This window comes from Acinetobacter sp. ANC_7511 (genome assembly GCF_056779975.1).
Map to the genome: position 1 here is coordinate 57,672 of NZ_JBWYIY010000006.1, position 57,671 is coordinate 115,342.

Sequence of the window (57,671 nt, forward strand, 5' to 3'; positions counted from 1 at the left end):
TGCTTAAAGTTGGCATGGATGACTATGTCACCAAACCAATCCAAATGGATCAGATTATTCAAATTCTGACCCATTGGAGCAGTGATAAGTTTATTCATCCAATTAAATCCCAAGAAAAAACTTTACGTATCGAAACCTTAGATCATCAGGTTTTAGATTGGAAACAGTGCGTTCAATTGGCAGCGAATAAAGAAGACTTAGCACAAGATTTATTGAAGATGCTGGTGGACAGCTTCCCGAATGAACTTGCTGAAATAGAACAACTCATCGAACTTGAAGATTATCCGCAGCTCGAACATGTATTACACCGTTTGTATGGGGCAACACGCTACGTCGGCACTCCGAATTTACAAAGCATCACAGGTGAATTTGAACAGTTCGTTTCAACGCTGCGTAAAGAGCGTAGAAAAGCAGATGAGCAATTTATTGAAAATGTGATGAAACGACTGGATGAATTAAAACATGCGATTGGACAAGTAAAAGAAGCAGCCGAGTCTATTTTGAATCATTAATAGACGATCAACGCACTGTATTAGGCAATACGTGATGACTCTACTGTCACGACAGTCTATTTTGGACATGTTATGCTTAAAACAAGGAACAATAAACTCGAGTCACAATAATGGCTGTAATACGTGTAGAAAAAAATAATGGAATTGCGACGGTTTTTCTGAATCGTCCCGACAAACGTAACGCGATGAGCTTTCAACTTTTGAAAGAGTTGGTGCAAGTCGCAAAAAAAATTAAATCTGATCGTACTATCCGCTGTGTGATTCTCACTGGTGAAGCCAACGTATTTAGTGCAGGTATTGATTTAACAGACCTGAATAATCCACAAAATCGTGCTTATGCCGCATGGGAACTCATTAAGCCTGGTCAAAGTCTATTTCAAAAAGCTTTTTTAATCTGGCAAGAACTCCCTGTTCCAGTCATTGCAGCTATTGAAGGGTATTGCTTCGGTGCAGGTATGCAATTGGCTTTAGCGGCTGATATTCGAATTGCTCACCCCAACACCCAAATGTCGATTATGGAAACCCGTTGGGGCTTAGTTCCAGATATGGGGTTAACACGCTCAATCAAAGGTATTATTGGAGTCGACCTAGCCAAAGAATTATCATTAACAGCACGTGTATTTGATGGTCAATATGCCAAAGAAATTGGATTGATCACACATGTTGATAACGCGCCGATGCAAAAAGCTCAACAGCTTGCCGACGAAATGTTGCAGCGCTCACCTGATGCCTTAGCTGCAGTAAAACAAGTCTTAGATGCGATGGAACACGCACCCAAAAAATCACTTCGTCTTGAGAAAATTTGGCAACTCAAATTACTCCTTGGCAAAAACAGTCAAATTGCGCGTAAAAAAGATAAAAATCCAGATTTGGAATTTCTACCACGTCAATTCAAATAAATTGGTTTTCAAACTTAGATCAGGGATTAGCTTCAATAATGATTAACGGTCAAACTAAAATCGCATTCTTAGGTATGGGTTTAATGGGTAGCAGAATGGCGACTCGATTGATACAGGCTGGGTTTTACACTGCTGTCTGGAACCGAAGCCCCAACGCATGTGAGCCGTTAATCCAGCTTGGGGCACATCCCCTTCAACTCTCTGAGATAGCACAATTTGATCTGATCCTAACTTGTTTAGCCGATGACAATGCGGTAGAGGCTGTTTTTTCTCAAATTGAATCACTGATTCAACCCGAGCAGATTATTGTGGACTTCTCGAGTCTATCTGTGGATAAAACTAAAAATCTTGCACAACGTGCAACTGCTAAATCAGCGCATTGGATAGATTCTCCTGTGTCAGGTGGAACAGCTGGTGCTGAAAATGGCAGTTTAGTTATTTTTGCTGGCGGACCATCGAGCATCATCGAATCTTTACAACCAATCTATCAAGTTCTTTCACAACGTGTAACCTGTATGGGTGGAACTGGAACAGGACAAGCCACCAAAATTTGTAATCAACTCATCGTTGCTGCAAATAGCACACTCATCGCAGAAGCTGTTGCTTTAGCAGATCAGGCGGGTGTTGATACTCAACTGCTTGCACCTGCCTTAGCAGGTGGATTCGCCGACTCTAAACCTTTTCAAATTTTAACACCACGTATGGCAACGCATGAGTTTGAGCCTGTGCAATGGAAAGTTCAGACGCTGTCTAAAGATTTAAATAATGCCTTGAGTTTGGCTCGACAATTTGACCTTAATATTCCTGTCGCTCAACAAGCCTTAGAACAATTGAAAGCGCATCAATCCAATGGCTTTTCTGAATCAGACCTTGCCTCAGTCATTCTGCAAGTTGAACAAAACAATAAATAGGTCGCATTCAATATGAAGCTCGCTGTTAATTTATCGATGATCTTTACAGAAGTTCCACTCATTGAACGCTTTGCGCTGGCTGCTGAATATGGGTTCCAACATGTAGAAATTCAATTTCCATATGAGCTGAGTATTGAGCAAATTCAGCATGAACTTAATGAAAATCAACTTAGCTTGTGTCTCATCAACGTTCCTGCCGGAGATTTAATGCAAGGCGGATGCGGATTAGCAAGTATCCCAAGTAAAACTGATGAATTTAAACAAGCTGTTGACTTAGCGATTGAATATGCATGCTCACTCAATATACCTCGAGTGAATATTTTGGCTGGCAAGCAACCAGATAATGTTGAATATCAGGTCTGCTATGAAACCTTAGTCTCAAATCTTAAATTTGTCAGCGAGATCTTCACAGCGCATGGGATTCAACCCGTTTTTGAGATGATTAATGGCTTTGATATGCCCAACTTCATGATTCAAACAATGCATCAAGCCAAAGAGTTACTGAAAGACGTCAATCATCCAGCTCTAAAAATGCAATTCGATTGCTATCACATGGCTAGAATGCAAGAAGACCTGATTCTGTCACTCAAAGAAAATATGCAACACATTGGGCATATCCAATTTGCAGATGTACCAGGTCGCCATGAACCACTCACAGGGATAATTGACTATCCCGCTATTTTTGAATGCATTGCAAATAGCATGTATGAAGGATTTGTCGCAGCCGAATATCGCCCCCAATCTCATTCAACAGATTCTTTCGAATGGAAAAATAAACTTCTTTAATATCATCATATTGTGGTATAAAATTTGTTCAAAGTTTGAATTTTCAAGCAGAAAGCGCTATAGTGAAAGATGAGTTATAGTCAGGAAAATACACTTCTCATGAATTTAGAACCATCGCCCGGCGCTTCTAATTCTCACGAACTCTCTTTGAATTCTCCAAAACAAGACGTTCAAGCTTGCTTAAAAGTTGTTCAAGAAGCATTGCTTGACGTTAAAGCAAAAGAAATCACAACGATTGATGTTAGCGAAGTGAGCAATGTTGCAGATGCAATTGTCATTGCTTCAGGTACTTCTACACGTCACGTGAAAGCGCTTGCAAACAACGTCGCTGATGAAGCACGTAAAGCAGGTTTTCGCCCTATCGGTATTGAAGGCGAAAGCGATGCAGAATGGATCCTTGTTGATCTTGGCACTGTTGTAGTACATCTGATGTTACCTACAGCACGTAAGTTTTATGATCTAGAAAACTTATGGCGTAATGCTTCAACTACAGATTCTGTAGCATAAACATATTAAAGCGACCTTCTTGGTCGCTTTTTTATACTGTGCATTTTAAATTTATAACAATAAAGCCAACAAAAAAGAACTCACTAATTTGGTTTACCTTAATATGACCATGATAAAAGCCACAAGAACAGATCACGATGCATTAGTAGAAACATTAATGCAATCCTTTTGGAACGAAGAGTTTTGCAACTGGGCGATCCAAGCTGAAAAACTGAGTTTCCAACAAAAACATGAAAAACTAGAGCAATTCTTTAGTATTCAATTGAAAGATATCGCTCAACCATATGATGAAGTCTATACCAATCCCGATCGCTCAGTTGCTGCACTTTGGATTCCGCCAAATCAGTGGGATTTAAACCTCATTCAGCAGGTTAAACTACTCCCTCAATTAACGAAGATTATCGGTTTAAGACAACTGGTGAAATTTATTCACATCATTAATCTGGTGCAGAAACATCATCCCAGTGAGGCGCATTATTATTTACAACTCATAGGTGTAAGTCCTGACCACCAAGGACAAGGCTTAGCCAGCAAAGTCTTAACACCTATTCTCACCAAGAGCGATCAACACGGTATCCCATGTTATTTAGAAACTGCAACACCAAGCAATGTTGGACTCTATTGTCATTATGGATTTGAAGTGATCTTTCACCTTCGGGATCTGCCCTACGATGCACCTGAAATTTGGGGAATGTGGCGAAAACCTACACATGAAAAATAAAAAAACCACCCGAAGGTGGTTTTTTTAAAACAGTCTATAAATTAGTGACCTGTACCATTAATGGCTTTCGTCATATCTTCAACAACTTTCTTCGCATCACCAAAGATCATCATTGTTTTGTCGTTATAGAACAAGTCATTATCAAGACCCGCATAACCTGTCGCCATAGAGCGCTTGATCACCATAATGGTACGAGCTTTATGTGCTTCAAGAATAGGCATACCATAAATTGGCGAGTTTGGATCATCTTTCGCTGCAGGGTTAACGACGTCATTCGCACCGATGACCAACACCACATCTGTTGCTGGGAAGTCTGAGTTAATCTCATCCATCTCTAAGATGTCTTCGTACGGAACATCTGCTTCAGCTAAAAGGACGTTCATGTGACCAGGCATACGACCTGCCACTGGGTGAATCGCAAAACGTACAGTTACACCTTGCTCTTTCAATAAATTTGCAAGCTCTTTCACCGCATTTTGAGCACGACCTTGCGCCATACCATAACCCGGTACAATTACAACACTGTCTGCATTTGACATTAAGAAACCAGCATCGTCAGCAGAACCAGAACGGTAGTTGCGTTGAACTGCTGCACCAGCTGCTGCTGTCGGTGCTGCAGCACCACCCATTGCACCACCAAACAATACGTTGATGATTGAACGGTTCATTGCTTTACACATAATATAAGACAGAATTGCACCTGACGAACCTACAAGCGAACCTGCAACAATTAACATGTTGTTTTCAAGCGTAAAACCAATCCCTGCTGCCGCCCATCCAGAGAATGAGTTAAGCAAAGACACCACAACTGGCATATCACCACCACCAACAGGCGCAATCCATATCCAACCAAAGGCTAAAGCAAGTGCTGTCATTGCCCAGAACGAGGTCATGTTACCCGTCAAGAAGAAGTGAATCCCTGCTGCTAGCATAGCAATAAAAATCAAAGCTTGAACAGGTTTAACCCATGCACCTGAAATCGTTTTTGCCCATTTCTTTGCCGCCAATTTACCATAAGCAAATACCGATGCAGTGAATGTAATGGCACCAACGAAACATCCTACGAATAATTCGAATAAATGTACGCGACTCATTTCATGGAAGTTCACACCATTTGCAGCCAGTAAGTCTGGCCCAAGCTCGACGAGCTTGTTGTTGTGAATAATTGCAGCGATCGCAATCAACACTGCAGCAAGACCCACGAGTGAGTGCATGAGAGCAACTGTTTCTGGCATTTGTGTCATAGGCACTGTACGAGCTCGAGCAATACCAACAATCGCACCCAATACCATTGCACCGACAATCATCCATACCACAGGATTATCAGCAACAAAGAAAGTTGTTAACACGGCGATTGCCATTGCAATCATACCGTAACGGTTACCTGCAATTGCTGTCTTAGGACCAGACAAGCCACGCAAAGTTAAGATAAAAAGAACGGCACCGATTAGGTAAAACCAATCCGCATACTCACGAATAAATTCCATGTATTAACCCTCTTTTTTCTTTTGCTTTGGCTTAAACATTTCAAGCATACGAGCGGTTACAGCGAAGCCACCGAAAATATTAATGCTTGCTAAGAAAACAGCGATCGCACCTAATACACTCACCACATTGATGGTTTGAAAATCAACAGCCCCCTCAACACCCATAACAGGTAAACCAACAGTTTGGATCATCGCACCGACAATAATAATTGAAGACAATGCATTCGTTACGGCCATCAGCGGCGTGTGAAGCGCAGGTGTCACTCCCCAAACAACGTAATAACCTACGAAGATTGCGAGGACAAAAATTGTAATAGTTTCAACCATGATCAGTCTCCTTAACCACGCTTCAACAGCACTTGACCACCATGAGTGACAAGCAATGCTTTTTGGATTTCATCTTCTTGATTAATGCTGTAGTTTTTATCTTGATCAAAAAGCGTTTCAACAAAGTTATAAACGTTACGTGCATATAGCGCTGAAGCTTCTGTAGAAACGGTCGCTGGAATATTTGGAATACCCAAAATTTTCACGCCATTATCAGTCACAACAGTTTCACCGCATTTTGAGCCTTCAACGTTACCGCCAGTTTCAACTGCCATATCGAGGATGACTGAACCTGGTTTCATTTTGGCAACTGTTTCAGCTTTAATTAAGCGCGGTGCATCACGACCTGGTAAAAGCGCCGTCGTGATCACGATGTCAGCATTCGATACCGCTTTGTCTACAATTGCAGCTTGGTCTTTAATATATTGTTCACCAGGCATCCAACCATAACCATTTTTTGCAGCTTCATCGGCACGCGCTTGCTCTTCTGCTGACATTGGTACGTCTAACCATTTACCGCCTAAAGATTCAACTTGATCTTTGGCTGTTGGACGTAGGTCTGTCGCTTCAACAATAGCACCTAAACGTTTGGCTGTTGCAATCGCTTGTAAGCCTGCTACACCAACACCCATAATGACTACACGAGCTGGTTTAACCGTACCCGCCGCTGTCATTAACATTGGGAACATACGTTGGTACTCTGCCGCCGCAAGAAGCACAGATTTATAACCTGCCAAGTTTGCTTGTGATGACAACACGTCCATATTTTGGGCACGAGATAACGTACGTGGTAATAACTCAAGTGCAAATGCAGACACTTGCTGAGCAGCGAATTGATCAAGTTCCGTATTACGGTACGGATCAAACATCGCAACCACTGTGGTGTTTGGGGCTAATTTTTGTATTTCTTCGCCTTTAGGTGCGCGAACTTTTAAAACCAATTGACTGCCGGTATAAGCATCATCAACAATTTTTGCACCAACCTGTTCATAGGCACTATCAATATATGCAGCTTTAACACCTGCATTACGTTGGATAACGACACTGTGACCAGCACCAATTAACTTCTTTACTGTTTCTGGTGTCGCAGCTACACGACTTTCACCAACTACAGTTTCGGTAGGGATTCCGATCTGCATGAGCATTCCTCAAGCTAATTTTTCTTAAAGTAGATATCGCATTCCTGCGATATACCCCTGGATGTATTCATGTGAATTTTTTGGATTCTAATTGAACTTTTTTAAATTACCACCCAATATTTATTTAATAAATACCCTCATTTTGAACTCATGATTCACAATCATCACAAAATTTCATGGTATTTGATCTATCATTTTCATAAAAAATAGTTCCAGATTCGTTCAATTTTCGATCCATTTTTTAACAAAAAAGAAACTTTTTTCTAATTTATCGTCAGTATAGGGAGCTTGACTTTATTAAGCTTTGATCATTCTGACATTTTTTAGCTTTCTTTTTATCCCTTTTGATTGTGTTAAAGCGCCGTGCATGTCACATTTTTAGTTGCTTCTTTCATTCTCATAAATCTCAATTTGCCGAATTGACAAAAAATCAGACTAATCGATTCAAATTCTCACGACATTCTTAAAAATTATAAATAAGACAAAATTTAGATAAATCTTGGTTTTAAAATTGAGCTTAAATTTTGGCTGAACATGAAATACAAGCTGACTGATTCTTGAAAAGAATGCTTACAAACCGTGCAAAAAAAATTTGAAATATTTTTTTGATGTATTTTTTGGGTTGATAGACCACTGTTTTTTTCATATTACGCACCACAATGATGCATTTAAACAAAAAATCAAAACGCCTTATGTCGCTAGGTAGGTGATTTAGCGAAAATTAGAGATTGAATTTTAGAGCTTACAATGAAGATTGGCTTATACTTCCATTACTTAAAAATTGATTTTTAACATTTATGGTACTTAAGCTGACTCCCACTCAGTTAGGGAGTTTATGTGCGCTGTTGGCAGCATTCTTGTTTAGTAGTAAAGCGATCTTAATCAAACAAGCTTATGCAGTTTCTGAAGATGTTGATGCAACATTGCTGGTTGCCTTAAGGATGCTCAGTGCCTTACCCGTTTTTCTTTTTATTTGTTGGTTGAACCGACACCGTAATCGCGGATTTTCAGCGCAGGATTGGGCCCTACTCCTCGTTGCTGGTTTGATTGGATATTATTTTTCAAGTTGGCTCGATTTTATGAGTCTGATGTACATCAGTGCCTCTTTGGAGCGTATTATCCTATTTCTATATCCCACCATGACAGTAATTGCATCAAGTGTAATTTTCAAACATCCTCTTTCAATGAAGACTATTTTTGCGATTGGACTAAGTTATGGCGGCACGCTTATAGTGATGCTCCAAGAACAAAGCAATGTGCCTCATGAAAGTAATTTTTGGCTAGGTGTGAGTTTAGTTTTCGCAAGCGCGATTTGCTTTGCGAGTTATCTATTGATGACTCCAAAATTAATCCAAAAATTTGGATCGTGGAATTTTACGGGCTTAGCAATGTCTATCGCCTGCTTAGGGACGATTCTTCACTACTTTATTGCTCAGCCAAGTCCTATATCCAATATCCTTCAACAACCCATAGAAATAATCGGATATGGTGTTGCATTAGGTATTGGGGTAACGGTGATTCCAACTATTCTCATTGCGCAAAGTATTGCTCGTTTAGGTGCTTCTCAAACAGCCATGATTGGTTCACTTGGTCCAATTCTGACCATTATATTGGCAACTATCTTTTTAGGGGAATCAATGAATATGATTCAATGGTTTGGTTGTGCGCTGAATATATTGGGTGTGATGATGATTACGCTTTCCAAAACTAAACTGAAATAAAGACAACATTAACCTCACAGTTCAAATTTCAAAATAATGCTTCACGATGAAACTTAGTCTTCATAGTGAATTTCTATTTTCCCTTGATCATCGTCAAATTTAATGTCGAGTGGAACAAAGTGGGAACCCGACGATGTAGACCCCATTTGATCATTTTCATTTCTTAGTGGGCATTCAGTTAAAGATAAGCACCCACAACCAATGCACCAATCCAGTTGTTGACGAAGTTGAAGCATATTTAAGATTTTTTGATCTAAAATTTTTTGCCATGCACTCGATAATGCGGTCCAATCTGATTTAGTCGCGGTTTTATTCTTAGGGAGTATGTTAAATGCTTGCTTCACTTCAGAGAGTGAAATCCCAACCTGCTGTGCCACTTTGATGATAGCAATCCTTCTCAGCATATATCGAGGATATCGCCGTTGATTTCCTTCCGTCCGCACACTCCAAATAAGAGCTTTGTCTTCATAAAATCTGAGTGCTGCGACCGATACACCACTTCGAGCAGCTAACGCGCCTATACTGAGCCACTGTTGTAATTTTTGTTCTTCCATGCTCTTGACCTCAAGTTAAGTTGAGCTTTCATAATTCTTTTCTAAGCTTAATCCAGAGAAGATAGAATGACAAAACCAAATAAGCCACCATTTAGTTTAACCACTAAAAATCCACCTCAGCTTTATTCCCCAAGGCAATTTGGATATAGCCACATCTGTGAGGTCAAACACTTCAACACAGTCGTTCATATATCAGGTCAAGGTGGTGAAAATGCCGAAGGACATTATTCCACTGATTATTCAGAACAACTCAACCAAGTCTTCGAAAATCTCAAAATCGCTCTCAGCTATGCACATATCGACTTTTATAACATTGCTGTTCTAAGCGTATTGATTGTCAATTTTGACCAACAAAAACATCACCTGTTAAATCTGAAAATGAATACAATATGGAAAGATCAAAATTTCCCAGCATGCACACTAATCCCTGTGTCTCGCTTGGCATTAGACGCCATGCAAATTGAAATCGAAGCCACAGCTTACTGCTCCTCATCCACTGAGCCATTTATTCATGTATAACGATCTTGACGATTTAAATAAAAAAGACATCACGAATGACACTGCTTTACTTTGGTTGATGGCCATTGCTTGTGGTATTTGTGCAGGCGCTAATTATTATTCGCAGCCCTTAATTCACTCTGTTCAACTTTACTTTAATGCCCCTGCAACAGATGTGGCATTAACTGTCACTTTGGCTCAAGTCTCTTATGCTGTCGGACTACTTTTTATCGTACCACTTGGTGATATTCTTAATAAAACGAAATTAATCCCATTTTTAATGTTCTTTGCAGCAGTGGGATTATTTATTTGTGCTTTTTCGCTCAACCTTTATATGTTATGGGCTGGCACAATTATCACTGGGCTTTTCTCGGTTGCAGCACAAATTTTGATTCCGTTTGCCACGATGGCGGTTCGACCAGAACGAACAGGCGAAGTCGTCGGGTTACTGATGAGCGGATTATTGGTAGGCATTTTAATTTCGACCAGTTTAGCTGGTTTGTTATCCAACTTATTTAATTGGCAGCTCATTTATATCGTCAGTGGAATTTTGATGTTAATGGTCGCTGTGGTACTTAATATTCGTCTGCCTTATATTCCTAGCTCTAAAATTAGTTATTTTGCTGTGTTTAAATCCATGGGGCTGCTACTCAAAGAAGAGCCTCGTTTAATTTATCGCTCTATCATTGGTGCCTTTGCATTTGCAACGATGAGCATCCTCTTCTCGACCATTTCTATTTTACTTAAATCCTCTTTTTCTCTTGAAGATGTCATGGTGGGTTTAGTCACTTTGGTTGGCGTATTTGGCGCCTTGTCCACCAAGAAAATTGGTAAGATCGCCGACCGTGGTTACGTCAAACAAATCACTTGGTTTGGCATTTTAATCCTAGGTAGCGCATGGATATTCCTTTATTTAGGTGCATTCGATTTAAGTTGCTATATCATCGGTTTTGGACTGATGAATCTCGGTCTAGCATTGGTGCATAGTAGCAACCAGAATGTGATTTTTAATTTAAGACCGGATGCTAAATCTCGTGTAAATTCACTTTATATGACCAGCTATTTTATTGGTGGCGCAAGTGGTTCCGCGCTAGGAATTTATGCTTGGGATCATGGTGGATGGGCAATGGCGTGTATCGTAGGATTAATCTTGGTCAGTTGTACAGCACTATTCACGCTAGTGGATCAACGTTATCATCGAACCCAACTAAGCTAACTCATAAAATATGCATGTTAAGCCTCTATAAATGGAGGCTTTTTCAATAATTTAGCCTCTGCAGTCATCATTCAGTCCTCTAAAGCTGTGTATCTCTTGTGCGTAATCACACACACTGTTCACTATCATTATAAAAAATATTCGTGAACAAGAATGAAAGCAGTTGTATGTCATCAAAATGAATTAACACTTGAAGATGTCAGCCATCTAACACCATCACAAGGACAAACTTTATTAGAAGTTGTGCGATGTGGTATTTGTGGCAGTGATTTACATATGCAACATAGTTGTGACCACATGCATGAACTTACGGCTAAAGTGGGTCTAAAAGGTGTTGCAAAGTCAACAGACCGTTTTGTCATGGGGCATGAATTTTGCGGTCGTGTTCTAGATTATGGTCCTAAAACTAGAAAAAAATTTAAAACAGATACCTTAGTTTGTGCGATGCCACTATTGAAAGTTGATCAGTGGGGTTATCAAGCGACTGGTCTTTCCCCTCAAGCTTCTGGTGGTTATGCCGAACAAATATTGGTGCAATCTCAACTCATGTTTGCGGTGCCAAATGGATTACATCCCGATCTTGCAGCAATGACCGAGCCAATGGCGGTTGCTTTACATGCAGTACGTCGGAGCAGAATAAAGAAATCAGAACCCGCAATTGTTATTGGTTGTGGTCCAGTAGGCTTAGGTGTCATTTTAATGCTCAAAGCGATTGGTGTGAAAAAAATTATTGCCAGTGACTTCTCACCAAATCGCCGTCGGCTGGCTCAACTTTGTGGTGCAGATGTCGTCATTGATCCTAAACAATCCTCGCCTTTTGAGAGTTGGAAAGAATACGGTTTATTGGGTGATGCTTCTGAAGCAATTAACTATGGAATCGGTATTTTCGAAAAGATACAGTCTATGCATATTCCATGGTGGCATGCGTGGCGTGTGGCTGACAAATTAGGTGCTTTACCCAAACGTCCTGTGATTTTTGAATGTGTCGGGATGCCAGGCATCCTTCAACAGATTATTAACGGTGCGCCATTATTTTCTAAAATTATCGGTGTGGGTGTATGTATGCAATCCGACAGCATCGAACCCGCTTTGGCTTTAAACAAAGAAATCGAAATCCAGTTTGTGATTGGTTATACGCCACTTGAGTTCAGAGATGCGCTCCATATGATCGCTGAAGGTCAAATTGATTGTTCTCCTCTGATAACGGGCGTTGTAGGTCTTGCAGGAGTCAAAGATGCTTTTCAGGCCTTAGGTGATCCTGAACAACACGCTAAAATTTTGGTCGACCCCAAAAAGACCGGATCTGATATCAGTGCACTTTAGATAATCTTTAGGTTCTATACGACATAAGTGCGATTTTTTTACTATGGGGCTCAAACTTGATCAGAGTCCTTATTTATCCTGCGTGATACTCAATCGAACTTTAAAATTTTAATTTCATCTATGAATAGATCTTAAACAAGGAAGTTTTATGTCAAATTTAAATCACATGCCTTTCAATGTTGAAGCAAGTTGTTCTTGTGGCGCAAATACTTTTCGCTTTTCTCATGCACCCATCGCACATTTTATTTGTCACTGCCAAGTTTGCCAAGAATATACAGGTAAGGCATTTTCAGATGTTTTAGTATTCTTGAAACAAGATGTTTATGATTTAAATATTAAACAGACTACTTTTAAACGTTTGAAGTCACCACCCAATATCCGTCGTGGGATATGCAAACAATGTCAGTCCCCTTCTATTGAATTTGGAATATTAGATCAGTTGGTATTTATTCCTAAATGGAACTTAAAAGACTTCTCGCAAGTTCCCCCTGAAAATATGCATATTTTTTACCATCGTCGTGTGCAAGATGTAGCTGATGATTTGCCAAAAAATAATGGTTTTATCCAGAGTCAAACTCAAGCAGCTAAGTTTATTCTTGAAGGGTTAGCTAATAGAATTCTAAAATAAAATCATCAATAAAATATGACTTCACTTGAACACTTTTTAAACCAATGATTGAAAAATTTAAATTATATCTCTTTCATAAATCAAAAAAAGATCTATCCTTTGCTGATTATTTGTACCGAATAATTTTAAATATTCATACATAATTTGCGAATGAAATACATCGACTCAAAGAAGCTTTCTGAAACACAGTTTAAGCGATATACAGGCATCTCATGGTCAACCTTTGATTTAATGGCGGAACAGCTAAAAATGCTTGTACCTGCTAAAGGTAGACCATCTAAGTTAAGTGTAGAAGATCAAATCCTGCTGTGCTTAAGTTATTGGCGTGAATATCGAACATTGTTTCATGTCGCAACCAGTTATGGTGTGTCAGAGCCTACTGCTTCAAGAATCGTCCGCCACGTAGAGGATTGCCTGATCAAGTCCAATCTATTTAATTTACCCAAGAGTTTGCCTGAAGGCGAAGGTATCGACTGGAATGTGGTGATCGTTGATGCCACAGAAACCCCAATACAAAGACCTAAAAAAACAGAAGAAAAGCTATAGTGGTAAGAAGAAAGCTCATACTTTCAAAGTACAAGCCATTATCCATTATAGAACACAGCAAGTTCTGAGTTTATGCACGAGTTGTGGTGCTGTACATGATTTCGAGCTTTTCAAACGCAACTTGAATCAGATTCCTAAAGGTGCTTTTATTCTTGCAGAGAAAGGTTATCAAGGGATTTATACGGTGTATCCAAATAGTCTATTGCCATTAAAAGCAAAAAAGCGCTGTAAACTAGATCCTGAGCTAAAAGTTTACAATCAAGAAATCAATAAAAGAAGAATTGGGATTGAGCATGTATTTGGGACTTTGAATACCTTCAAAATCCTTGCTGAGCGATATCGCAACCGTGGCAAAAGATTGGGATTAAGATTCAGTTTAATCGCAGGGGTTTATAATTTAGAACTGAGTAAAAAATGATTTATGAAAGAACCCTAATATTTATACCAAGCAAAAAAATATAATAACCAAGAGGCTTTGTTGCAAACAATAATTCATAACCGCCTGATTCAAATCAATTAAAATAAAAAATTATATTTCCTATAATAAAGATTTATTCATATAAAAAGATTTATATAAAAAAAGCCAAAGCTTCTGATAATATTTAAATTAATATTGAAAATATCCAACCGCCTATAACATTGATATAAGAAAAAAAATACCATCTAATTTTAAGTAGATTTAATTTAAATAAAAAACTAAATATCCAAAAAAATGTATTTAAAGCAAAACATATACAAAAATAAGTGAGAATTAATGTTAGTTCCCCAAAAAATGAATTCTGATAGTGATCAAACAACAATTCAATACTGAGTACAAATGGAAGCGAGCCAATTACAATATTCCAGTTCAATATCTTTTCTCTTTTCTCTTTTAATTGCCAACCAAAGAGAGTCAATGTAGCCTGAAAAATAAAAAAATAAGCCAAAATGAGTAAAAAGTCTCCTGGGTTTTTAAAACCACTCATCATTTTGAAAACCCACATTTGGCTTCATAGCCCATATCCACACATCCTTCATCTATTAGATAAAGCAGTGTATTAAACTTCCTCAAAGTCTGGCTAAATATACCGTCCAGTTTAATACATGACGCCACATCACTTTGACCAATAAGTATTAAACATCTCTTTGATACCATCATCATCTTCCATATATTCCTCAGGTGATATTTTTAAAGCTACACCACTCAAATAAATTATTGCTTTCCATAGAAGCTTCTCTTCAGTAGGAGGATCAAAAAACAATTCATTATGGTCAAGCGCATTCATCCTTATTCTTGCCCACTCTTCAGCTTCCTCTCGACTGATTCTATGGGTCAATAAGCCGCTGAATACTTGTTGTACATCTGATAAAAATATTTTCATAACACCATTTCCCAGTATATTACCCATTCTTATCAAATAAATAATGTGTTTTAGTTCCATTATTAAATTCTGGGCGTATCTGTCTAATATTACCTGAATTATCAAGTGTTTCATGCCCCTCCTCAATGAACCATTTTTTAAATTATGGTAAGATGCCGAGCTTTTCACGATTTACAAAATCTAGGTTTTATCATGTCCAATATCCAATCCTTACAGCCTCGAATTTCCGTCGCACCCATGATGGATTGGACGACTCGTGATTACCGCTTTTTTGCACGTTTATTCAATCCAAATATCATCATGTACACCGAGATGGTAACCACAGGCGCAATTTTATTTGGCGATGCAGCCCGTCATTTAGATTACAGTAAAGAAGAACACCCTATTGTGTTACAGCTTGGTGGATCAAATCCTAAAGACCTCGCAACCTGCTCTAAAATGGCTCAAGATTGGGGCTATGATGAAATCAATTTGAATGTTGGTTGTCCTAGTGATCGCGTTCAAAACAATAAAATTGGTGCTTGCCTCATGGCTGAGCCTGACCTGGTTGCTGAATGTATTGCTGAAATGCAAAATGCAGTTGATATCCCCGTCACGGTAAAACACCGAATCGGCATCGATGATATGCAATCTTATGAGGAGATGCTGCATTTTGTCGATACCGTTGCAAAAACGGGATGTCAAAATTTTATCGTGCATGCACGCATTGCTTTACTACAAGGTTTGTCACCAAAAGAAAATCGGGACATTCCGCCTTTACGTTATGAAGATGTCTATCGCTTAAAGCAAGATCGCCCAGAACTATTGATCGAAATCAACGGTGGGATCAAAACATTTGCTGAAACTCAACAACACTTACAACATGTGGATGGTGTCATGATTGGTCGCGAGGCTTATCACAATCCTTATCTACTGGCTGAACTAGGACAATTATGGAATTTGTCAGCACCTGATCGTTTTGAGATCATGCAGGAAATGATGCCATATATTGCAAAACGTTTAGCTGATGGTGCGCCACTTTCAGTGATTACACGTCATATTTTAGGCTTATTTCAAAACCTTCCTGGTGCACGAAAATGGCGACAAGCCCTGAGTGGGGGTAATGCGAAAACCTTAAAAGATATTGAAAATGCCTTAATCGGTATGCAACAAGCCATTCAAAGACATGCTGAACAAGAAAGCTTAAAAATCAATGCTGAATAAACAAATATCATCAGTAAAAAAGGTCTCTTGATAGAGACCTTTTTTGATAATCACTTTTAGGCTTATTTTGCTTGAATCGAGTCTAATCGTTTTAACACTTCAGCCACAGCTACCATTGCAAAACTTGATGTCACCACCACGGCTGAACCATAGCCCCCACATCTTAACCCGGCACTTGCACAAACATCAGCATTCGAAAAAGGATTATCCACCGAATAAATACAGGTGATACCAAACTTCTCTTTCGGCTTTTTACAGATACCTTTTGAGCGCAACTGACTTCTTAATTTTGCCAGCATCGGGTCGTATTCTGTTTTTGACAAATCTGCGACCCGAATTTTGAGTGGATCTAATTTACCACCAGCACCGCCAGATACAATCAAAGGGACTTTATTGAAACGACAATGTAGCATCAATGCGAGTTTTGCTTTGACATCATCAATGCAATCCAACACAACATCTGGATTTGAACTCAAAATCTCTGTTACATTTTCAGGCGTTAGATAATCATCAATTAAATTGATTTTTATACGTGGATTGATTTGGCGACAACGCTCTGCCATCACTTCAATTTTTTCATGACCTAATGTTGATGTCATCGCAGGTAACTGACGATTAATATTCGATGCTGCAACAGAATCCATATCCACTAATGTGAGCTCGCCCAAACCTGTTCTAGCCAAAGCTTCGACAGCCCAAGAGCCAACACCGCCAATACCGATCACCATGACATGACTGTTTTCATAATGCTGAAAATTTTCTTCGCCATAAATTTTGGCTACACCGGTAAAACGGCGTTCATATTCATCATCATGAACTAAGTCAGTCATATTGCTCTAACACTATTTGGAAAAGGCGTATTTTAGCAAAACTTCAGAGGAATAGAGAGTTTTGAACTCACGACAATTTCAGTTCATTTTTTAGGTTGAGTGCAGACACACTATTCTCCCAAACACGTTGCGCAATGTCTTCGATTCTCGTATTTAGACTATGTGCCAAACCCTCTAAAACATAAATTAAATTCTGTGGGGTATTACGGGTTCGGTGTTCAGTTGAAGTTTGACAACATAATGGCGTCATATCAGGACAGTCTGTTTCAATGACCAGATGCTCAATGCCAACATACTGAACTGTTTGGTGTAATTTTTTAGCATTGGGATTGGTAATCTGTCCCGTGACCCCTAACTTAAATCCAAGTTGAATAAATGCCTTTGCTTCTTCTACCCCTCCACTAAATGCGTGGGCGATCCCCCCCTGAAAAAATTGCTTTGCTTTTAACAGTTTTAATACTTCAGCATGAGATTTACGAATATGTAACAGCACAGGAAGCTTAAATTGTTGAGCCAAATCGAGTTGTTGCGCAAAAAAATCCTGTTGCTTAGCGAAAACTTCCGGCTGCTTATGTTGCTTGAGAAAAGTATCTAAACCAATTTCACCAACGGCGATGCATTGTTGTACTTCAAGAATTTTTTTTAAATCGTCTAGATGATGAGGCTGATGTTGTTCGATATAAAAAGGATGTAGACCTGGAGCGAGATAACTCCTCGGTGCCTGATCTAAACCATTTAACCAATGGTGTGTTTCAATCAATGTATGAAAGCGTTGGTGTTGAAACCCGATCAGTACAAGGGCATCCACTCCCTTCTGTTTAGCCTGATACGCAAGTTGCTCACGATCGAAGTCAAAATCTTCTACATCAAAGTGCGTATGCGTATCAAACAAACGTGGCATGGACATGTTATTTTGCTTCACCTGCAGCTTGAGGTACAGCAACTTGAACCGAAGAATGAACAGCCTCCAGCATTTCAGGTTTAATCACACCCTGTAGCTTTTCATAAGGAATCGTAAGTCTTGGCAAACCCACCACATAAGGACCAATTTCATATTCACCGTATTGAAGAATTAAACCCTTCTTACCCAAATAATAATTATCAGTGAGTTTAAATTTCCAAGCCTCTTCATACTCTTCAACGTTATCTGCTAACTGGGAATCTATGACCCATTTTTTAAATTCATCATGGGCCAATTGATTTAATTTATTCTTTTGGTCTTTCACTAAAATTTGATCTAGTGACACTTGTTTCTGCTGTTTCAAATCAAAATTAAAGTAAGTTTGTGAAGAAGAACCATGTGCACCTCCTAAATAGTTACTCGTATTCAATACGACGGTTGCAAGTGGTCCTTGTGAATTTAAAATTTTAGGACTAATACTCAAACTAATTTGATGTCCAACCCCCAAGTGCTTTAACTCTTTATCTAAACCCACAAAGTTATCAATATAGGGCTGAATCTGCTCTGCAAGTAACTGCGCTGCAGTTTTATATTCAACAACTTCACTTGCGGCTTGAGTATCTTTGTCTTTAGGCAGCGTCTGCTCAGGTTCGAACAACTCTAGCGTTTCTTGTAAATTTTTGATAATCGCTTGATCAATTAAGCCATCTAACACAAATTGATTCGTTCTCAATCGATCAATTGAAATTTCTGGACAATTGTTACCATCACATTCTACCAACCGAACAGGCACTTTTTCAGTTTCACCCTGAAGCACGAGTATCTGAACTTCCGATGCTGCTTGAGTTTGAGTGTCAGGTGACTCTTTAGGCCCGTCCCCTTTTGGCTGACATGCGCTCAGCGTAATTGCGGCAGTAAGTACAGATACAGTCCAAACTATTTTATTTTTTAACATCTCACAACCTTGAGGAGAAACGGTCATTTATCATTGATTTAAGCCTAACCCGATGAAATTGATAGCTCAAGCTTCGTTTGTATGGGTTTAACTGCAATTGTATATGCTACATTACAATATTTGTAATATTTCAAAACATCTTTTGAAAGATCTGCGGTACAACCACCTGCTTGGTTTGAGCATGATTCAAATAGATATCCAATTGCTCACCACCTTTGACAATTTCGTTCGCACGAATATGAACACCAATCCCTTCACCATCAAAGAACCATTCCTGATTTTGCCAGCTGAGATTCACTGGAGCGATACTTCTCACTTCACCACTCTGGGCCTTTAACCATTTTTGATAGGACACTTGAAGTATTCTTTCAAAATCATTTATTTGGTTCTTTTGAATCACATCCTGCAACTGTAAAACTTTTTTCTGCTTTCGATCCAATACCATAAAGTAACCACGATCTTTAACGATCACTTCAGCTTGTTTTGTGTTAACAATGAATTGGATCAACACATATTGATTTCGTTGGGTGGCGACTTGCGTCAGTATATCCAACTCATAAGGCTGATTCAGTGAAAACTCCTTCATCCATGATTCAGATCGACTTATATAGGTTTCGATGGATTGATCCAAACTCAATTTTTCTTTTTCATTGATTTGATCTTGAATCACAAAAGCCAAATGGTTGTTAAGTTGTTGATTGACCCACTGATCTGCTGTTTTTAGACTTAAAATTTCAATTTTTTCGCAGACCGATTTTGTGCAATTTTCGCTCTTTATTTCAACTTGAAACGCGTCATCATTTAAGTAAGGTAACACATCAGCATTTTTAACTTGGGCAGACTGCCCTGACTTTTGTGTCGTAGACTCTGGTTGTTTTTCACAAGATGCCATCCCAATGACTAAGGTAGCAAGAAGAATACGCAATCGTTTTTTTTGTAAGTTTAGAGTAATCACAAGAATCAACCAAAATTAAAGCATTGGTTATTCTGATACAAAAACAGCTTCACGAGGAAGCTGTTTTACATTTTCAAGCAAAATTAATGTTCACGTGTATTACGGAAAACAATATCAGGATAACGCTCTTGCATTAATTGTAAATTGACACGGCTAGGTGCTAAGTACGTTAAATGCCCACCACCATCAACTGAAAGTTGGTCATGTGCTTTTTTCTTAAATTCATTAAATTTTTTCTCATCTGGACATGAAACCCAACGAACAGTGTTAATGCTCACAGGCTCGTAAATACAATCTACTTTGTATTCTTCTTTTAAACGATAAGCAACAACTTCGAATTGAAGAACACCCACAGCACCTACAATAAGATCATTACTGTTTTGTGGCATAAATACCTGAGTTGCACCTTCCTCTGAAAGCTCTTTTAAACCTTTTTGAAGTTGCTTCGATTTTAAAGGATCTTTTAAACGAACACGACGGAACATTTCAGGAGCAAAGTGAGGAATACCTGTGAATTGCAAGTTTTCACCCGAAGTGAAAGTATCGCCGATTTGAATCGTACCATGGTTATGTAAACCAATAATGTCGCCTGGCCATGCCTCTTCTAAATGCTGACGATCACCCGCCAAGAACGTTAATGCATCTGAAATACGCACATCTTTCCCAATACGCACATGCTTCATTTTCAAGCCTTTTTCATATTTGCCTGAACAGATACGCATGAAAGCAATACGATCGCGGTGTTTAGGGTCCATATTGGCTTGAATTTTAAAGACAAAACCAGAGAAACCCTCTTCAGTCGCTTCAACTTTACGGTCTTGGGTAGGATGTGCTTTTGGTGGTGGTGCATATTCACTAAATGCATTCAAGACATGGTCTACACCAAAGTTACCCAACGCTGTACCAAACAATACTGGGGTTTGACGCCCTGCTAAGAATTCTTCACGATCAAGCGGTTCATTTGCCATTTGAACTAATTCTAGTGACTCTTCAAATGCAGCCCAAGCTAATTCACCGACTTTTTCACGAAGGTCAGCATGGTCATAACCGTCACGAATTTCAATATCTGTAATGGTTGAACCAAAACCTGCTTTATAGACATAGAATTTTTCTTCGATCAGATTAAAAACACCCGCGAAGTCACGGCCTGTACCTAAAGGCCAAGTTAAAGGTACGCATTTAATTTTCAGGACATTTTCGATTTCGTCGAGGAGCTCAAGCGGCTCACGGATTTCACGGTCCATTTTGTTGACGAATGAAATAATTGGTGTGTCACGCATACGACACACGTCCATTAACTTAATAGTACGATCTTCGACACCTTTCGCACCATCAATCACCATCAACGCTGAGTCTACGGCTGTAAGGGTACGATATGTATCTTCAGAGAAATCTTCATGCCCCGGTGTATCGAGCAGGTTGATCATTTTGTCTTTATAAGGGAACTGCATCACAGAGGTCGTAATCGAGATACCACGCTCTTTTTCCATTTCCATCCAATCTGATGTCGCAGCACGGTCAGATTTACGGCTTTTTACCATACCTGCAACTTGGATCGCTTGCCCCCACAACAATAACTTTTCCGTCATTGTGGTTTTACCCGCATCGGGGTGGGAAATAATGGCAAATGTACGTCGCTGAGCAACTTGCTCCGCTAACTCTTGCTTAAAGCTCATGAATAACACCTACTGCAGACATGCAGTTTAGAAGATCAAAAAAGATCAAAATAAAAATTGGCGATATTGTAGCAGATCAATACCGAATGTGAATGTGATGAATCAGAAACTGACCAGAAGTTAATAGTTCTTAAATGTGCTTTCTAAACGATCCACAGGTAATGGCATACCCAATAAATAGCCTTGTAATTGCTGACAACCTAAACGTTTTAAGATATCGGCTTGTTTTTGAGTTTCGACGCCTTCAGCTGTCACCACCAAACCTAAACGTTTAGCCAAGACAATAATACTTTCTAAGATAATTTCATCTTTTGTATTGGGTGAAAGATTTCGAATAAATTCACGGTCAATTTTAAGTTCATCTACCGGGAGATTCTTTAAATATAAGAAGCTTGAATGACCTGTTCCAAAATCATCAATCGCAAGCCCAATCCCCAGGTTTCGCAGGCTCTCAAAAGTACGAATACTGACATCGATATGATGCATTGCTGTCGACTCAGTAATCTCAATAATTAAATGGGCTGGATCGATCTGGTATTGTGTGATTAAACATCTTAATGTATCTACCAGCGCTTTATGTTCAAATTGTACAGCTGATAAATTTACAGCGATCGGACAGAAAGGCAATTTCTTTTTTTGCCAAGCTTGAATCTGTATACACGCTTGTTCAAGGGCCCAGTAGCCCATTTTAATAATAAGACCTGTTTGCTCCGCACCCTCAATAAACATATTCGGTGCTAGAAGTCCTAGACTTGGATGCTTCCAACGAATTAAAGCTTCAACGCCACAAATTTTAAAATCTGCTGTGAATTTCGGCTGATAAAATAAAATGAATTGTTGTTCTTCAACAGCACGATACAAATCATTGATAAGTTTTGATTGGCTACGTGCGACTTCTTGTTGATCTAATGAATAGTTAAACACACTATAAGTATTGCGACCTTGCTCTTTGGACATCAGCATTGCAGCATCAGCATTCACCAACAAATCATGTAAATCAGCACCATGATCTGGATAATAGACCACACCTAAACTTGCTGAGATATTGATTTCCTTCCCCGAAATCACAAAGCCTTCTTGGATTTTACTCAATACTAGATTGGCAACTTGATCAATTTGGTCTGTAGAAAAATCTTCAACAACCAATAAAAACTCATCACCACCAATACGAATTAATTTTTGGTTTTTTTCGAGTAATGCATGGAGTCGATGCGCTAAATTCACTAAAAGCTGATCACCAATATGATGTCCAAAAGCATCATTCACTGCCTTGAAACGATCCAAATCAATATAAATGAATGCAACTTTATGATCTTTAGATTGGTGAAGTGAAAATAATGAAGTGGTGTAATCAAGCAAAAAAAGTCGATTTGGAAGTTTGGTCAAATTATCTTGAAGGGCAAGGCTTTCCAATTCCTTATTCATTCTGATTAGTTGTTGATTTCTCTCTTCAAGTCGTAATTCTAAAATAGCGACAAAAAAACTGACCACTAAAACCAAGCAGGTGACAAATATAATGACAAAAAGTAATAAACCTTGACCTTCATGGAGTTGATTCAATGCTGCATATTTGGCATCCACGGGTTGGAAAGTCGCAGCCGCCATACCAATATAATGCATTCCCACAATACTAAAAGCGATCATGAATGCCACGGCAAGCTTGAAAGCCAATTTATTGTGATAGGTACGCTTATATTTAAACATCAGCCAGAATGACAACCCTGAACCACATACAGCAATCAGTACAGAAAAAATCACCAAAATGGTGTCATAACGAATAATGTAGTTGGGAACGATCAATCCCGCCATTCCAGTATAGTGCATACCTGAAATACCGAAACCCATCAGAAGTGCACCCAAAACCAATCTAGCCAAAGGAAGTGTAGATCTAGTCGTGAGCCATATGGCAAAAATTGAAGCGAGAGCTGCGATCACATAAGAGAATAGCGTTAAACCTATATCGAAACTATGATCTTCGGGTAAATGACAAGCCAGCATTCCAACAAAATGCATGACCCAAATCGCAAGACCAAATATCATGCCACTTACACCGAGCAGCACTTTTTGACCAACTGGGTTTTTGTGGGTACTAATGAGTTGTTCAAATGAAATAGCAATAAAGCAGACGATCACTGCCGCCACAGCAGAACCCGCCACCATTGCATAATCGTAACTCATATGAATCATATAGAGACTTATCCGTACCTGAACCTGTTTTTATTTTATTTAAACCCCAAAAGTACAGCAAATAAATGTAAGAAGGTTCAACTTTTTAATGAGCATTTGTCGCCTACAACAATATCACCATCTCATTGAACGTCAAGTTGTTTTTCGGCGATATCCATAAAAAATGGCGTATCGAAATACGCCATTTTTTTAAGTAAAACTTAACAATAAATATTTTTATTTTTGCAAGGCAATGTAATCGAGCAAGATATGAGCTGATTCAGTGACAAATGCCTCTTCCTCAGGTAAAGGTGGACGTTGATTAGTTTTCATCTTAGCACGCGATTCAGCCAAAGCTTCCATCGACGCCTGATAACTTTCCCAATTTGGATAAGCAGTTTTACCCATTGCTATACGGCGTTTGTTTTCTTCTGCCAACGTTTCTTTTTCCAAAGCGATGAGCTCAGATTTACGTTGATCGATATCCAACACGATTTGTTTATTCTCTTTAGCTTTCTGCGAAATCGCTTTACGCGCTTCTAAATACTTAAATTGAATATCATTCGCAACACGCTGTTTTGAATGAGCAGCTAATTTTGGTACAAAGGCTTGCACTTCTCCCTCACGTTTGAAAGGAGCTGTAGGGATGGTATCCCACTCTAAAGCATTCTTAGCTTTACGCTCCCCAAACTCTTCATCGTAGATATCAACCAATTGAATATCAGGCACAACCCCTTTATTTTGTGTGCTTCCACCAGTAACACGGTAAAACTTTCGTTGCGTCAATGTCGCTTGACCATACGCTAAGCTGTCCAATTGAACTTGGGCTGTACCCTTACCTGTCGTAGTACTTCCAATCACAATCCCACGACCATAATCCTGCACAGCAGCTGAATAGATTTCACTTGCTGATGCAGAAGCCAGATTCACCATGACAGCCAATGGACCTGCGTAGGTTTGAGCGCCTCCATCACGATCTTCGAAGACACTGACGTTACCATTCCCATCCCGAATTTGAACCACTGGACCAGATTTAATCACTTGCCCAATCATTTTTGCCACTTCTTCGAGTGAACCACCAGGGTTATTACGAAGATCAACGATAATGCCATCGACATTTTGCGCAGCTAAACTTTTCAATGCATTATTGGTATCTTCAGATACTGAACGATAGCTTTCACCAGCACGACGGGCACGGTAGTTGTAATAGAACGATGGAATTTCGACTACTCCAACTTTATGTTTCTTGCCATCACGTACAATTTCAACTGTTCTTGAACGTACACCCGCATCCTCTTCTTGAATCACATCACGTACGATAGTTACGGTACGTGCCTGACTCATAGATGCTCCAGGTCCGAGCAATTTAATGGTGACTTTAGTCCCACGCTTACCTCGGATCAATCCAACGATTTCAGAACTGGTCCACCCAATGACGTCGACCATTTTGTCACCGTCTTGCGCGACACCAATAATACGATCACCAGACTTGACCTGCCCCGTCTTAAACGCAGGACCACCATCTACGATCGTCTCGATACGCGTATAGTCTTCATTCCCACGTTCTGGACGGATCGACACACCAATCCCCTCAAGCTGCAATGTGGTCTGACGATTTAACTCAATCGCATCGATTGGCGGGAAATAATTACTGTGCGGGTCATAGGTCGCCAACATAGCATTGAGCGTTTTTTCTAAAACGTCATCGCTTTTTGTACGCTTCATACGTTCTAATTGACGCATATAGCGCTTGGTCAAAGTCTGAACTGGCGTTAAATCTTCAGCTGAAGTGAGATCTTGTCCTGCTGCTAAAGAAGGATCATCTTTCAGCGCTTTTTGCTTAGCCAAATCTTCTTCTTTAGCAATCGTTAAATTGATTAACTGAGACACCAACATTTTGCGCCATTGATTTTCTTGCTCAGCTTTATTTTTGAAAAATGGAGCCTTTTCACGATCAGACTCGATAAACACATTAGGTTGATTTAGGTTTTGCGGTTTTTTTAACTCCGCCAACATAAACTCATAGAATGACTTTAAACGATCACGATATTGAGCGTGAATGGCATAAGGTCCTTCAAGGTTACCCGCTTTGAGCGCCGCTCCAAAAGTTGGTCCGTATTTTTTCTTATAGTTTGCCACTTCATCTGCCAAGAAAAGGCTATGGTCAGGATCAAGACTATCAATATACATATCAAAAATACGTTGTGAGGTCTTAGCATCTAAACGCATATTTAAATAGTGCTGACGATCCACCAAAGTTGCTAATTGTCTTGAAACTAAAGCTTGTTCTTGTGTGGGCTTTATATTCTGAACCTGTTGAACCGCTGGTTCATTCGCTGCGATCGCAACATTAATTGTATGACCAAAAAATAAACCACCAGTGGCAATGGCTACCGCGCAAGCGATTGTTTGAAGTTTCATAACGAATTTGTCTTTCCTTGGATAAACCAAATTTACACTATTGTTTTCAGATAGAAATATTAATATTCAAAACCTTAAACAACTTTTTTATTTCTGCCGTATAGTTTTATCATAATCTGTACGGAGAAAATGTAGCAAATCATTGCAAAATTCGGGTATTGTTTTCTCTTTTAAAATTAGAATCACGGATTCCACTATGATTGGCGCATTGATGCTTGATATTGAGGGCACAACACTTAATCAAGAAGATATTCAACTCCTACAATCTCCACAAGTTGGTGGAGTCATTTTGTTTGGAAGAAATATTGAATCACCTCAACAAGTTCGCGCCTTAACGGATCATATGCGCCAAGTTCGTCCCGATATTTTGATTGCAGTCGATCAAGAAGGCGGACGCGTACAACGTTTAAAACAAGGCTTCACTCTCCTTCCTGCCATGGGACGTTTCGGTGAGCTCTATTTAAGTCAGCCAGAACGCGCAATTGAATTGGCTGAACAATGCGGTTGGCTCATGGCTACCGAAGTTCTTGCAGTCGGGATCGATTTCAGCTTTGCACCTGTATTAGACCTTAACGACATTAGCGATGTTATTGGTGATCGTGCTTTTGCTAAAAATATCTCAGATATCATCCCTTTAGCCCAAGCCTTTATGCAAGGTATGAAACGCGCAGGTATGGCAACCACGGGGAAACACTTCCCTGGCCATGGCTCGGTTAAAGCAGATTCACATATTGCTGCAGCTGTGGATACACGAAGTTATGCTGAAATTGAAGCTCAAGATATGCAAAGCTTTATTCAACTCCAACCTCAACTTGACGCACTCATGCCAGCACATGTGATTTATGAAAAAGTAGATCCAAATCCTGCTGGTTTTTCTCAGTATTGGGTTCAAAAAGTACTTCGTGAAACACTTGAGTTCGATGGTGTCTTGTTTTCTGATGACTTAAGTATGCAAGCAGCTTGTGTTGCAGGTGGTGCAGATGCTCGCATCAAAGCCGCGCTTGAAGCTGGCTGTGATATGGGCTTAGTCTGCAATAATCGGGAATCTGCATGTGTCGCGCTCAGTGCCATAGAGAATTATCCATTGCCGAACCAAGAACGCTTAGAGCGTATGCGCGGTAAGATTCAAGAGATTCGCATTGGTGAACAACTTGACTTAGGCAACGAATGGAAATCTGTCAAAAAGGTCATTGAAGATTTTAGACAATCATTTTAATAATAAAGGGAGCATCTAAATGCTCCCTTTATCTTGACCAATCCAATAATAATCATAGCTAAGGATGTGTATGTCTCAATCAAAACAATCAAAGCACCGTCATATTTCGTTTACTGCTCACTACACTGCCTATATTTGGTACCAAATGGGTATCTCTCACGAAGCATTTGCGACTTCGAAAGGTAAAGCGTTGGCGCAATTCGCTCACCCTTTTGAAAGTATGGCTGAGAAGTTTATCGGCGGAAGTATGCGTTCAACTCTGAAGACACGACATACATTATTAGACGACCATTTAAAATTATTAATCAAACAATATCCAAACCTGCAAATTTTAGAAATTGCAGCGGGACTTTCACCTCGTGGTTGGTGGTTTAGATCTCATTATCCCGAAATAGATTATCGCGAATTAGATTTACCAGACATGGCTGCCACAAAACAATCCGCTTTGAATAAAATCGATCCCGAAAGCCCTAAAGTTTTATCAGCAGACTTATTCACGGATGATTTCAAAACAGCTTTTGACGAATTCGACCCAACACGACCGCTAGTGATTATCAGTGAAGGATTAATCAATTATTTTAATCAAGATTTACTCAAACAATTGCTGAATTCAATTGTACGTTTTGGTCAACCATTCCAAACGCTTCATTATTTAACTGACCTTTATCCCGAACCTGTCCAACATAAACTGGCTAACTTAATTTGGTCGAGCAGCAAATTACTCAAATACGCTTCAAGAAGTGCATTTACCTTCCACTTTAAAGACCCTTTAGAGGTACAGCACTTTTTCAAACTGTCAGGTTTTACTGAAGTTGAAGTCATTCAACCTCAACTGTATTTTGAAAAAAAGAATCAAAATATGGATACAGATCAGCATCTTGGTGATCTAGTATGGATGATTCATGCAATAAAATAATGATTCATTCGTAGCAATATTACGAAGTATCTATTTTTTGATTCAAATGAATTCAATGACAGCCTAATCCACGCTGTCATTGTGTTTATGGGTATCTATAAATTGAAGTAAGCGATCAGCCACTTCAAAATAACCATGCTTGAATAATGCTCTTACTTCATTTCCAATAAAATCGAACATTAAGCATTCGACAGCAAAATGTCCTTGCTCATCCTCAAATTCAATTGCAAAACTTCGAGCATCTTCCTGTAAGACTTCAACTTGAGATGGGTCATCCAAAAAGAATGATACACCAAAGTAATTCAGGTCTTTAATTTCAACTTCAAAACGTTGTGCATTTGTTTGATGAATTAAAACAGAATGCGCATTTTTAAGGGCAAATCGAACTTCCCCCCTTCGATCCAAAGATTGCATTTGGTCTTTATCTAAATAAATGATTCCATCTAGATTGTGAATCGATTCGCCTTTTAAGAAACTGGTAAAAAGATTCATGGTTTCTTTACGACGTTGCAATTGAGGCACATGATCCGCATTTGCAATCATTGCAAACTCAACATCTGGACATTGCAAGGCGAAATTCGCATTCTCAAATGGCAAAGTAAAACTATCGAATTGACCACATGCTACCAATGTTTTACACATCGGAATTGGAACATGGGAAAGACGCAATAAACGATTACAGTTAATTTCATATCGCTCACGCTCAGCGATATCAAACTCAGACATCTGCTTATAAAAAAGTCGTTTAGCTGTTGGAGACATACGCGTTTGATCTAATTTTGCATGATTCACCAAATACAAAATGACAGCCTGACCGAACTCATCCATACGTTGCTCTTGCATCAATATTAATGACTCTTCAAGCAACATACGCCAGCTTTTCCGCGTCTTCTGCATGACGCCCATCAGAATTAATCGATCTACCAGTTCTGGACGATAATGAGCAAAACAGGAAGCAACCACAGAGCCTAATGACATCCCCATAACAGAGACTTTCTTAATCTCCACCAAATCCAACCATTGACCTAACATTTTTGAAAGCTCTGGTAGCTCTAGAGTACCAGCAGAAATTCCAGTATCACGATTGTGGATTTGTTGATTTGAACCTAAAGATGGTAAGTCGATTAAAATAACAGGTCCTTTCTCGAAGAGCTGTTCAACGCAATATTTATATGAATTAAAATTTTGAAATGCGCCTCCGACAATCAGCGTTGGCGTCTGATGCAGTGTTTCTGGCGATGCGATCGCCATATATTCAATTTTCCACCCATCAATCCATGTGGTTCGTGGCGGCTCTTTAAAACTATTTTTATGGTACAGATCAAAAAAATGAGTGCTGTCTTCAGCTGAATAATCTTCAAGCTCCATTTTTATCATGGAATTCATTCCCTTTTCTCCATTTGGCTTTATTGTTTTGTTTTCACAGCCGTTAATTTGATCATACTCTCAATTCGTTATGATTATGCAACATAATTAACATTCATTTCATTTTATACAGATGCATGAAATCTGCGCAATGCAAGAATTCACCTTTTATCTTTTTTAACTGCCGTTAGGTTCTAAAAATAGTTACAAGTTTTATCAACTTAGCTTTTTTCGCTGATAAACATAGATTGTTGTCATCTGCGCTGCTACTATTTGAATGAGATTTTAAAATGATCAGTTAAACTGCTATGCAAGACTCCATCGAACAGTACATGCAAGTCGTCGGTCAGAATGCGCGTGAAGCTTCACGCTTTTTGGCTGGATCTTCGACTTTTGAACGAAATAATGCTTTGACGGCAATCCATACCGCTTTGGAAGACCATCAAGCTCAAATTCTAGCTGCGAATAAACTAGACATGACTCGTGGTCATGAAAACAATTTAGACAGCGCATTACTCGATCGTTTGGAACTTACACCCACACGCTTCAGTGGAATGTTACAAGGTCTTAAAGATGTCATCAGTTTAATTGATCCCATTGGTGAAATTACCGACCTAGCTTATCGCCCGTCTGGTATTCAGCTTGGAAAAATGCGAGTGCCTTTAGGTGTCGTAGGTATGATTTATGAATCACGTCCTAACGTCACTCTAGAAGCAGCCTCTTTAGCGATAAAGTCTGGCAATGCCATCATTCTTCGCGGTGGTTCAGAAGCATTAGAGTCAAACAAAGCCATTGCTACCGCAATTCAAAAAGGTTTAGAGCAAGCTGGAGTACCAGTCAACGCAGTGCAGGTTGTAAATACAGCTGATCGTGCTGCAGTTGGGCAATTAATTACACTCTCTGAGTATGTTGACGTTATTGTTCCACGTGGTGGCAAAGGCTTAATTGAACGTATTACACGTGAAGCAACTATTCCAGTAATCAAACATCTTGATGGTAACTGTCACGTCTTCGTTGAGGCTCAAGCAGATCTACAAAAAGCATTGCCAATTGCGTTAAATGCAAAAACTCATCGCTATGGCGTATGTAATGCCATGGAAACGCTGCTGGTTGATGAAAAAGTTGCTGATGACTTTCTACCTCGCATTGCTGAACTTTATGCTGAAAAACAAGTTGAGCTGCGTGGTTGCTTAAAAGTAAAAGCAATTTTAGGTGAACAGATTAAAACTGCGACCGAAGAAGACTGGTATGAGGAATATCTAGGACCTATTTTAGCGGTTAAAGTGGTCAGTGGCGTTGATGAAGCAATTTTGCATATCAATAAATACGGATCGCATCACACTGATTCGATTATTACTGAAAACTTTAGCACGGCGCGAAAATTCCTTACTCGCGTCGATTCAAGTTCGGTCATGGTTAATGCCTCTACTCGTTTTGCTGATGGTTTTGAGTATGGTTTAGGTGCTGAAATCGGTATTTCAACAGATAAAATTCATGCCAGAGGTCCAGTCGGTTTAGAAGGACTTACCTCACAAAAATGGATTGTCTTAGGCGATGGCCAAATCCGTCAATAAACCTAACTTAAAAAAACAAAGCCCTTTGAGTAAAGGGCTTTGTTTTTGAGTGATTCAACTCATCATAACGAAATAAAAAACGTATAAATTAAATCAATTACAAAGCAGAAGTGGTATATAAAAAATACAATACATGCTATGTTTTACACATACAATTTAATTAAAACATAACCATTATTTATTTTATAAATGAATAAAGAAAGACTATAAATTTTAATTATTATTGCCTTAGTGGTCGATAGTGCTTAAGTCTAATCACCTAAAGTCTATCTAGGACAATAAAAAAACGCATGTTACAAATGCTTCACGATCAAGAAATAACATTTTTTGTTCATTTGGAAGAAAACAAACGAAATATTAAAATTGCCAGTAAAGGAACACACCATGCCCCATTCAGTTCTTATCATCAATTGCGGTTCTTCTTCGATCAAGTTTGCATTATTACTTAAAGATCAAGATTTCCGAATTCATGGTCTTGCTGAAAACTTAGGTACGCCAGAAGCGCGCATCAAAGGCGTGACTATAGGCAACGAACCAGTTGATATTCGTATTCCAAATGCAGACCACAAAGAAGCTCTTGAAGTTGGATTATCTCGCTTAGCGAATCACAAGCCTGATGCCATTGGTCATCGTATTGTACATGGTGGTTCTTTAACTCAAGCAGAGTTAATCACCGATGAAATTATTGAAAAAATCCGTGAAGCAACACCTTTAGCTCCATTACATAATCCTGCACATCTCGTTGGGATCGAAGCGACTAAACGTTTGTTCCCAGACTTACCGCAAGTTGCAGTGTTTGATACAGCGTTCCATCAAACAATGCCAGCGCATGCCTATCGTTATGCGGTACCAAAATTTTTATACACTGAACATAATGTTCGTCGCTATGGATTCCACGGCACAAGCCATGCCTATGTATCAGATCGTGGCTCTGAGCTTGCTGGTAGTTTCCGTGAAGGTGGTTGGCTCACCGCTCATTTAGGCAATGGTAGTTCTACTTGTGCAATTTGGAATGGTAAAAGTGTTGATACCTCTATGGGATTAACGCCACTCGAAGGTTTAGTGATGGGTACCCGTAGTGGTGATGTAGATCCAAGTTTACATAATTTTTTAGCCAAAAACTTAGGATGGGACATTTACAAAATTGACAGAATGCTCAATAGCCAATCTGGTTTATTAGGACTTTCAAACCTGTCAAACGATATGCGAACACTTATCGAAGCTTCAGAAGAAGGCAATGAAGATGCTGCACTTGCTATTGAAGTATTCTGCTATCGTCTTGCTAAATCATTAGCAGCACTCAGCTGTGGTTTACCTCGTCTTGATGGCTTATTCTTCACAGGTGGTATTGGTGAAAACTCAGCATTTATTCGTGAAAAAACATTATCTTATTTGCCACATTTTGGTTTTAACTTTAGCAAAGAAAAAAATAACCAATTAGCTCGCGGTACTGAAGGTCGTATTGATAATGGTACTGGTCCGCAAATTTGGGTCATTCCTACAGATGAAGAAGGACGTATTGCACAAGAAACAGAACATGTGGTGAATCAAATCGGAGATGTGAATTCATCTGAAAAAAAGTCTGAACTTGAAACCGCGACTGCTTAAGTAGTCGCCCGCTCAGACATATTTACATATTTCTTTTTTATTTTTAGATATAGATTTTGATGATATGAAAACAATTGTACTTGTTCCAACTGGTGAAGGTGTAGGTCTGACATCAGCGTGTTTAGGCTTAATTTATGCACTTGAGTGTCAAGGTGTAAAAGCTGGTTTTGTTAAGCCATTTTCACAAGAAGTACATGCTGAAAATTTCGATCGCACCACAGCGTTATTCCGCCATGTTTCTCAGAACGAAACAGTTGAACCAATCTCATATCAAAATGTAGTTCAGCAATTAAATGCTGATGAAAGTGATGAGTTATTAGAAGAAGCTGTTCGTCTACATCGTCAAATTGCTAAAAAACATGATCTTATTATTGTGGAAGGGTTAGTTCCAAATAGTCGTGATAGTTTTGCATCTGAACTGAATGCTCAACTTGCTCAAGCACTAGATGCGAAAGTCATCATTGTGAGCAATGCTGATATCAAACAACCAGCCTATACTGCAGAAAAAGTAGAAACCCAATTACGTAATTTTGGTGGAGCAAACAGCAACCGAACAGCTGGTGTGCTGTTCATGCGAACCAAAGGTCTGTCCGAGGAGTCTGCACAGATTCCAGTGACCATTGATCCAAGTCTGCGTCTGACACAAGAGACTCAACAATTTGTTGGGGAAATTCAAAAAACACATCCACTGATTGGTTCCGAACAACTTCCTGTTATTGCATTAGTACCATTTAGTAATACTTTAAGTGTGCCGCGAATGTCTGATATCGCGCAACATATTCAAGCAGAATGGATTAACTTAGGTGAGGCTGCACAACGACGTGTTCTGCATAGTAGCCTGATCGCTTCAAATATCGAGCGCGAACTGCACAAATTCACGGCAGGCGAACTGATTATTAGCGCATCAGATCGTATTGATGTCTTACTTGCAAGTAGTTTAGCAAGCAGCAATGGTATCCCTCTTGCTGGTTTAGTATTGACTGAACATTATGCACCTAATCAACAAGTACTGGCTTTCTGCCAAGCTGCGATAAAACAGGGCTTACCTATTTTACACACACCATTGAGCACCTTTGAAACGGCAACCCAACTGGCTAATTTAAGTAATGAAATTCCTGTAGATGATACTGCTCGCGCTGAACAAGTCACTCGATTTGTATCTAGCCATATTGATGCGGATTGGGTAACGCAGTTGCTGAATGGTTCATACCAACCACGTCTTTCTCCATCTGCATTCCGTCATGAGTTGGTACAAAAATCAATTGCAGCGAAGAAAAGAATTGTTCTTCCTGAAGGTGATGAACCTCGTACGATTCAAGCAGCCGCGATCTGCCAATCACGTGGTATTGCTCACTGTATCTTACTGGCAAAACCAGAAGCAGTTTTAGATGTAGCCAAAGCTCGAGGGATTGAATTACCTGACGATTTAGAAATCATTGATCCAGACCTCATCCGCGACAATTATATTGCGCAAATGGTAGAGTTGCGTAAAGGCAAGTTAAATGAACTGCAAGCGAAAGAACAGTTACAAGATACAGTGGTTCTTGGAACGATGATGTTAGCACTAGATCAAGTGGATGGATTAGTTTCAGGTGCAGTTCATACCACAGCCAATACAGTTCGCCCTGCATTTCAGTTGATTAAAACGGCACCTGATTACTCTTTAGTTTCGTCTGTTTTCTTTATGTTACTACCAGATGAAGTGTATGTTTATGGTGACTGTGCAATCAATCCAGATCCTAATGCAGAGCAACTTGCTGAAATCGCGATTCAATCTGCCGATTCAGCCAAAGCGTTTGGTATTGATCCACGTATTGCCATGATTTCATATTCAACTGGTACATCTGGCACAGGTGCTGATGTTGAAAAAGTTGCTGAAGCAACACGCATCGCAAAAGAACGTCGTCCAGATTTATTGATCGATGGCCCCCTTCAATATGATGCTGCCTCTGTAGAAAGTGTAGGTCGCTCTAAAGCACCTGACTCTCAAGTGGCGGGTCGTGCCAATGTCTTTATTTTCCCTGACTTGAATACTGGTAATACCACCTATAAAGCAGTTCAACGCTCTGCCAATGTGGTCAGTGTCGGTCCAATGCTCCAAGGTTTAAACAAACCTGTAAACGATTTATCTCGTGGTGCATTGGTCGATGATATTGTCTTTACGATTGCTTTAACAGCGATTCAGGCTGAGCAACAAGCCCAATAATTTGATTTGCATATGAGTTACCATCCTCGCGAAAGTGAGGATGGTTTTTTCAATAAATCCCTTAGAACACTGAGATCTATGATTAACTCCTACGTGTTGTAACTTAGAATCATGAGGTTAACTAAAGACTTATATAAAAAAACAAGAACTCTTAAAGAGTTCTTGTTTAAGACAAGATCGAAAATTAACTTTGAATAAATGCAAGAAGATCAGGGTTAATCACGTCATGATTAATAGTAAGCATCCCATGTGAATAACCTGGATAAATTTTTAAAGTTCCATTTTGTACCAATTCAGCCGATAACTTTCCTGAAATATCAAGAGGAACAATTTGGTCATCATCACCATGTAAAACTAATACTGGCACTGAAATTTTCTTAAGGTCTTCTCTAAAATCAGTTTGGGAGAAAGCCACAATCCCTTCATAATGAGCTTTAGCAGAACCCATCATTCCTTGTCTCCACCAATTCTGAATCACCGGCTCAGACGGCTTCGCATTTGAACGATTAAATCCATAAAATGGACCTTCAGGTACAACACGATAGAACTCAGCTCGATTTTTAAATAATTGAGCCTGCATGTCGTCAAAAACAGCTTTCGGCAATCCGTTTGGATTATCTTCAGTTTTCACCATATAGGGTGGTACAGAGCTCACCAGAACAGCTTTAGCAACACGTTCCTCACCATGTCTTGCAATATAGTGCGCAACCTCACCTCCGCCTGTTGAATGACCAATATGAATCGCTTTTTTGATGCCTAAATGCTCAACAACAGCTGCAACATCATCAGCATAATGATCCATATCATGACCTTCAGACACTTGAGAAGATCGTCCATGACCACGGCGGTCATGCGCCACTACACGGTAACCTTTGTCTAAAAAGTAAAGTATTTGCGCATCCCAATCATCTGAACTTAAAGGCCACCCATGATGAAAAAAAAGAACCTCACCGTCACGTGATCCCCAATCTTTATAAAAAATTTCAACACCGTCTTTAGTCTTTACATAACTCATTTTCAACTCCTTAAATTGGTTGAATAATAATTGAATATGAAATCAAATTAATTCTTAAGCAATTGAATATTTTTTAAAATTTAATTCGATTTATTAGGATTAGAACTTCATTAAAAACTTAAATGTGTTAAAAACCAAGTAACCATTTAGAGCATTAAAACTGTTCTACCTCAGATTAAAGTAACGGATTTGGCATAAGTTTAATTGACTCAGATGATATAGTTTAAGTATCAATTGAATCATTTTCTGGAGATTTTTCTTTTTCGGTATTGCAAAGGTGTCTCACCCGTCCAACGTTTAAATGCTCGTGAAAAAACAGAACTCTCTGAGAAACCGAGAACGCTGACAATATGGCACATGGAAATCTCTTTGGATGCTAATAATTGCTTTGCAGTCCGAATACGATAATGAGTTAGAATTTTCTCAAAAGAAGTGTCAATATCGTTTAAAGATGCACGCAAGGTGTTGACCTTCATATTTAACTTGTCTGCCACATGCTTTAATTGAACATTGCCTGATTCGAGTAAAACTTCAGCTAGAATTTGTTCTATATCAGAAATAAGTTCATATTTTTCAACCTGTCTCATCTGACGTTTTGCATAAGTTTCATGGATGGCAAATAATTCAGGCTCATACCAGTCAAATTTTAAATTCAACAACGCTGCATCAAATATAATTTTCCCATCTGGACAGCCCAACTCAACTTCACATCCCCATACGCGCTTGTATTCTATTAATGTCGCACCATATTCATAGGGTAAATAAATTTTAATTGGGCGGAATTGATCATCTGTAATGAATTTCAAAAACTTTAAAATCACACTGATCACAATCTCTAAATAGTGCCGAACAGGATGATTAAACCCTTGAATTCCAGCAACATGCTCATCTGTGAACAGGCTAAAATGAAAAGCTGAAGAAAGTAATTTTTGGTAATTTAAAGCTTTCTCTAGTCCAACTTTAAATCCCGAACTACTCAAAAACAGATACTCAATCACTGAGCCTCTAATTACAGGAAAATGCTCTCCTACATGTAAACCAATATCTCTGTCATTAGAAACTTTTTGCGCTGTATTCCAAAATCGGTACTGACATGAATTATCTCTGCGAACTGTCTTATCAGGCAACTGTGCGGGCAATCTTACATCTTCTAAAATTTGCTCTACATTTAATCCCATCTGGTGCATTGTGATATAGGCATAACTCAGAAAGACTCCAGCGTCACTTGACTTCATATTTAATTAACTTCTAGATTTTATGAAATATATAAATAATATTGATTTTTAATTATATAAATATTTACTTAATACTTTCTATTGAAAATCTTAACAAAATTTAATTTCATAAAGTCAATGTATTAGAATTATTGATGACTAAAATAGTGAAATTTCACCCATTTAATCTAAAAATATTATGAGATAAATTTGAAAAAAATTATTGTTACGTATAAAAAAGCTTAAACAACTTATTACGTAAACGTATTTCCATCTAAAAAATTAATTAGCAAATATTAATTTTAACTTTTCTATGAATGAATCTGCTCTCTTAAACTTTCGCCAATTCCTCAGCAAAAAAGCCACAATTGAATCATTTTGTCTTATAATTTAGCCCGCTAGCTATCAGCCCGCTCAAGAGATATTTGTATGACAACTATTATCAAGCAAGACGACTTGATCACATCCGTTAAAGATGCGCTTCAGTTCATTTCTTACTATCATCCACAAGACTTCATCCAAGCAATGAGTCGTGCGTATGACCGTGAAGAAAACAAAGCTGCCAAAGATGCGATCGCACAAATCTTAATCAATTCACGTATGTGTGCCGAAGGTCACCGTCCGATCTGTCAAGATACTGGTATCGTCAACGTATTCGTTGAAGTGGGCATGGACGTTAAATTTGATTTAACAATGAGCTTAGACGACGCGATTAACGAAGGTGTTCGCCAAGGTTACTTAGAAAACTCTAACGTACTTCGTGCATCTGTACTTGCTGATCCTGCTTTTGGCCGTAAGAATACGAAAGACAACACCCCTGCTGTGATCTACCATAAACTTGTTCCAGGTAACAAAGTAGATATCACTGTTGCAGCAAAAGGCGGTGGTTCAGAAAATAAATCTAAACTTGCAATGTTAAACCCATCTGATTCAATCGTGGACTGGGTACTGAAAACTGTACCAACCATGGGTGCAGGCTGGTGTCCTCCTGGTATGCTCGGTATTGGTATCGGTGGTACAGCTGAAAAAGCCATGATGCTTGCTAAAGAAGCATTGATGGAAGAGATCAACATGGACGAGCTTCTTCGTCGTGGTCCACAAAATAAACTTGAAGAACTTCGTATCGAAATCTTCGAGAAAGTAAACGCGCTGGGTATTGGTGCACAAGGTCTTGGCGGTTTAACGACTGTTCTAGACATCAAAATTAAAGACTACCCTTGTCACGCTGCGGGTAAACCAGTCGGTATGATCCCGAACTGTGCTGCGACTCGTCACGCACACTTCACACTAGACGGTACAGGTGTTGCGAATATTATTGCACCTAAACTTGAAGACTATCCTGAAGTCACTTGGGACTCATCTTCTTCTAAACGTGTTGACTTAGATAACATCACACAAGAAGAAATGAACTCTTGGAAACCAGGTGATACGCTTCTTCTTAACGGTACAATCTATACAGGTCGTGACGCTGCGCACAAACGTATGGTTGATATGTTAAACAACGGTGAAGAGCTTCCAGTAGACCTTAAAGGTAAGTTCATTTACTACGTTGGTCCTGTTGATCCAGTGGGTGACGAAGTTGTAGGTCCTGCAGGTCCAACAACTGCAACACGTATGGATAAGTTCACACGTCAAGTTTTAGAAGCAACTGGTCTTTTCGGTATGATCGGTAAAGCGGACCGCGGTCCTGCTGCGATTGAAGCAATCAAAGACAATAAAGCAACTTACCTCATGGCTGTAGGCGGTGCTGCATATCTCGTATCTAAAGCAATTCGTGAAGCGGAAGTTGTCGCTTTTGAAGATTTAGGTATGGAAGCAATCTATAAGTTCGTGGTTAAAGATATGCCTGTATCTGTTGCTGTAGACGTTAACGGCACATCAGTTCACGCAACTGCACCAAAAATTTGGCAGGCTAAAATTGGTAAAATTCCAGTTGTAGATGCAGCTGCACAATAAATAATATTCGACTTGTCTCAAGTTCAAAAAGCACTCTATCATTAGGGTGCTTTTTTATACCGAGAATACTCATGAAAATTTTAAGAACATTATTTTTGAGCGGATGCATGATCTGCTCACCTGCGGTTATGGCAGCTCAAGCGACTGATCAACAAATCGAAAAACTCATACAAGTATTGAATTTAGATCAGCTCTTACAAAGTACGCTTAAACAAATCCGACCTCAAATTGATCAACAGGCCTATAGCATTGTTCAAAATATTGTTAAGGCCGAAAAATTAACACCACAACAACAAGTTATTGCCAATGAACTGGCTGATAAAATTCACCAAGAAAATATTAAGCAAACTTCTTGGGAAAAACTTAAACCGATCTATCTCAAAATTTATAAAGATGTCTATGATGCCCAAGAAGTTCAAGCCCAGATCGACTTTTATTCCTCTCCAACAGGTCAATCCATTTTAAATAAAGGTCCACTTGTTGCTCAAGAATCCATGAAAATCCTGAATCAACAACTTGCAGGCTCTTTACAATCTACAGAAAAGAATTTTGCTGAAGTCCAAAAGAAATTAGAACAACTACAAAAACAAAGTATTCATACTGACTCGAAATAAGCTAAAAACCATTCTGCTGAATCAGAGTTACCATGTGCGTGGATCATATATCTTAAAAGGTTCTGTTAAGCGCACATCATCACTGGCTTTATATTCTTTATTTTTAATTTTTTCTTTTGATTTTTGCAATGTTCCGTTCGGTTGAATAACGGCAACATAGTTAAGCCCAGGCGTTTTCAACTGAGTCATGCCAATTTCTCTTAATGCCTGTTTTGTTGGCATTTGCATCAATGGTCCAACTCTGAGGAGATCTTCACTACCATTTGGTCCACCTCGAAACTGTTCTTCTTCATATTTTAAGAAATACTGCTGCCCCGCTTTAACACTAAAACTTGCAACCAAAGGTTTTTGAAAATGCATCACAGTTAAAGGTCGACTGATACTAAGTTGATAATCCCCTTCAGCCAGCTCTATCCAATAATAATGATTGCTGATTAAACTCGGAATGCGCTTACCATTTAGAAAAAAACTCGGTGCAATAATTTCCTGACGATTCCACTTACTATCAGGACGGTACAGATACAACACTGCGGCTTGCTGATGTTGAGGTTTTACACGGCTGAAAAACTGTCCTGGTTTTTGATTTACCCATGAGCCCAGATCAAATCCTGCAACTTTATATTGAGCTAGCTTCTGAGATACAAAAGTTTTTTTCTCACTAAAATCTACCGGTTTTAACGTTGAAACCACATGAGTTTGATTATTATCGTTAAGCCCTTTATGTGTCTGACATGCCACAAGAAACAAACTCAAAGCACACACTGCTACGCTTGATCGCATGATTATCCCTCATCACGAATACTTTTTATTCTATGTCATATTTTTGTTATCGTTAGATTATCATCTCAATCCGAGATTAAAAACAAAAAACGCGCAAAAAGTGGGACTTTTTACGCGTTTCAGATGAATTACAATCAATTAAGCAGATTTAGTATCTAAAATCTTTAAATCGACCTTTTCTTCAACTTGTTGTTCTTGTTTAGGTTGGCGCTCAGTTCGATATTCTGGTTCAGCATTTTCATTGATCACAGCTTCATTGATCACAACAGTACCAATATCAGAGCGACTTGGTAAATCGTACATCGTATCGAGTAAGACGTTTTCAAGAATTGAACGTAAACCACGTGCACCTGTATTACGCTCAAGTGCTTTTTTCGCAACAGCTCGCAATGCTGAATCTTCAAATAATAGATCAACATCTTCCATTTCGAACAAGTATTGATACTGACGCGTTAATGCATTTTTTGGTTCAGTCAAAATTTGCATTAATGCTTCTTCGTCCAATTCTTCGAGCGTTGCAATCACTGGCAGACGACCAATGAATTCAGGGATTAAACCAAATTTCACAAGATCGGCAGCTTCTACCTGACTAAATAATTCAGATAACTTCTTAGAATCATCTTTAGTCTTCACGTCAGCAGTGAAACCAATTCCACCTTTTTCTTGACGCTGTTGCACGACACGCTCCAAACCAGAGAATGCACCACCGCAGATGAACAGGATATTAGACGTATCAATTTGAATGAACTCTTGCTGTGGATGCTTACGACCACCTTGAGGTGGAATTGAAGCTACCGTACCTTCGATCATTTTTAAAAGCGCTTGTTGAACACCTTCACCTGAGACATCACGTGTAATTGAAGGATTTTCAGACTTACGGGTAATCTTATCGATCTCGTCGATATAAATGATACCCTTCTGTGCTTTCTCAACATCGTAATCTGCTTTTTGTAGCAATTTTTGAACGATATTCTCAACATCTTCACCAACATAACCAGCTTCAGTTAATGTCGTTGCATCAGCCATCGCAAATGGCACATCTAATAAGCGCGCTAAAGTTTGCGCCAACAAAGTCTTACCCGAACCTGTTGGTCCTATGAGTAAGATATTGCTTTTAGCAAGTTCTACACGATCTTCTGACTTTGCAGTTGATTGAGTCACTTTAAGACGTTTATAGTGGTTATATACCGCAACAGAGAGCGTTTTTTTCGCAGTGTCTTGACCAATCACATATTGATCTAAAGCTGCACGAATTTCATGCGGCTTAGGTAATGGACGAGTTGCCCATTCACCAGTTTCGACTTGCTGGCTCGTCTGAACTAAATCTAAGCATACATCTACACATTCATTACAAATGTAAGCGTCCTCGCCTGCAATGAGTTTACCCACTTCAGACTGCGTTTTACCGCAAAATGAACAATGCTTTTGTCCTTGAGGATTTTCAGACATCTTCACTCCAAATAAATTTCTATGCTTTACAGCTTAAAGTTGCGGACGTTTCGTTAAAACTTCATCGACCAAACCATATTCTTTTGCAGCTTGAGCGGTCATAAAGTTATCACGGTCTGTATCACGTGCAACAGTTTCATAATCTTGGCCACTGTGTTCAGCCATTAGACGGTTCAAACGCTCTTTAATAAATAGAATTTCACGTGCATGAATTTCAATATCTGAAGCTTGACCACGGAAACCACCCAATGGTTGGTGAATCATAACACGAGCGTTTTCTAAGCAGTAACGTTTACCCTTAGCACCAGCATTCAATAAAAAAGCGCCCATTGAGGCTGCTTGGCCCATACAATATGTCACGACATCTGGTTTGATGAATTGCATCGTATCGTAAATTGCCATACCCGCAGTCACTGAACCACCAGGTGAGTTAATGTACAGATGAATATCTTTTTCTGGATTCTCAGCTTCTAAGAACAACATTTGCGCAACGATTAAGTTCGCCATATTGTCTTCAACTTCACCCGTTAAGAAAATTACACGTTCGCGCAAAAGACGCGAGAAAATATCAAAAGAACGCTCACCACGAGATGATTGCTCTACGACAACTGGAACCAAAGCATTATCAATTGTTGGAACATACATACGTTATTTATTCCTGAATTTTTTGTCACTCAATACATTTTCACAATATGAGGGATAATTGTCGAAAATGCAAAATATTCACCATTAAATATCAGATATTTTTTAATTAGGCTTTGTGAATACAGGACAAGTTGATCCATATTTTTTACAAGAAAAAAGGCGCGTTAAGCGCCTCTTCCTTCGGATAACCGATTAGCCTTGTTGACGAGCTTGTTGTTCTTTCAACAATTCTTCATAGCTAACAGCTTTATCAGTTACTTTAGCAGACGCTAAGATGTGATCTACAACTTGGTCTTCTAAAACAACAGCTTCGATTTGTGCACGTTGTTGCTTATCATTTTTGAAGTATTCAATAACTTCTGTAGGATCTTCATAAGAAGTCGCCATATCTTCGATATAAGCTTCTACACGTGCTTGATCAACTTCGATTTTTGCTTCAGCAAGAATACTGCTCACCAAAACACCTAATTTTACTGATTTTTCAGCTTGCTCTTTGAATAATTCATCTGGAAGCATGCTTGAATCAAATGCTTTAGCGCCTTGAGCACCAAACTGTTGAGTAAACTGTTGGATCATTTGTTGACGTTGACGGTCAATTTCTTGAGACAACATAGATGCAGGTACTTCGATTTCATTTGCAGCTACAAGCGCATCAAAAGTTGCACCTTTCACTTGATTGCGAAGACCGTTTTTCACTTCACGTTCCATATTTTTGCGAACGTCAGCTTTTAACTTCTCAACACCTTCTTCTTCAGTTAAACCAAAGATTTTTAGGAATTCAGCATCTACGTCAGGAAGCTTTTGTTTTTCAACAAGCTTAACTGTGATTTTGAATTGAGCTGATTTACCTGCAAGGTTTTCTGCTTGGTAATCTTCAGGGAAAGTTACATCAATTACTTTCTCTTCGCCTTTCTTCATACCAACGATACCGTCTTCGAAGCCAGGGATCATACGACCAGAACCTAATACAAGTTTGAAGTCTTCAGCAGAACCACCTTCAAATTTTTCGCCGTCAATAGAACCTTCGAAATCAAAAGTAACTTGCATGTCTTTTTTAGCCATGCCTTTTGTTTCAGTCCAAGTCGCGCGTTGCTTTTGAAGATTTTCGATCATTTGATCTACATCTTTATCATTTACTTCAGTAGATTTACGTTCAACTTCTAAACCGTCAAACTTAACTGAAACTTCTGGGTAAACTTCAACAGTTGCTTCATAAACTAAAGCATCTTCTTTGTTTTCAACTTTTTCAATGTTAGGCATGCCTACAGCATTGATTTTCTCTTGTTGAATTGCTTCGAATACTGTGTCACGAATAACATCATTTACCACTTCTTGGTAAATGCTCGCGCCGTATTCACGACGAACAACATTTAAAGGCACTTTACCTGGACGGAAGCCGTTGATCTTAACTGTTTTAGCAGTACGTTTTAAACGAGCTTCGAATTGCTCATTAACACGGCTCGTCGGTACAGATACATTTAAACGACGGGCTACGCCCGAAACCGCTTCAGAAGTTACTTGCATGGCTTCCTCGATATAGAAATAGTAATTGCAATTTTTAAAGTGCCACATTATATGACAACAATCAAAGATATACAAAATACCTTTTTCAAACCATCTTTTTTATGAACCTGAGAATATTTTTTTTGCTCACAAGGTTTGACCATATTCAATTCATTTTTCTTAATTATTGTTTGTTTTTTATTGCAAATGATAAAGTTTATCATTAATATTTGCATCAAATTTGATCATGCCCTCAAGCATCACTCATACCAGCGGAAGAACATAATATGAGTAAGTTTAAGCTTCAACCTCTTACAGTTGCATTATTCGCTTTGTCTAGCGGTGTAACATTTGCAAATACCACAAATGAAAGTAGTGCTCATCAACTTTCGACAATTGTCGTTTCTGCTGCGGGTTTTGAGCAGGATATTAAAAATGCACCTGCATCTATTAGTGTTGTAACTAAAGAAGATATTGAAAAGAAAAATGCGACAAGCATCGCTGATCTTTTATCAGATGTCCCTGGTATTGATATTCGTTCTGGAGTTGGGAAAACATCTGGCCTTAACGTTAAGATGCGTGGTCTTGGTAATGACTATAGCTTAGTTCTTATTGATGGACGCCGTCAAACAACCTCATCAGATGTAACACCTAATGGCTTTGGTGAAACCTCTAATAGTTTTTTACCGCCTCTAGCCGCTATTGAGCGAATTGAAGTTATCCGTGGACCAATGGCTACTCGCTATGGTTCAGAAGCAATGGGTGGTGTGATCAATATCATTACTAAAAAAGTTGCAGATCAGTGGTCAGCAAATGTCACAACGAGTGGCAACATTATGGAAAGTAATGCTGAAGCAGACTCTTGGAAATCTAGTTTTGTGATTAATGGTCCACTTATTAATGACCGCTTAGGTTTACAATTAAGAGGTAGCTATTTGGATCGTCAACGTTCTGAACGTATTGTTGAGGGTTCGACTAGCCGTGATCCACGCCCAAGTAAAGCAGATAATTATGATTATGGTGCAAAATTAGACTTTAAATTAGATGAACAAAATGCTTTATGGATTGATGGTTTTTATTCTAGCCAACGCTATGACAACACAGATCAACGTTTAGGAAACTTTATTTCTCGTGGTGGTATCGCAGGCTATAACGATGAGCTTGAGTTCAATCGAACTCAATTTGCACTTGGTCATGATGGTAACTATGATTTTGGTTTGTGGAAAACTTATCTAAGCCATAACACAACAGAGACCCAAGGTCGCACCATTCCAACAGATGCATTCCCAGAGTTAGCAGGTCAAGCTCGAAAACTCGAAAATAAAGATCTTGTGATTGACTCTCATATTATTGCACCAATCAAAAGTCATAAATTGACAGTTGGTACTGAATACAAAGATACAACCATTGCAGATGATATTGCAGGTATAGGAAAAGAATTTACACAGGATACTTGGTCTCTCTACGCTGAAGATGAATGGCAACTCAAAGACAACTTATTTTTCACATTCGGTGGTCGCTTCGAAGATCATAGCGGATTTGGTGGACAATTTAGTCCGCGGGCTTATTTAGTTTGGAACACCAATGATGCACTAACGATCAAAGGTGGCGTAAGTACAGGTTATAAAACACCATCCGCTAAGGATCTTTACGACGGAATCAATGGTTATAGTGGTCAAGGTGCTACACCGAGTCTTGGAAATCCAGATTTAGATCCTGAAACATCAATCAACTATGAGCTTGGATTTAATTATCAACCTTCTGATAATTTTAACCTTACAGCAACTGCATTCTTCAACGTTGTTGAAGACAAGATCGTTTCTAGAACGTTCAGTTGTAACACCAATGATTGCTCTAATCTTAGTGATAAAGCAACTTCTTATAGCAAGAGTTTCAACACGGATGAAGCAGAAATTTATGGTTTAGAGACATCCCTAAATTATCAAATTATTCCAGAATGGAGCTTAAAAGCGGCTTACACCTATACCGATTCAGAAATAACTAAAGGTCAAGACAAAGGATATGCTTTAGAGTCTACTGCGAAACATTTAGCTAGCCTAACATCTACTTGGCACATTAATGACTCTTTAGACCTATGGTTACAACATGAATATCAATCTGGTCGTCCTCGATTTACTAGTGAACCTACAGACGCTGGCTCAATTAGTATTTTGGAACAAACCAATAACGAATTTTCTGGTTATAATTTATTTAATCTTGGTGCAAGTTATCAACTGAACGATAAAATTCGTATTAATGCTGCAGTAAACAATCTATTGGATAAAGACTTTACTCAAAATATGGAATATGTAGATATTAACGGCGATCTTCAACAAGCTTATAAATATCTTTCAATTGGACGTAGCTCTGAAGGCACATACTTAGCTGGTCGTAACTACTGGTTATCTATTTCATATGATTTCTAATTCTAGGTAGATTCTCTCTAGTAAAACCCTGCGCTAGCAGGGTTTTTTATTTTATTAAAAATTAATTCCCTATCAAAAATAGCCATACAAAAATGTAGAAACTTTAATTTTTCCAATATTATTTAAATTCATTTACTTATACATAAAATATTACATTATTACATTTAAGCTTCCGTTATTTAGTTTAACTTAAATCGCAAATATCAATTTTAAGACCCGTTAAAGCTAAAAAAGAATCATTATTATTCTCAACCTGAAAACAAATTCATATCAGGTTGAACATGGCCTTTATCAAGACACGTAAAAAAATCGTTTCATCTGCAATAGCAACGTCATTGGCTGTTATTTCAGGTCAAACTTTCGCACAAGAAGATACAGCGCATTTAGAAACAATTAAATCAGAGGCTCAATCAGAGCAGTCATTTAAAGTCGACAAATCCTCAAACGCTAAATACGTTGCTCCCCTACTCGATACTCCCAAATCAATCTCTGTTATTTCTCAAAAACAGATACAAGATACTCAAGTGACTACGCTGTCTGATGCTTTAAGAACTGTTCCAGGAATTACACTTGGTGCGGGCGAAGGTGGCAACCCAAATGGTGACCGTCCATTTATCCGTGGTTATAACTCTGAAAGTTCAATGTACGTTGACGGTGTGAGGAACTCTACTTCTCAAAACCGAGAAATGTTTGCCGTTGAACAGGTTGAAGTCACCAAAGGCTCCGCCTCTACTTTAGGTGGTGGAGGTTCCACGGGTGGTAGTATTAACCTAATTTCCAAATTAGCCAAATCTGGAGATGCTTTCCAAGGCTCTGTTGCTGGCGGTACTGATGCTTATGCACGTATCACATTAGATGCAAATAAAGATTTTGGGAATGGTATTGCGACTCGTGTCGTGGCAATGGGTCACCAGAATGAAAAAGCGGGACAACATAATGGCGCTGAATATGAACGTGCTGGTATTGCACCAAGTATTAGCTTTGGGTTAGACACGCCCACTCGAGCGACACTAGCCTACTACTACCTAAAGTCTGCTGATAAGCCAGATTCAGGTATTCCATATAAATACGACACTGACAGAAAAGCGACCGTCGGCTCACCCGTTGATGTTAAACAGGGTACATACTACGGTTGGTTAAATCGTGATTTTCAAAAGCAAGAAAATCAAAGTGGGACCCTTAAGCTAGAGCACGATTTTAGCGAAAATCTAAGCTTGATGAATACTGCTGTCTATAGCAAATCAAAAAATAATTACTTATGGACTCAACCAGATGACAGTCAGGGCAACGTCGCAAATGGAAAAGTTTGGCGTCGTCTAAATACCAACCTAACAACCACTGACAGTTTTACAGATCAACTCGCATTAACAGGTAAACTCCAAACAGGCATCATAAAACATAATTTCAATTTGGGTGCTGAATACAGTAAACAAGATTCTGAACGCGGCACAAACATTGTAACCGACCCTAATACCACGTTAATAGGCGGTAGTGGTGCTAATAATGCATGCTCATTAAATATTTCAAATGGTTGGTGTACTGATCTTTATAACCCCAATTCGAATGATGCTTGGCTAGGTAAAGTTCAAGCTAATCCAAATGTCATGAAGATTAAATCTGAAACACAATCAGTATATGCCCTAAATAATATTGAGCTTAATCCTCAGTGGCTCCTTGACCTTGGTATTCGCTGGGATGAATTCGAAACTGAAATGAAATACAATCAAGATACTGGTTCAGGCACTTCAGCAATTCAAGCAGGAACAAAATATAATTCAAAACACGATTTCTTCAATTATCAAGCTGGATTAACCTTTAAACCAAGAGAAAATGGATCAATTTATGCAAGCTATGCGACTTCAGCTAATCCCGTTGGAATCGATGCTGGTAATGGTTCAGAAGGGTTAAGTGTCCCAGGACGAAATACGACTGATGCACAAGCAAGAGCAATTAACAACCTCAAACCTGAAGAAGTCAAAACCTATGAAATCGGAACCAAATGGGACCTTTTGAATAACAGAATTAATCTCACAGCTGCTATTTTCCGTACAGAAAAAGAAAATACTCGCGCTTTAGATAGTGATGGATTTACAAGAAATATTGGTGAGACACGTGTTGATGGCGTTGAATTAGGCTTAAACGGCAATATCACAAATAAATGGGCTTTATCTGCAGGATACACATATTTAGATAGTGAAATTGTTGATGCAGGTTATGTAAAAAATAGCGATGGAAGTTATTCGGCTAGCCCAACTAATGGTAACCAAGTCCAAAATGTCGCAAAACACTCTGCCACTTTGTGGACAACTTACCAAGTTCTCCCTAAATTACAATTAGGTGCTGGTGTTTTAGCTATGGATCGAGTGTATGGAGATGCTGCAAATACCAAATTTGTACCAGGCTATGTTCGTTATGACGCCATGGCTCGCTATCAAGTAAATTCAGATATTGATCTTCAATTGAACGTCAATAATCTCTCAGATACACGTTATTTCACGAAAGCTTATGCTTCGCATTATGCAACTGAAGCTGAAGGTCGAAATGCTGTATTGTCTTTAAATTTCAAGTTTTAATTTCATTTCAGCATAGCTCTATACAAGCTATGCTTTTCATCACCTAAAGCAGTGAGTGATCGTAGTGATTCATCATATTCCAAATATTCTAAGCCCTGAACAAGTTCGATATTTTCGTGAAGAAATGTCTAAAGTAGATTGGGTCAATGGAAAGGTAACAGCTGGAACACTCTCTGCAACAGTGAAACATAATCAGCAACTTTCCAATGATCATCCCCTGACCAAACATCTAGGTGATATTATTTTAGAATCCCTAGGTCAACATCCTTTATTCTTATCAGCAGCAATTCCACTAGATATCATCCCTCCTCTGTTTAATCGCTATGAAAAGCATCAATCATTCGGTTTTCATGTCGACAATTCGATTCGCAGAGTTCAAGGCTCACAAGAACGCTTGAGAACAGATTTATCTTGTACTTTATTCTTGAGTGATCCGCACGAATATGACGGCGGTGAATTAGTCATTGAAGATACTTATGGATATCACGAAGTCAAACTCCCTGCAGGAGATTTGATACTTTATCCATCTACTAGCTTACATGAGGTCACTTCTATCCAATCGGGTTGTCGCTTGGCATCATTTTTTTGGGTACAAAGTATGATTCGAGATGATTCAAATCGACATATGTTATTTACTTTAGATCAATCTATTCAGCAACTTCGTATGGAATTAGGGGATCAACATGAGCAAGTCATCAAACTCACGAGCCTCTATCACAATTTAATTCGAAAATGGGCAGAACTATAATTTATTTTTCACAGTTAATTTTTATAATGAAAAATATTATTAAAAAAAAATATATTGTGAAAAAAAATTTCACATTCATCATACTTTGATCTAAATCAGGGAATAATTCTCTTGAAGATCGCACTATACTAAAAGAAAGAATTTACAAGCACTGTGACGGTATAGCTAAGCTCTATATATTCAAAAGATTTTTAGGGAATTCAGCAAAATGATGCAGTAAGCCACTTGTAAATTGATAGAATAGACACAATCGATATAAATAGCGCAGTGCCTTTACACAAGACCCAAGCATGTTGTGCTATGAAAGGAGTTATCTCATGATGTTGGCTGATCCAAGCAAAAAATACCGTCGCATGTACCAACGTGTAGACTTACCTGACCGTCAATGGCCAAATAACGAAATTAATAAAGCGCCTATCTGGATGAGCACCGACCTCCGTGACGGTAACCAAGCTATTTTCGAACCAATGAACATTGAACAAAAGTTCAAGATGTTCCAAATGTTGGTGAAAATTGGTTTCAAACATATTGAAATTGGCTTTCCATCTGCCTCACAGATTGATTTTGACTTTACCCGTAAATTAATCGAAGAAAATCATATTCCAGATGATGTCTATATCGAAGTATTAGTTCAAGCTCGTGATCACTTGATTCAACGTACATTTGAATCATTACAAGGTGCCAAACGTGCAATTGTGCATATCTATAATTCAAACTCACCAACATTCCGTCAAAAAGTATTGAATGTTGATGTAGCGGGTGCGAAAGCCTTAGCGGTGAATGCGGCTCAAAAAGTGAAAGAATATGCAGCACAATATCCTGAAACTGAATGGGTGTTCCAATACTCTCCTGAATGCTTTACCGCAACTGAATTAGAAGTTGCAAAAGATGTCTGTGATGCAGTCACTGAAATTTGGGATGCTCGCCCAGATAATAAAGTTATCTTGAATCTACCCGCGACTGTTGAAGTTTCTGGGCCTCATGTTTACGCTGACCAAGTTGAATGGATGCATCGCAACTTACAACGCCGCGATGGTGTCATTATTTCTGTACACTGTCACAATGACCGTGGATGCGGTATTGCAGCATCCGAGTTAGCGATCATGGCTGGTGCTGATCGTGTGGAAGGTTGTGTATTTGGTAATGGTGAACGTACAGGTAACGTTGACGTTGCAGCGATTGCATTAAATATGTATACCCAAGGTGTCGCTCCAAATCTAGATTTTTCAAATATTAATGAAATCATTTCTACTATTGAAGAATGTACAGGTATACCCGTTCATCCACGTCATCCATATGCGGGTGATTTAGTATTTACTGCATTTTCTGGCTCACACCAAGATGCGATTAAAAAAGGCTTTGAGTTCCAGAAAAACGAAGAAATTTGGGACATGCCTTACTTACCAATTGATCCTAAAGATTTGGGACGTGATTATGACGCAGTCATTCGTGTCAATTCACAATCAGGTAAAGGTGGTATCGCATACTTGTTAGAGTCGAACTACAACGTCGTATTACCACGTCGCTTACAAATTGAGTTCTCGCAAGTCGTGCAACAGGTAGCTGACGAAGAAGGCGTAGAAGTTTCTGCTGAGCAAATTTGGAGTTTATTCCAAAGTACATATGTAAATCAGAAAGATAAACATTATGTCGCGAAAAACTATCGATTATCTGATGAAAATGGCAATCAAGTCATTGAATTAGATATTGAAGTCGGTGGTCAAGTTCAACATCTACGTGGTGAAGGCAACGGACCAATCTCTGCAATTTTAGATGCTTTACAGTTGCCAATCGATGTTGTGAACTATGAAGAACGTAGCATTGGTTCTGGTGCAAATGCTAAAGCGTTGGCACTAATTGAACTTCAAGTCAAAGGTACAGGTAAATCAGCATTCGGTGCTGGTGTACATGACAACATCGTGACTTCATCTATTGAAGGAATTATTGCATGTACAAATCGTTTAATTGATCAAGGTGTTTTGAGCACAGATCAAGTGATCGCTGCGGCAGTATAAATATTAGCAATAATATTTAGCACGAAAATGACTTTAGAAGGATACCCTCAAGTGGTATCCTTTTATTTATTCATACTTAAGATTTTAGGCGAATTTATCCTGTGTCTTTTCCAGCTGACTCAGTGGGCATTGTTGTTCCACAAAAGTTCCAATTTGAAGAACCACTCGCATTAGAATGTGGCCGCGTTTTACCACGTTTCGAATTGATGGTCGAAACTTATGGCACACTCAATGCAGATAAATCTAATGCAATTTTGATCTGCCATGCGCTTTCTGGTCATCATCATGCTGCTGGTTATCACCATGAAGATGATAAAAAAGCAGGTTGGTGGGATGCTTGTATTGGGCCAGGCAAAGCAATTGATACCAATACATTTTTTGTGGTGGCATTAAACAATATTGGTGGTTGTAACGGATCAACAGGACCAACCTCCCCAAATCCTGAAAATGAAAATCGTCCTTATGGTCCAGACTTTCCATTAGTGACCGTGCGCGATTGGGTTAAAACTCAAGCAATGCTGTCTGATCGTCTCGGTATCACTGTTTGGCACTCTATTATTGGTGGCTCTTTGGGAGGCATGCAGGCACTTCAGTGGTCTGTAGATTATCCTGACCGATTAAATAATTGTGTCATTATTGCCAGTGCACCTAAACTTTCAGCGCAAAATATCGCGTTTAATGAGGTCGCGCGCCAATCCATTTTGTCTGATCCTGATTTTCATCATGGTCGCTATTTAGAAAAAGACAGCTATCCTAAACGTGGTCTTATTCTAGCGCGGATGGTAGGTCACATTACCTACCTTTCTGAAGAAGCCATGAAACAAAAATTTGGTCGTGATTTAAAATCTGGCAAATTCATGTATGGTTTCGATGTTGAATTCCAAGTTGAAAGTTATCTTCGCTATCAAGGTGAACAATTTAGTCGTAACTTTGATGCGAACACCTACTTGATCATGACTAAAGCTTTGGATTACTTCGATCCTTCTCGTGAGTATGAACAATCTTTAGTTAAAGCAATGTCGAATACAAAATGTAAATTCCTTGTGATTTCATTTACTACGGATTGGAGATTCTCTCCTTCCCGATCTGTTGAGATTGTGGATGCATTGATTACCAATCATAAGCCTGTGAGCTATGTTGATATTGATGCAGAACAAGGTCATGACTCGTTCTTGTTTCCTATCCCTTTATATGTCAAAACTTTAAGGGCTTTCTTAGGTGGTGTAGACCATCTTGCTTCAACCCCTAAGGAGACCGTGTAATGCGTATTGATCAGAAGCTTGCAGAAAAATGGATTAAACCTGATTCAAGCATTTTAGATCTTGGTTGTGGCGATGGTGAGTTACTGGCTCATATGAGCAAAAAGCACAACATTCGTGCATACGGATTAGAAATCGATCAAGAAAAGATTGCAATTGCAGTCAGTCGAGGGTTAAATATCATCCAACAAGACTTGAACCTCGGTTTGGGACGCTTTGCAGACCAGTCATTTGACTATGTTGTCATGGCACAAGCTTTGCAAGCTGTAGATGCACCTGATGTGCTTTTGCGCGATATGGTGCGTGTTGGGAAACAAGCAATTATTACTTTTCCTAACTTTGCACACTGGAAAACACGCTCTTTCCTTGCTTTAAAAGGGAAAATGCCTGTTTCGGATGCCTTACCCTATATGTGGTATAACACTCCAAATATCCATCTGTGCACGTTTAAGGATTTCGAAGCACTTTGTGCTGAGAATCAAATTAAAATTATTGACCGTTTAGCCGTGAATGGGAATCAACAAGGGAGTTTGCTCAGCAAGCATATCCCGAACTTGTTTGGCGAGGTCGCGATTTATCGAGTGAGCGCTCTATGAAAAAGTTATTCTTAGGTACTTCATTATTTCTAGGCTTGTTGAGTTTCCAAGTTCATGCAGATTATGTACCTCAACAACCATCAACTTCTGCACTAGCTGCACAGTATTCACGTATGCCTGTATCTGAGCTCCAAAAAGCTGCTCGAGCAGGTCAACCGGCTGCCCAGTTTTATCTGGCAACACATTATCAACATGGTAAAGATGTTGCTAAAGACCTAAAGCAAGCTTTCGTTTGGTATAAGGCAGCAGCCGATCAAGGTATTTCATCTGCTCAGCTGAATGTGGGTCGTATGTATGCTGACGGTATTGGTGTTGCTAAAAATGAAACCTTAGCTCGCCAATACTTCGAAAAAGCAGCAAGTCATGGTGACAATCGTGCAAGCTTCAATTTAGCCGTTATGGAAGAGCAAAAGAAAAACTATATGGGTGCTTACCAATGGTATGAGCTTTCTACACGTGATGGCATGTTAGATAATAAAGTGATCAATATGTCTGAGACGAAAAAGACGGCTTTGGCTGCCAACCTGACACCAGAACAAATTCGTACTGCACGTGACCGTGCTGATCAATGGATTCAAAGCCGTTAATTACGCTTATAAGTTTGAAGAAAGCACCTATCGGTGCTTTTTTTATTCGATCATCTTCTTCATTCTTATGAATTTCATATCTTCGAATATTTCCACTTCACTCTGTGAAGTAAAACCTAATTTTTTATAAAAATGAACAGCCCCTATATGCGCATTGACTGTTATCTGTTGGATATCCGTTTGAGTTAATTGATCTAACACATAATTAAATAAATGAGTTCCAACGCCTTGAAATTGTAGATTTGGATGAACAAAAAAATGAAAAATATGGGCGGGTTGTTTGTAAGCAATCACCCCCACAAGCGACTGCTTTAATTCTGCAACAAAGTATTTTATCTCTTGATGATTGATGTGCGATACAAGAGCTTCTTTTGAAAATAGGGACTTACTTTTTGGCATTTCATCAAAGTAATTCAAAGCTAAAGCAATACAGGATGCAATATTTTCAGCATCAGCGATCTCGGCTTGACGAATATGAATGCTATTTAAATTTGTCATGTTTAATGATTGGTTATTTTAAAGATGAGTTCATCTGTATCATCGCAAATATCCGTTAGAATAGCTTCAAATTTGAAACAGAAAGTGATTCAACATGGCGTCTAAAGATTGGTTAGATCAAGGTACTTTGGTTTTAGCGAGCAACAATAAAGGGAAAATAGCTGAATTCGAAAAGTTATTTGAAGAATTAAAACTCCCTGTTAACGTTGTGCCTCAAGGACAACTGAACATTGAGGATGCGGTGGAAGATGGGTTAAGTTTTGTAGAAAATGCCATTATCAAAGCACGACATGCCTCTAAGATTTCGGGTAAACCAGCTATAGCAGATGACTCAGGTATTTGCGTCCCTGCACTTGGTGGTGCTCCTGGTATTTACTCTGCACGTTATGCTGGTGAGCATGGCGATGATGCTGCCAATAATGCTAAATTACTGGCGGATTTAGCACCATTACGTAACAATGGTGACGTGATTGAAGGGATGTTTGTGTGTGTACTCGCCTTAGTTCAACACGCTGAAGATCCTTTACCTCAGATTTTCCAAGGAATCTGGAAAGGTGAAATTTTGGAAGTAGCACGTGGCAAAAATGGTTTTGGCTACGACCCACTGTTTTGGCTACCTGAACTCAATATTAGTAGCGCTGAAATGACCAAAGAAGAAAAAAATAAGATCAGTCATCGTGGTCAAGCCATGCAGTTATTCAAAGCAAGCCTCGAAACGAACTAAACGATCAGTCCATGATAAACCATGGCAAATAAACCAATTGTCATGCAACTTACGATGGTACCCGCTGCGATATATTGGGCTGAAACGCCTGTTCCTGAATAATGTGTTTCTAAAGCAACAATATTCGCTGCGGGTGGCAATAAAAAAAACATAGACATCAGCGCAATAATAACCAGTTCGTGAGGAATCGGTAGAAGCAAATAGGCTACCGCACAGCACACTAAACCAAATAAAAATTTAATCAAAGCAAGTTTTAAACTTTCAATTAAGTCGGACAAGTGAATTTTTACTTGAGATAACCACATCCCAAGGATACACATCCCTGTAAAGGTCATTAACCACTTATCCAATATATACAATGATTGAATCATTGCATTCTGCTGAAAATGACTAACATTCCATAACGAAAGAAAACCAGCAACTAATAAAGCTAAAATCGGTGGAGAGAAAGTCAATTTTCTCAAAATCTCCATCGCAGACTGCTTTTCAGCACTTAATACGGTCACTGCACAAATATTACCAAAAATAGAGCCTCCGACATAAAGTGCAACCATAGGACTAGATGCTTGCGCACCAAAAATAGCGAATGCAAATGGAAAGCCCAGCCAAGCCATATTGAGGTAACTGGAACATAAGGAGACTAATTTGTCTTTTGTACGGTAATAAACAAATAAATACAGCAAAAATGAAGCGATAAAACTAAATAACATCAACCATATACTACCCTCTTGATAAAACACCATATTGTAAATAATGATGAGAGGAATCAGCACTTTCGCCAACAACATCGCCATAAAGGGACGAATTTTTTTTAAATATTCTACGCCAAAATAGCCGATAAGAAAGGAGACTAGTGGGAGTAGAAGAACCATATTAAATATGAAATAGATTTTTTCTCATCTTAGCACAACATCTATTTCACTTCAGGATAAGTCTCTTGCACACATAAGAAAGCCATGACTTCAAACTGAAATAATTCCGTCAACTTGCTGTCATAAAGAACTGTTGAAATCATTCAAGATCATTTTCAATAAGGAATATATCATGGCTGGATTATCAATTTGGCACGTACTTATTTTCGCAATTGTCGTTTTACTTTTGTTCGGTACGTCTAAGCTAAAAAATTTGGGTAAAGATGTTGGTGGTGCGGTTAAAGATTTTAAAAAATCAATTAAGGATGACGAAGACCAGAGCACATCTGCTCAATTAAAAGAACCACGCACGATTGAACATCAAACATCTCATGATTTGAATTCAACAGCGAAACATTAAAGGTAGGTAACAGTAATGCTGAATATTGGTATGGCTGAACTATTAATGTTTGGCATCATTGCATTGCTTGTTCTTGGACCTGAAAAGCTTCCTGAGGGTGCGCGATTTGCTGGTAAATGGTATGGCAAAATTAAACGTATGGTCAGCAATGTACAAAATGATATTGATCGTGAACTAAGAATGTCTGAACTTAAAGAACAAATGCAGACTGAAATGAAGCGCATTCAAGAATTAGAAGAAAAAATGAAAGCGCAAATGCAGGAAATTGAAAAACACACAGTATTAAGCGATGAATATTTAAATCCACCTATCCATCAACAGGTTCGCTCTGAAACAAGCCCTGTTTATGTGTATTTAAACGTTCAGCAAAGTACAGCAGTTCCTTTTAGAGGACACGCTACACCTAAGCAAAGTTTTATTCATATTCAAAATTCGGCGCAACACAATAAACCGTATGTAGTCTTAGCGGAGGCAGTATGAGTCACAATACTCTCCCAAATATCATCTCTTCAAATGAGGAAAATCCTCAGCTTGAAGAAATGCCAATAACCAAGCATCTTATTATTTTAAGAAAATATTTATTTAGAATAGTTGGGGTCATTCTCGTTTTATTCTTTTGTTTATTACCATTTGCAAATCAAAGCTATCAAATGATGTCTGAGCCTCTTA

General features: G+C 38.8%; 53 protein-coding genes and 1 pseudogene (2 of these 54 cut by a window edge). 32 read left to right on the forward strand and 22 right to left on the reverse strand.

The features are described 5' to 3' along the window. The 6 genes from AC1M9L_RS05320 to AC1M9L_RS05345 form a co-directional block, all read left to right on the forward strand. Positions 1 to 512, forward strand: partial view of a GacS-like sensor histidine kinase gene (locus tag AC1M9L_RS05320; RefSeq protein ID WP_481591541.1) — the 3' portion only. It extends 2,293 nt beyond the left edge of the window; the window shows 512 of its 2,805 coding nt (coding positions 2,294–2,805); its start codon lies beyond the left edge, outside the window; the stop codon is at positions 510 to 512. A gap of 110 nt (positions 513 to 622) precedes the next feature. Next, the gene (locus AC1M9L_RS05325) at positions 623 to 1,411 is read left to right on the forward strand and encodes a crotonase/enoyl-CoA hydratase family protein (protein ID WP_092768311.1); all 789 of its coding nucleotides are present in this window, start codon (positions 623 to 625) and stop codon (positions 1,409 to 1,411) included. A gap of 35 nt (positions 1,412 to 1,446) precedes the next feature. Next, entirely contained in the window at positions 1,447 to 2,322 is an 876-nt protein-coding gene (locus AC1M9L_RS05330) for an NAD(P)-dependent oxidoreductase (RefSeq protein WP_481591585.1), read from the forward strand. A 12-nt stretch (positions 2,323 to 2,334) separates the two neighbouring features. After that, positions 2,335 to 3,108: a hydroxypyruvate isomerase family protein gene (locus AC1M9L_RS05335; RefSeq protein WP_481591542.1), complete on the forward strand. Its 774-nt coding sequence runs from the start codon at positions 2,335 to 2,337 to the stop codon at positions 3,106 to 3,108. 99 nt (positions 3,109 to 3,207) lie between these two features. Next, positions 3,208 to 3,615 (forward strand): ribosome silencing factor, encoded by a 408-nt coding sequence (gene rsfS, locus AC1M9L_RS05340; protein ID WP_035265319.1) that lies wholly within the window; start codon positions 3,208 to 3,210, stop codon positions 3,613 to 3,615. Positions 3,616 to 3,718: 103 nt separating this feature from the next. Next, entirely contained in the window at positions 3,719 to 4,336 is a 618-nt protein-coding gene (locus AC1M9L_RS05345; RefSeq protein ID WP_481591543.1) for a GNAT family N-acetyltransferase, read from the forward strand. A gap of 41 nt (positions 4,337 to 4,377) precedes the next feature. On the opposite strand, the gene AC1M9L_RS05350 is transcribed toward AC1M9L_RS05345, so the two are convergent. Genes AC1M9L_RS05350 through AC1M9L_RS05360 form a run of 3 tightly spaced genes read right to left on the reverse strand, consistent with a single transcriptional unit; the run spans position 4,378 to position 7,289 of the window. After that, positions 4,378 to 5,823, reverse strand: coding sequence for an NAD(P)(+) transhydrogenase (Re/Si-specific) subunit beta (locus AC1M9L_RS05350; RefSeq protein WP_481591544.1), 1,446 nt, complete (start codon positions 5,821 to 5,823; stop codon positions 4,378 to 4,380). 3 nt (positions 5,824 to 5,826) lie between these two features. After that, positions 5,827 to 6,150, reverse strand: a complete 324-nt coding sequence (locus AC1M9L_RS05355) for a proton-translocating transhydrogenase family protein (protein WP_035265316.1) — start codon at positions 6,148 to 6,150, stop codon at positions 5,827 to 5,829. A gap of 11 nt (positions 6,151 to 6,161) precedes the next feature. Continuing rightward, on the reverse strand, positions 6,162 to 7,289 hold the full coding sequence (locus AC1M9L_RS05360) for a Re/Si-specific NAD(P)(+) transhydrogenase subunit alpha (protein WP_035265315.1): 1,128 nt from the start codon (positions 7,287 to 7,289) through the stop codon (positions 6,162 to 6,164). A 797-nt stretch (positions 7,290 to 8,086) separates the two neighbouring features. Here AC1M9L_RS05360 and AC1M9L_RS05365 point away from each other — a divergent pair. Then, entirely contained in the window at positions 8,087 to 9,010 is a 924-nt protein-coding gene (locus AC1M9L_RS05365; protein WP_481587564.1) for a DMT family transporter, read from the forward strand. Positions 9,011 to 9,063: 53 nt separating this feature from the next. On the opposite strand, the gene soxR is transcribed toward AC1M9L_RS05365, so the two are convergent. After that, a complete protein-coding gene (gene soxR, locus AC1M9L_RS05370; protein ID WP_035265311.1) occupies positions 9,064 to 9,564 on the reverse strand; it encodes a redox-sensitive transcriptional activator SoxR in 501 nt (166 codons plus the stop codon). A gap of 66 nt (positions 9,565 to 9,630) precedes the next feature. Between soxR and AC1M9L_RS05375 the strand changes: the two genes are divergently transcribed. From AC1M9L_RS05375 to AC1M9L_RS05400, 6 genes are all read left to right on the forward strand, one after another. Beyond that, positions 9,631 to 10,083, forward strand: a complete 453-nt coding sequence (locus AC1M9L_RS05375) for a RidA family protein (protein WP_481587565.1) — start codon at positions 9,631 to 9,633, stop codon at positions 10,081 to 10,083. After that, entirely contained in the window at positions 10,076 to 11,278 is a 1,203-nt protein-coding gene (locus AC1M9L_RS05380) for an MFS transporter (RefSeq protein ID WP_481591545.1), read from the forward strand. The genes AC1M9L_RS05375 and AC1M9L_RS05380 overlap by 8 nt, the downstream gene beginning before the upstream one ends. Before the next feature lie 153 nt (positions 11,279 to 11,431). After that, a complete protein-coding gene (locus AC1M9L_RS05385; RefSeq protein WP_481591546.1) occupies positions 11,432 to 12,601 on the forward strand; it encodes a zinc-binding dehydrogenase in 1,170 nt (389 codons plus the stop codon). 148 nt (positions 12,602 to 12,749) lie between these two features. Further along, a complete protein-coding gene (locus AC1M9L_RS05390; RefSeq protein ID WP_481591547.1) occupies positions 12,750 to 13,229 on the forward strand; it encodes a GFA family protein in 480 nt (159 codons plus the stop codon). A 150-nt stretch (positions 13,230 to 13,379) separates the two neighbouring features. Next, positions 13,380 to 13,775 (forward strand): transposase family protein, encoded by a 396-nt coding sequence (locus AC1M9L_RS05395; protein ID WP_035265307.1) that lies wholly within the window; start codon positions 13,380 to 13,382, stop codon positions 13,773 to 13,775. Beyond that, positions 13,723 to 14,193 (forward strand): transposase, encoded by a 471-nt coding sequence (locus tag AC1M9L_RS05400; RefSeq protein ID WP_481591548.1) that lies wholly within the window; start codon positions 13,723 to 13,725, stop codon positions 14,191 to 14,193. Before AC1M9L_RS05395 ends, AC1M9L_RS05400 begins: the two co-directional genes overlap by 53 nt. Before the next feature lie 184 nt (positions 14,194 to 14,377). On the opposite strand, the gene AC1M9L_RS05405 is transcribed toward AC1M9L_RS05400, so the two are convergent. Both AC1M9L_RS05405 and AC1M9L_RS05410 read right to left on the reverse strand, forming a co-directional pair. Further along, the gene (locus AC1M9L_RS05405; protein WP_481591549.1) at positions 14,378 to 14,740 is read right to left on the reverse strand and encodes a hypothetical protein; all 363 of its coding nucleotides are present in this window, start codon (positions 14,738 to 14,740) and stop codon (positions 14,378 to 14,380) included. Between the two features lie 129 nt (positions 14,741 to 14,869). Further along, positions 14,870 to 15,136, reverse strand: a complete 267-nt coding sequence (locus AC1M9L_RS05410) for a hypothetical protein (RefSeq protein ID WP_481591586.1) — start codon at positions 15,134 to 15,136, stop codon at positions 14,870 to 14,872. A 192-nt stretch (positions 15,137 to 15,328) separates the two neighbouring features. Between AC1M9L_RS05410 and dusA the strand changes: the two genes are divergently transcribed. After that, positions 15,329 to 16,339, forward strand: a complete 1,011-nt coding sequence (dusA, locus tag AC1M9L_RS05415) for a tRNA dihydrouridine(20/20a) synthase DusA (protein ID WP_481591550.1) — start codon at positions 15,329 to 15,331, stop codon at positions 16,337 to 16,339. Positions 16,340 to 16,401: 62 nt separating this feature from the next. Here the strand turns inward: dusA and AC1M9L_RS05420 are convergent, their stop codons facing one another. The 7 genes from AC1M9L_RS05420 to AC1M9L_RS05450 all read right to left on the reverse strand — a co-directional run bounded on the left by AC1M9L_RS05420 (position 16,402) and on the right by AC1M9L_RS05450 (position 26,243). After that, positions 16,402 to 17,169 carry a tRNA threonylcarbamoyladenosine dehydratase gene (locus AC1M9L_RS05420; RefSeq protein ID WP_481588691.1) on the reverse strand — a complete coding sequence of 256 codons (768 nt, stop codon included), beginning with the start codon at positions 17,167 to 17,169 and terminating at the stop codon, positions 16,402 to 16,404. A gap of 67 nt (positions 17,170 to 17,236) precedes the next feature. After that, a complete protein-coding gene (locus AC1M9L_RS05425) occupies positions 17,237 to 18,070 on the reverse strand; it encodes a TatD family hydrolase (RefSeq protein ID WP_481591587.1) in 834 nt (277 codons plus the stop codon). A 7-nt stretch (positions 18,071 to 18,077) separates the two neighbouring features. Further along, positions 18,078 to 19,025 (reverse strand): RsiV family protein, encoded by a 948-nt coding sequence (locus AC1M9L_RS05430; protein WP_092766781.1) that lies wholly within the window; start codon positions 19,023 to 19,025, stop codon positions 18,078 to 18,080. 130 nt (positions 19,026 to 19,155) lie between these two features. Next, the gene (locus AC1M9L_RS05435) at positions 19,156 to 19,980 is read right to left on the reverse strand and encodes a hypothetical protein (RefSeq protein ID WP_481591551.1); all 825 of its coding nucleotides are present in this window, start codon (positions 19,978 to 19,980) and stop codon (positions 19,156 to 19,158) included. An 83-nt stretch (positions 19,981 to 20,063) separates the two neighbouring features. Continuing rightward, positions 20,064 to 21,656, reverse strand: a complete 1,593-nt coding sequence (locus AC1M9L_RS05440) for a peptide chain release factor 3 (RefSeq protein WP_035265298.1) — start codon at positions 21,654 to 21,656, stop codon at positions 20,064 to 20,066. A 120-nt stretch (positions 21,657 to 21,776) separates the two neighbouring features. After that, positions 21,777 to 23,843: a putative bifunctional diguanylate cyclase/phosphodiesterase gene (locus AC1M9L_RS05445; RefSeq protein WP_481591552.1), complete on the reverse strand. Its 2,067-nt coding sequence runs from the start codon at positions 23,841 to 23,843 to the stop codon at positions 21,777 to 21,779. Between the two features lie 216 nt (positions 23,844 to 24,059). Further along, on the reverse strand, positions 24,060 to 26,243 hold the full coding sequence (locus tag AC1M9L_RS05450; RefSeq protein ID WP_481591553.1) for a carboxy terminal-processing peptidase: 2,184 nt from the start codon (positions 26,241 to 26,243) through the stop codon (positions 24,060 to 24,062). Positions 26,244 to 26,439: 196 nt separating this feature from the next. Between AC1M9L_RS05450 and nagZ the strand changes: the two genes are divergently transcribed. Then, positions 26,440 to 27,459, forward strand: a complete 1,020-nt coding sequence (nagZ, locus tag AC1M9L_RS05455) for a beta-N-acetylhexosaminidase (protein ID WP_481591554.1) — start codon at positions 26,440 to 26,442, stop codon at positions 27,457 to 27,459. Positions 27,460 to 27,529: 70 nt separating this feature from the next. After that, entirely contained in the window at positions 27,530 to 28,375 is an 846-nt protein-coding gene (locus AC1M9L_RS05460; RefSeq protein ID WP_481591555.1) for a class I SAM-dependent methyltransferase, read from the forward strand. A 63-nt stretch (positions 28,376 to 28,438) separates the two neighbouring features. Here the strand turns inward: AC1M9L_RS05460 and AC1M9L_RS05465 are convergent, their stop codons facing one another. Beyond that, positions 28,439 to 29,761, reverse strand: a complete 1,323-nt coding sequence (locus AC1M9L_RS05465; RefSeq protein WP_481591556.1) for an alpha/beta fold hydrolase — start codon at positions 29,759 to 29,761, stop codon at positions 28,439 to 28,441. Between the two features lie 287 nt (positions 29,762 to 30,048). On the opposite strand from AC1M9L_RS05465, the gene AC1M9L_RS05470 reads away from it, so the two are divergent. The 3 genes from AC1M9L_RS05470 to pta all read left to right on the forward strand — a co-directional run bounded on the left by AC1M9L_RS05470 (position 30,049) and on the right by pta (position 35,128). After that, positions 30,049 to 31,314, forward strand: coding sequence for a glutamate-5-semialdehyde dehydrogenase (locus AC1M9L_RS05470; protein ID WP_179998649.1), 1,266 nt, complete (start codon positions 30,049 to 30,051; stop codon positions 31,312 to 31,314). A gap of 384 nt (positions 31,315 to 31,698) precedes the next feature. After that, positions 31,699 to 32,922 carry an acetate/propionate family kinase gene (locus AC1M9L_RS05475; protein ID WP_481591557.1) on the forward strand — a complete coding sequence of 408 codons (1,224 nt, stop codon included), beginning with the start codon at positions 31,699 to 31,701 and terminating at the stop codon, positions 32,920 to 32,922. A 64-nt stretch (positions 32,923 to 32,986) separates the two neighbouring features. Continuing rightward, entirely contained in the window at positions 32,987 to 35,128 is a 2,142-nt protein-coding gene (pta, locus tag AC1M9L_RS05480; RefSeq protein ID WP_481591558.1) for a phosphate acetyltransferase, read from the forward strand. Between the two features lie 184 nt (positions 35,129 to 35,312). On the opposite strand, the gene AC1M9L_RS05485 is transcribed toward pta, so the two are convergent. Next, a complete protein-coding gene (locus tag AC1M9L_RS05485; protein WP_481591559.1) occupies positions 35,313 to 36,143 on the reverse strand; it encodes an alpha/beta fold hydrolase in 831 nt (276 codons plus the stop codon). Between the two features lie 239 nt (positions 36,144 to 36,382). Continuing rightward, positions 36,383 to 37,378, reverse strand: coding sequence for an AraC family transcriptional regulator (locus tag AC1M9L_RS05490; RefSeq protein WP_481591560.1), 996 nt, complete (start codon positions 37,376 to 37,378; stop codon positions 36,383 to 36,385). Between the two features lie 408 nt (positions 37,379 to 37,786). On the opposite strand from AC1M9L_RS05490, the gene AC1M9L_RS05495 reads away from it, so the two are divergent. Both AC1M9L_RS05495 and AC1M9L_RS05500 read left to right on the forward strand, forming a co-directional pair. Beyond that, complete coding sequence (locus AC1M9L_RS05495) at positions 37,787 to 39,313, forward strand: fumarate hydratase (protein WP_035265279.1); 1,527 nt, start codon at positions 37,787 to 37,789, stop codon at positions 39,311 to 39,313. 71 nt (positions 39,314 to 39,384) lie between these two features. Continuing rightward, entirely contained in the window at positions 39,385 to 39,927 is a 543-nt protein-coding gene (locus AC1M9L_RS05500) for a DUF2059 domain-containing protein (protein WP_035265277.1), read from the forward strand. Between the two features lie 27 nt (positions 39,928 to 39,954). On the opposite strand, the gene AC1M9L_RS05505 is transcribed toward AC1M9L_RS05500, so the two are convergent. The 4 genes from AC1M9L_RS05505 to tig form a co-directional block, all read right to left on the reverse strand. Continuing rightward, positions 39,955 to 40,707: a DUF2846 domain-containing protein gene (locus AC1M9L_RS05505; RefSeq protein ID WP_481591561.1), complete on the reverse strand. Its 753-nt coding sequence runs from the start codon at positions 40,705 to 40,707 to the stop codon at positions 39,955 to 39,957. 138 nt (positions 40,708 to 40,845) lie between these two features. Beyond that, complete coding sequence (gene clpX / locus AC1M9L_RS05510; RefSeq protein ID WP_035265272.1) at positions 40,846 to 42,156, reverse strand: ATP-dependent protease ATP-binding subunit ClpX; 1,311 nt, start codon at positions 42,154 to 42,156, stop codon at positions 40,846 to 40,848. Between the two features lie 33 nt (positions 42,157 to 42,189). Further along, complete coding sequence (gene clpP / locus AC1M9L_RS05515) at positions 42,190 to 42,801, reverse strand: ATP-dependent Clp endopeptidase proteolytic subunit ClpP (RefSeq protein ID WP_035265270.1); 612 nt, start codon at positions 42,799 to 42,801, stop codon at positions 42,190 to 42,192. A 192-nt stretch (positions 42,802 to 42,993) separates the two neighbouring features. Further along, a complete protein-coding gene (tig, locus tag AC1M9L_RS05520; protein ID WP_180028337.1) occupies positions 42,994 to 44,325 on the reverse strand; it encodes a trigger factor in 1,332 nt (443 codons plus the stop codon). 266 nt (positions 44,326 to 44,591) lie between these two features. Here tig and AC1M9L_RS05525 point away from each other — a divergent pair, with 266 nt between their 5' ends. From AC1M9L_RS05525 to AC1M9L_RS05555, 7 genes are all read left to right on the forward strand, one after another. After that, the gene (locus tag AC1M9L_RS05525) at positions 44,592 to 46,730 is read left to right on the forward strand and encodes a TonB-dependent receptor domain-containing protein (protein ID WP_481591562.1); all 2,139 of its coding nucleotides are present in this window, start codon (positions 44,592 to 44,594) and stop codon (positions 46,728 to 46,730) included. 281 nt (positions 46,731 to 47,011) lie between these two features. Further along, complete coding sequence (locus tag AC1M9L_RS05530; protein ID WP_481587582.1) at positions 47,012 to 49,303, forward strand: TonB-dependent receptor; 2,292 nt, start codon at positions 47,012 to 47,014, stop codon at positions 49,301 to 49,303. A gap of 64 nt (positions 49,304 to 49,367) precedes the next feature. Next, complete coding sequence (locus AC1M9L_RS05535; protein WP_481591588.1) at positions 49,368 to 50,051, forward strand: Fe2+-dependent dioxygenase; 684 nt, start codon at positions 49,368 to 49,370, stop codon at positions 50,049 to 50,051. 317 nt (positions 50,052 to 50,368) lie between these two features. Continuing rightward, entirely contained in the window at positions 50,369 to 52,066 is a 1,698-nt protein-coding gene (gene leuA, locus AC1M9L_RS05540; RefSeq protein WP_035265262.1) for a 2-isopropylmalate synthase, read from the forward strand. A 101-nt stretch (positions 52,067 to 52,167) separates the two neighbouring features. After that, on the forward strand, positions 52,168 to 53,328 hold the full coding sequence (gene metX, locus AC1M9L_RS05545) for a homoserine O-succinyltransferase MetX (protein ID WP_035265259.1): 1,161 nt from the start codon (positions 52,168 to 52,170) through the stop codon (positions 53,326 to 53,328). Continuing rightward, positions 53,328 to 53,921: a methionine biosynthesis protein MetW gene (gene metW, locus AC1M9L_RS05550; RefSeq protein ID WP_092766759.1), complete on the forward strand. Its 594-nt coding sequence runs from the start codon at positions 53,328 to 53,330 to the stop codon at positions 53,919 to 53,921. The genes metX and metW overlap by 1 nt, the downstream gene beginning before the upstream one ends. Next, the gene (locus AC1M9L_RS05555; RefSeq protein ID WP_092766758.1) at positions 53,918 to 54,508 is read left to right on the forward strand and encodes a tetratricopeptide repeat protein; all 591 of its coding nucleotides are present in this window, start codon (positions 53,918 to 53,920) and stop codon (positions 54,506 to 54,508) included. Before metW ends, AC1M9L_RS05555 begins: the two co-directional genes overlap by 4 nt. A 42-nt stretch (positions 54,509 to 54,550) precedes the next feature. On the opposite strand, the gene AC1M9L_RS05560 is transcribed toward AC1M9L_RS05555, so the two are convergent. Next, positions 54,551 to 55,006: a GNAT family N-acetyltransferase gene (locus AC1M9L_RS05560; protein ID WP_481591563.1), complete on the reverse strand. Its 456-nt coding sequence runs from the start codon at positions 55,004 to 55,006 to the stop codon at positions 54,551 to 54,553. 94 nt (positions 55,007 to 55,100) lie between these two features. On the opposite strand from AC1M9L_RS05560, the gene rdgB reads away from it, so the two are divergent. Beyond that, positions 55,101 to 55,730, forward strand: a complete 630-nt coding sequence (gene rdgB, locus AC1M9L_RS05565) for an RdgB/HAM1 family non-canonical purine NTP pyrophosphatase (protein ID WP_481587585.1) — start codon at positions 55,101 to 55,103, stop codon at positions 55,728 to 55,730. Here the strand turns inward: rdgB and AC1M9L_RS05570 are convergent. After that, entirely contained in the window at positions 55,727 to 56,602 is an 876-nt protein-coding gene (locus tag AC1M9L_RS05570) for an AEC family transporter (protein WP_481591564.1), read from the reverse strand. The two genes, rdgB and AC1M9L_RS05570, sit on opposite strands and share 4 nt — an antisense overlap. A 172-nt stretch (positions 56,603 to 56,774) precedes the next feature. Here AC1M9L_RS05570 and tatA point away from each other — a divergent pair, with 172 nt between their 5' ends. From tatA to tatC, 3 genes and pseudogenes are all read left to right on the forward strand, one after another. Further along, entirely contained in the window at positions 56,775 to 57,002 is a 228-nt protein-coding gene (gene tatA / locus AC1M9L_RS05575) for a Sec-independent protein translocase subunit TatA (RefSeq protein WP_035266725.1), read from the forward strand. A 15-nt stretch (positions 57,003 to 57,017) separates the two neighbouring features. Continuing rightward, positions 57,018 to 57,267: pseudogene (gene tatB, locus AC1M9L_RS05580) on the forward strand (Sec-independent protein translocase protein TatB); the annotation flags it as partial. A 211-nt stretch (positions 57,268 to 57,478) separates the two neighbouring features. Further along, positions 57,479 to 57,671: the 5' portion of a twin-arginine translocase subunit TatC gene (tatC, locus tag AC1M9L_RS05585; RefSeq protein WP_481591565.1), read on the forward strand. It continues 590 nt past the right edge of the window; 193 of the gene's 783 nt are visible here — the first part of the coding sequence; the start codon lies at positions 57,479 to 57,481; its stop codon lies off the right edge, out of view.

Bases quoted from the DNA above. Each gene is read 5' to 3' on its own strand.
- AC1M9L_RS05325 (WP_092768311.1), top strand. From the start codon at position 623: ATGGCTGTAATACGTGTAGAAAAAAATAATGGAATTGCGACGGTTTTT.
- AC1M9L_RS05335 (WP_481591542.1), top strand. From the start codon at position 2,335: ATGAAGCTCGCTGTTAATTTATCGATGATCTTTACAGAAGTTCCACTC.
- rsfS (WP_035265319.1), top strand. From the start codon at position 3,208: ATGAATTTAGAACCATCGCCCGGCGCTTCTAATTCTCACGAACTCTCT.
- AC1M9L_RS05345 (WP_481591543.1), top strand. From the start codon at position 3,719: ATGACCATGATAAAAGCCACAAGAACAGATCACGATGCATTAGTAGAA.
- AC1M9L_RS05350 (WP_481591544.1), bottom strand. From the start codon at position 5,823: ATGGAATTTATTCGTGAGTATGCGGATTGGTTTTACCTAATCGGTGCC.
- AC1M9L_RS05355 (WP_035265316.1), bottom strand. From the start codon at position 6,150: ATGGTTGAAACTATTACAATTTTTGTCCTCGCAATCTTCGTAGGTTAT.
- AC1M9L_RS05360 (WP_035265315.1), bottom strand. From the start codon at position 7,289: ATGCAGATCGGAATCCCTACCGAAACTGTAGTTGGTGAAAGTCGTGTA.
- AC1M9L_RS05365 (WP_481587564.1), top strand. From the start codon at position 8,087: ATGGTACTTAAGCTGACTCCCACTCAGTTAGGGAGTTTATGTGCGCTG.
- soxR (WP_035265311.1), bottom strand. From the start codon at position 9,564: ATGGAAGAACAAAAATTACAACAGTGGCTCAGTATAGGCGCGTTAGCT.
- AC1M9L_RS05375 (WP_481587565.1), top strand. From the start codon at position 9,631: ATGACAAAACCAAATAAGCCACCATTTAGTTTAACCACTAAAAATCCA.
- AC1M9L_RS05380 (WP_481591545.1), top strand. From the start codon at position 10,076: ATGTATAACGATCTTGACGATTTAAATAAAAAAGACATCACGAATGAC.
- AC1M9L_RS05385 (WP_481591546.1), top strand. From the start codon at position 11,432: ATGAAAGCAGTTGTATGTCATCAAAATGAATTAACACTTGAAGATGTC.
- AC1M9L_RS05390 (WP_481591547.1), top strand. From the start codon at position 12,750: ATGTCAAATTTAAATCACATGCCTTTCAATGTTGAAGCAAGTTGTTCT.
- AC1M9L_RS05395 (WP_035265307.1), top strand. From the start codon at position 13,380: ATGAAATACATCGACTCAAAGAAGCTTTCTGAAACACAGTTTAAGCGA.
- AC1M9L_RS05400 (WP_481591548.1), top strand. From the start codon at position 13,723: ATGCCACAGAAACCCCAATACAAAGACCTAAAAAAACAGAAGAAAAGC.
- AC1M9L_RS05405 (WP_481591549.1), bottom strand. From the start codon at position 14,740: ATGAGTGGTTTTAAAAACCCAGGAGACTTTTTACTCATTTTGGCTTAT.
- AC1M9L_RS05410 (WP_481591586.1), bottom strand. From the start codon at position 15,136: ATGAAAATATTTTTATCAGATGTACAACAAGTATTCAGCGGCTTATTG.
- dusA (WP_481591550.1), top strand. From the start codon at position 15,329: ATGTCCAATATCCAATCCTTACAGCCTCGAATTTCCGTCGCACCCATG.
- AC1M9L_RS05420 (WP_481588691.1), bottom strand. From the start codon at position 17,169: ATGACTGACTTAGTTCATGATGATGAATATGAACGCCGTTTTACCGGT.
- AC1M9L_RS05425 (WP_481591587.1), bottom strand. From the start codon at position 18,070: ATGCCACGTTTGTTTGATACGCATACGCACTTTGATGTAGAAGATTTT.
- AC1M9L_RS05430 (WP_092766781.1), bottom strand. From the start codon at position 19,025: ATGTTAAAAAATAAAATAGTTTGGACTGTATCTGTACTTACTGCCGCA.
- AC1M9L_RS05440 (WP_035265298.1), bottom strand. From the start codon at position 21,656: ATGAGCTTTAAGCAAGAGTTAGCGGAGCAAGTTGCTCAGCGACGTACA.
- AC1M9L_RS05445 (WP_481591552.1), bottom strand. From the start codon at position 23,843: ATGATTCATATGAGTTACGATTATGCAATGGTGGCGGGTTCTGCTGTG.
- AC1M9L_RS05450 (WP_481591553.1), bottom strand. From the start codon at position 26,243: ATGAAACTTCAAACAATCGCTTGCGCGGTAGCCATTGCCACTGGTGGT.
- nagZ (WP_481591554.1), top strand. From the start codon at position 26,440: ATGATTGGCGCATTGATGCTTGATATTGAGGGCACAACACTTAATCAA.
- AC1M9L_RS05460 (WP_481591555.1), top strand. From the start codon at position 27,530: ATGTCTCAATCAAAACAATCAAAGCACCGTCATATTTCGTTTACTGCT.
- AC1M9L_RS05465 (WP_481591556.1), bottom strand. From the start codon at position 29,761: ATGAATTCCATGATAAAAATGGAGCTTGAAGATTATTCAGCTGAAGAC.
- AC1M9L_RS05470 (WP_179998649.1), top strand. From the start codon at position 30,049: ATGCAAGACTCCATCGAACAGTACATGCAAGTCGTCGGTCAGAATGCG.
- AC1M9L_RS05475 (WP_481591557.1), top strand. From the start codon at position 31,699: ATGCCCCATTCAGTTCTTATCATCAATTGCGGTTCTTCTTCGATCAAG.
- pta (WP_481591558.1), top strand. From the start codon at position 32,987: ATGAAAACAATTGTACTTGTTCCAACTGGTGAAGGTGTAGGTCTGACA.
- AC1M9L_RS05485 (WP_481591559.1), bottom strand. From the start codon at position 36,143: ATGAGTTATGTAAAGACTAAAGACGGTGTTGAAATTTTTTATAAAGAT.
- AC1M9L_RS05490 (WP_481591560.1), bottom strand. From the start codon at position 37,378: ATGAAGTCAAGTGACGCTGGAGTCTTTCTGAGTTATGCCTATATCACA.
- AC1M9L_RS05495 (WP_035265279.1), top strand. From the start codon at position 37,787: ATGACAACTATTATCAAGCAAGACGACTTGATCACATCCGTTAAAGAT.
- AC1M9L_RS05500 (WP_035265277.1), top strand. From the start codon at position 39,385: ATGAAAATTTTAAGAACATTATTTTTGAGCGGATGCATGATCTGCTCA.
- AC1M9L_RS05505 (WP_481591561.1), bottom strand. From the start codon at position 40,707: ATGCGATCAAGCGTAGCAGTGTGTGCTTTGAGTTTGTTTCTTGTGGCA.
- clpX (WP_035265272.1), bottom strand. From the start codon at position 42,156: ATGTCTGAAAATCCTCAAGGACAAAAGCATTGTTCATTTTGCGGTAAA.
- clpP (WP_035265270.1), bottom strand. From the start codon at position 42,801: ATGTATGTTCCAACAATTGATAATGCTTTGGTTCCAGTTGTCGTAGAG.
- tig (WP_180028337.1), bottom strand. From the start codon at position 44,325: ATGCAAGTAACTTCTGAAGCGGTTTCGGGCGTAGCCCGTCGTTTAAAT.
- AC1M9L_RS05525 (WP_481591562.1), top strand. From the start codon at position 44,592: ATGAGTAAGTTTAAGCTTCAACCTCTTACAGTTGCATTATTCGCTTTG.
- AC1M9L_RS05530 (WP_481587582.1), top strand. From the start codon at position 47,012: ATGGCCTTTATCAAGACACGTAAAAAAATCGTTTCATCTGCAATAGCA.
- leuA (WP_035265262.1), top strand. From the start codon at position 50,369: ATGATGTTGGCTGATCCAAGCAAAAAATACCGTCGCATGTACCAACGT.
- metW (WP_092766759.1), top strand. From the start codon at position 53,328: ATGCGTATTGATCAGAAGCTTGCAGAAAAATGGATTAAACCTGATTCA.
- AC1M9L_RS05555 (WP_092766758.1), top strand. From the start codon at position 53,918: ATGAAAAAGTTATTCTTAGGTACTTCATTATTTCTAGGCTTGTTGAGT.
- AC1M9L_RS05560 (WP_481591563.1), bottom strand. From the start codon at position 55,006: ATGACAAATTTAAATAGCATTCATATTCGTCAAGCCGAGATCGCTGAT.
- rdgB (WP_481587585.1), top strand. From the start codon at position 55,101: ATGGCGTCTAAAGATTGGTTAGATCAAGGTACTTTGGTTTTAGCGAGC.
- AC1M9L_RS05570 (WP_481591564.1), bottom strand. From the start codon at position 56,602: ATGGTTCTTCTACTCCCACTAGTCTCCTTTCTTATCGGCTATTTTGGC.
- tatA (WP_035266725.1), top strand. From the start codon at position 56,775: ATGGCTGGATTATCAATTTGGCACGTACTTATTTTCGCAATTGTCGTT.